Source organism: Sphingomonas faeni (genome assembly GCF_040407495.1).
Classification (GTDB): Bacteria; Pseudomonadota; Alphaproteobacteria; order Sphingomonadales; family Sphingomonadaceae; genus Sphingomonas; species Sphingomonas faeni_D.
In genome coordinates, this window is sequence record NZ_JAPZPP010000002.1 from 671,746 (window position 1) to 729,416 (window position 57,671).

A 57,671-nucleotide genomic window follows, 5' to 3' on the forward strand; every position below is an offset into this window, starting at 1 on the left:
TGCGCGAGAAGCCCCCTGTGGAGAATTCCCATGCGTAAGTTCGTACCCCTGGCCGCCGGCCTCACCTGCGTCGCGCTGCTCAGTGGTTGCGGGGCAGGCCGTAGCCTTGATCGCGCACGCCCCGACGAGTTCGCGGTCGCGCGCCAGGCACCGCTGGTGATCCCGCCCGACTTCGCGCTGGTGCCGCCGCAGCCCGGCGCCGCCCGCCCGCAGGATACCGCGGCCAACGCGCAGACGCTCGACGCGCTGTTCGGTGGTGCTGCGGCCCGCAGCCCGGCAGAATCGGGGATCGTCACCGATGCAGGTGCGGACGGCGACGATCCGGGCATCCGCTCCAGTGTCGGTGATCCCGGCACGACGGTCGTCGACAAGGGCTCGACCACGCGCGACATCGTCGCGGCGCCAGAGGGCGACGGCCAGGACGCGAAGACGACCACGAACTGATTGGCCTTAGCGGCTAACTAAAAAGGGCGGCTCCTCGCGGGGCCGCCCTTTTTGGTGTCTGACTATGTAGATCGAAGCAGGAGGCTCCAGTCGAAGCCTTAGCCGCCCTTGTCCTCCCCCGAAGGCGGGAGCCCAGTCTGGGTCCCCGCCTGAGCAGGGGAAACAAGGTTCAGTGACACCTTCTCCCCACGGCGATCAGAACGCCGCGGTCAGCGACACCAGCACCTTGCCGTTCGCGATCGAGCCGTTGCCGTCCTGGCCCCGGCTGAAGCTCGGTTGGAGATAGGCCGACTCGCTCTTCGTGATGTCGGTATCGACATACGCCACGCCGAGTGTCAGCGGAGTCGTCGGGATCACATAGTCCGCGCCGAACAGCCAGTCCCAATACTCGCCGGTCGGCGACACGCTGGTCGCGAACGGCCCGAGGCCCTTGTTACCGCGCGAATAGCCGACATGCGCCTTCACGGTCACGCCGGTGGTCGGGATCCCGCTGCTGACGTCGCCCCAGAGATAGAGGTTGTCGTCCTTCGCATTGACGCGGTCGTATACGCCGGCCGCCGCCGACGCACCGTTGGTATACCACGGCCCCAGCGCCTGCTGCTTAGGCGCGTAGGCTACGCCGGCAAGAAGCGCGACCGGGCCGACGGTGCCCGACAGCTTGGCATAGGGCTCGATGAAGTCGGTGTTGTCGAAGCCGCTCGGGTACATGTACCAGGTCGCGCCGACGTCGAGTGCGCCGCCGCCGACGGGCACCTTGTAGCCCGCGATCAGGTCGAGCTCCATGTTGGCGCCGCCGAACGTGCCCCAGCCTGCGAGGTTGGAACCCCAGGTACCGATGTACAGCCCGCTCTTGTGCGTGATCGTGATGCCGCCCTGGACGGCGAGGTTCTCGTCCGACTGCGACACGCCGCGGAAGCGGTAGTCGCTGACGAGACCGACCGAACCCGTGACCGTAACCTCCTTGGGAGGCGCGGTGTCGTCCTGCGCGAACGCGGGCGTTGCGGCAGCCAAAGCAATGCCGCCGAGAAGAAGTGTGGTGAAGCGCATCGTTTCCCTTTCGATACCGGAAGTCGATGTCCGCCCTGCATCCGTGGACGCCGCATCTTTCGGAGCCAAACCCCAGTGCGGTCTTTCCAACGGTGACACCGCGATGACAGTCCATGGTGCGTTGCACAAGCGAATCTTGCGTACAATTGGGCTTTGACAGCACGCATGTTGCGCAACCGCCACACTCGTTTCAGAGACAGCGGTCGCGTCCAACGTGTGTTCAGCGTGCTAGAACGTTGATCGACCGTCGGTTTTCCCACCCTTCACGCTCGAGTTCGGGGATAACCGCGTCGGTCTCGGGATAGCCGATGCAGAGATATGCGACGAGGTGCCAGGTCTCGGGCACGTCGAGGATCGCACGGACGCGCGACGGGTCGAGGATCGAGACCCAGCCGATGCCGATCCCCTGCGCGCGAGCAGCGAGCCAGAGCGTGTGGACCGCAATGACCGCGGAATACGCGACAGCTTCGGGCATGGTCCGGCGGCCGAGGCCGTAGCCCTGCTCCGGATCGGGTTCGACGAACACCGCGACATGGCACGGCGCCTGTTCGAGCCCGGCGAGCTTGAGCCGCGCGTAGTTCGCCATCCGCGCCCCATCCTGCGTCGCCAACGCCGCTGCATTGCACGTCTCGAAATCGGCTCGGACCGCGGCGCGGCGTGCAGGGTCGTCGACCGTGACGAACCGCCACGGCTGACTCAGCCCGACCGACGGGGCGGCGTTCGCCGTCGCCAGCAGCCGATCGAGCAGCCCGGCCGGCAACGCATCGCGCCGAAACCGCCGGACGTCTCGGCGCCAGCGGAACAGCGTGTCCAGCTCGGCCTGGAACGCGGGGCCGAAGATGGGTGCGTCAGCCTCCCGCGCGGACACGCCTCGATCGGAAATCGTCTAGACCTTTGCGGCAGAGAAGGCGGCGAGCCCGGCTTCGAGATCGGCGATCAGGTCGGCGGGGTCTTCGAGGCCGATCTGGAGGCGGACCATCGGGCCGGCGGCGTCGCGCTTGGTGACGGTGCGATGACGCTGCGGGTCGGCGGGGATGGCGAGGCTCTCGAAACCGCCCCAGCTATAGCCGATTCCGAACAGCTGCAGCGCGTCGATCAGCGCAGCGCGGGACGCTTCGTCACCGCCGTTCAGGACGAACGAGAACAGGCCGCTGGAGCCCTTGAAGTCGCGGACAAACAGGTCGTGTCCGGGGCAATCGGGAAGTGCTGGGTGGAGAACCTGCGCGACTTCGGGACGCGATTGCAGCCACTTGGCGATGGTGAGCGCGCTCGACTGGTGTTGCGCGAGGCGGACCGCCATCGTGCGCAAGCCCCGGCTGCCGAGCCAGCAATCGTCGGGGCTGGCGACCTGGCCGAGCTGAAAACTTGTTTCGCGCAGCTTCTTAAAATGGCCGGAACCGGCGGTGACCGAGCCGAGCATGACGTCCGAATGGCCGACCACGTATTTCGTGCCGGCGAGGATCGTCAGGTCGACGCCGCGCTCGATCGCGGGGAAGAACAGCGGGGTGGCCCAGGTGTTGTCGAGCAGGGTGGTCACCCCCCTCGCCTTCGCGGCGGCGACGATCGCGGGGACGTCCTGCACCTCGAAGCTCAGCGAACCGGGGCTTTCCATGAAGATCGCCCGCGTGTTCTCGCCGATCACGTCGGCGATGCCCGCGCCGATCATCGGGTCGTAATAGCGCGTGGTGATCCCGAACCGCTTGAGCAGCCCGCCGGCCATGCCGCGCGTGGGGTCGTAAGCGCTGTCGACCAGCAACAGTTCGTCGCCGGGAGACAGCACCGACAACAACGCCGCCGCGATCGCCGCAACGCCGGAGCAATAGAGGAACGTGCCCTCCGCACCGGGCTCGAGCGAGGTCAGCGCATCGGCGAGGCTCCACTGCGTCGGCGTGCCCTTGCGCCCGTAGAACAGCCGGTGATGCGTATCGCGCGTGGCGCTTTCGCGGAGGTGTCCGACCGAATCGTAAAGGATCGTCGAGGCGCGCCATACCGGCGGGCTGACGATACCTTGAGTCCATTCCGGGCGACGACCGGCGAGGACGACCTTGGTCGCGTCGCCGACCGGCTTGTTCGTGTCGCTCATGCTGCGCCTGTCGCCTTGGGTGTCTCGGGATCGCCGCCCCATTCGGACCAGCTGCCGTCGTACAGCGCCGCATCGTTGCCGAGCAGGTGTGCGCCGAACGCGAGCACCGACGCGGTGATGCCCGAGCCGCAGGTCATCACGATTGGCTTCGCCAGGTCGATGCCCGCCTTGTCGAATTCGGCCTTGAGCGCGTCGCCGGTCTTCCACGTGCCATCCGCGTTGAACGCCGCGCCCTGCGGCAGGTTCTTCGAGCCCGGAATATGCCCCGGCGCAGTGCCCGGCCGCGGGTCTTCCTCGGCGCCAGTGAAGCGCGACGCGGACCGCGCGTCGAGCACCTGCTCCGCGCCGCTTTCGACGTTCGCCTTCATCTGGTCGACATCGCGCACGCCCTTCAGGTCCGCCCAGGTCGTGAAGTGGCGATGTCGCGGCGTCTCTTTCCCCGTCGCGATCTCGCGTCCCTCGGCCTGCCACTTGGCGAACCCGCCATCGAGGATCGCGACGTTGTGCGCGCCGAACAGCCGCAGCAACCACCACGCGCGCGCCGCCGTATGCCAGGGGGAGCTGTCGTACAGCACGATCCGGCTGCCATCGCCGAGCCCCAGCGTCTGCATCCGGCTCGCGAACTTCTCCGCGGAGGGCAGCGTGTTGGGCAGGTCGCTGTCGGTATCGCGCAACTCGCTGAGGTTCATGAACACCGCGCCGGGGATGTGCGCCGCCTCATACTCCGCCGCCGCATCGCGCCCCTCGGCGTAGGTCGCGTCGACGATCCGAAGATCGCTCGCGCCTAGTTCGTTCGCCAGCCAATCGGTGCTTACCAACGCGTCCATATGCGGCTCCTTGTGCTCGATCGGTCAGTAGCCAGCCGGGCCGCTCGCGTCGAGGGAGGCGAGGAACCCCGCCGCCTGCGCGCGCGTCGCCTCGCGGTCCGCCTCGGACTGTTTCGCCCAGTTGCGATACGGCATCGCCAGCCGGTTGTTACGCCCCAGCTTGTCCTCGTGCCGCGCGAGGAAATCCCAGTACAGCGCGTTGAACGGGCACGCATCGGGCCCGATCCGCTGCTTCACATTGTACCGGCAGCTCCCGCAATAATCGGACATTCGGTCGATATACGCGCCCGACGAGATATACGGCTTTGACCCCAACAAGCCGCCATCGCCGAACTGGCTCATCCCCAGCGTATTGGGCAGCTCGACCCATTCATACGCGTCGACATACACCTCCAGATACCAGAGGTGCACCTTGGCCGGGTCCGCGCCGATCAGCAGCGCGAAATTGCCCGTCACCATCAGACGCTGGATATGGTGCGCGTGCGCGGTCTCCAGCGTCTGGCCGATCGCCTCGCGCAGACAGTGCATGTCGGTCTCGCCGGTCCAGTACCAGCCGGGCAGTTCGCGGTGGTGGTCGAGGAAGTTGCGCTCGACGTAATCCGGTCCCTCGCGCCAGTAGATCCCGCGCATATATTCGCGCCAGCCGATGATCTGGCGGATATACCCCTCGACCGCGTTCAGCGGCGCACGACCGGCGCGATATTCCGCCTCAGCCCGCCGGCACAGATCGAGCGGATCGAGCAGCCCCGAATTGATGTACGGCGACAAGATCGAGTGCCACAGATGCCGCTCGCCCGTCAGCATCGCGTCCTCGTAGTCGCCGAATTGCGCCAGCGCGTGCTTGAAGAAGTTCGCCGCCTGTCGCTCGGCATCCTTCGCGGTCACGGCGTATTCGAACCCGTCGAGACTCCCCGGATGATCCGCGAACCTTTCCGCCACCAGCACCAGCACGTCGCGCGTAATCGCGTCCGGCGCGAACACAAGCGGGCGCGGCATCAGCAGGTCGTTCTTGGCGGGCTTGCGGTTCTCCTTGTCGAAGTTCCAGCGATCGCCCTCGGGCTTGCCAGCGGTCATCAACAGTCCGGTGCGCATCCGCATCTGGCGATAGAACCACTCCATCGTCAGCGATTTCCGCTCCGCCGCCCAGGTTTCGAAATCGGCATGGCTGGCGAGGAAGCGATCGTCGCTGCGGATCTCGACGGGGATGCCGAACAGCGTCTCCCAGCTTTCGAGCATCGCCATCACGCGCCACTCGCCACCCTCGGTGACGACGATCCGCTCGGGGTCATGCCGCTCGACCGCGCGCGCGATCTCGCCGGTGAAGCTCCCGGCATTGTCGGGGTCGTCGAGCTGCGTGTATTCGACCGTCCACCCGGCCTCGCGCAGCGCCTCGGCATGATGCCGCATCGCCGAGAGGATGTACGCGATCTTGCGCTTGTGATGGCGGACATAGGTCGTCTCCTCGTCGACCTCCATCATCAGCACGATCGTGGTTTTGGGATCACAGTCCCGCAGCGAGGCGAGGTCGATCGTGAGCTGGTCGCCGAGGATCGGTACGAGTGTCGTCGTCATATCAGCGCACACTCCGTCACCCCGGACCTGTTCCGGGGTCCACCGTTCCGCACGCTCGCCGCCGGTAGAGTTCGCGGACGGGTGGATGCCGGAACAAGCCCGGCATGACGGAGGAAAGCATCACCCACTTTGCGGCATTCGAATCGCATCCTACATGGCGGCATATGACCGCCCCCCAGAACCCATTGCATCTCGGCCAGAACAGCGCCCTCCCCGCCTCTCCAGAAGAGGCCGTGCTCGATTATGTTCCGAACCCGCGGCCGGGCCGGACGTATCTCGTGCGGTTCGCGGCACCCGAGTTCACCTCGCTGTGCCCCGTCACCGGCCAGCCCGACTTCGCGCACCTCGTCATCGACTACGTCCCCGGCGAGACGATCGTCGAGTCGAAGTCGCTGAAGCTGTTCCTGAGCAGCTTCCGCAACCATGCCGGGTTCCACGAGGATTGCACCGTCGGCATCGGCGAGCGCCTGTTCGACGAGATGAAACCGGTGTGGCTGCGCATCGGCGGCTATTGGTATCCGCGTGGTGGAATCCCGATCGACGTGTTCTGGCAATCGAGTGCACCGCCGCAAGATTTGTGGCTGCCGGACCAGGGAGTCGCCCCCTATCGCGGTCGCGGTTGAGGGCCCAGGACGACGACGCGAAATATCGATTTGATTTAGATTGATATTATTCCCGTGCTGCACTGCAGTATGTGATGAAACTTTATGCTACCTGAACCGTTCAAATGGATGCGCGACCGGGTTTTCCCAGAAGTGCGCGCTCAAACGAGGGACAGGGTATGGTGAAACCGGCGGACGGTGGGAATATCGCGCGACTGGCGCTGATCGGTAATTTCCTGCCGAGACAGTGTGGCATCGCCACCTTCACGACCGACGTTTTCACGGCCATGCGCGCGCGCTTCCCCGAGATCGCCGTCGACGTCTATGCGATGGACGATCATCCCGGCAAATACGACTACCCGGCCGAAGTCACCGGCACGATCCCCGAGCCGGATCTGTCGGCCTATATCGACACCGCACGGAAGATCGAGGCCAGCGGCGCGCAGGCGATCTGGCTCCAGCACGAATACGGCATCTTCGGCGGCCCGGCCGGCGAGCACATCCTTGCGCTGCTCGATCGCACCACGCTGCCGGTCATCGTCACGCTTCACACGATCCTCGAAAAGCCCAACGCCGACGAGCGTCGCGTGCTCGAAGGGCTGCTGCGTCGCGCCGCCCGCGTGATCGTCATGGCCGAGCGTGGCCGCGACATCCTCCAGCGCGTCTACGGCGCCAATTCGCGCCAGATCGTCATGATCCCGCACGGCGTGCCTGATCGCGATCTGCTCGATCCGGCTGCGCTGAAGGACAAATTCGGCTGGGAAGGCCGTAAGGTCATGCTGACGTTCGGCCTGCTCGCGCCCAACAAGGGGATCGAGACGGTCATCAACGCGCTGCCTACGGTGATCGCGAAGCATCCCGACCTGCTGTACGTCGTGCTCGGCGCGACGCACCCGAACCTCGTCGCGTACGAGGGCGAGAAGTACCGCGACAAGCTGAAGGCGCTCGCCGCCGAGAAGGGCGTCGCCGACAACGTCTCGTTCGTCGATGCCTTCCTCGAGCATGGCGAACTGCTCGATTATCTCCAGGCGTCGGACGTCTATGTGACGCCGTACACCAACCCCGCGCAGATCACGTCGGGCACGCTCAGCTACGCGATCGGTGTCGGCAAACCCGTCATCTCGACGCCGTACGTGCATGCGACCGAGATCCTCGCGGATGGCCACGGCGTGCTCGTCCCGTTCGGCGATGTCGACGCGTTCGCGCGCGAGATCGATGCGCTGATGTCGAACGACCGCGATCGCAATCGTCTGGCCGAGCGTGCCTATGCGCGCGGCCGCACGATGATCTGGCCGAAGCTTGCCGAGGCAATGATGACGGAGATCCGCGCGATCGTGGCGGCGCGCCCTTTTCGCCTTGCCAAGGTGCCAGCCCCGCTGAAGCAGCTGACGCCTGATTTCGCCGCGGTCGAGCGGATGAGCGATTCGACCGGCATGCTCCAGCATTCGATCTATTCAATCCCCGATCGTCGCCACGGCTATTGCATCGACGACAATTGCCGCGCGCTGATGCTGATGAGCGCGATGCCGGGTCTCGACGACGTCACCCGCGACAAGTGGATGACGATCTACGCATCGTTCGTGCAATACGCCTGGAACCCGGACACGCGCCGCTTCCGCAACTTCATGAACTTCGATCGCACCTGGTGTGAGGATTCGGGGTCGGAAGATTCGAACGGCCGCACGCTCTGGTCGCTCGGCGTCACCGCGCGCGATGCGCAGGCCGCCAAGCACCGTGACTGGGCGACGGCGATGTTCGATTCGACCGCATCGATGGCATTGGAACTCGGATCCTTGCGCGCGCAGGCGTTCGCGATGCTCGGCGCGGCAGCGATGCTGGAGGCCAAGCCCGGTCACCAGCTGTCGCTGTCGATCCTCGAAGCCTTCCCCAAGGTCCATCTCGACCTGCTCGCTAAGGCACGCCGTCCCGAATGGCAGTGGTTCGAGATCGTCCTCGCCTATGACAATACGCGTCTCCCGCAGGCGTTGATCCGCGCAGGCCAGGCGCTCGGGCGTCAGGACCTGATCGACTGCGGCCTCGCCACGCTCGACTGGATCGTCGCCAAGCAGACCTCGCCGGAGGGTCGCTTCCGTGCGGTTGGGTCGGAGAGCTTCAACCGGCCCTATGCCGAGCCGTTGCAGTTCGACCAGCAGCCGCTGGAGGCGCAGGCGACCGTCGATGCGTGCGCTGCGGCGTATGACGCGACCGGCGACGTGCGCTGGCGTGACGAGGCGTTGCGCGCATACGGCTGGTTCCTCGGCGTCAACGACCTCGACCTGCCACTCGCGAGCGTCGCGGACGGCGGTTGCTATGACGGTTTGATGCCGACCGGGCTCAACCGAAACCAGGGTGCCGAGTCGATTTTGGCGCTCCAACTCGCAAGTTGTGCCATTTCAGGGGTATCAAAGGCAGCGCAAAGCGTGGCAGGAGCGGCGCGCGTCGTCGCCTAGCCACGCTAGAGACAGCCTGACAGGCGACGGTGCGCTGAGTGGAACGACGCGGGGCACTGCTACGATGGATCTGTTCAACCACCAGCTGCGGCTGCACGCGGACCCTTCGCGTGTCGTCGTGCGGCCGTTCCATATCGCCTGGGGCGGTCATGGCGGCGCACCGAGCCGCACCGAGCGGCTCGTTGGCGAAGTGCTGGAAATGTCGCCCGCACAGGCGCGCGCGCAGCTCGAGGTCGTGCTGAAGGATTTCGAGGCACGCCACTGGCAGACGCGGCGCGTGTTCATGACGCGCTACGACCAGATCGAGGATATGCTCGGGCTGAACGGCGCGGAGATCGGCGACGAGAAGCGCCAGCTGATCGGCGCGTATTTCTGCCACGAATACAGCTATGCCGCCGCTGCGCTGATGAACCCAAGCGCGGTGCCGCATTTCGACCAGTCGGGCATGCCGCCGGGCTCGATGCGCATCCTCATGAGCCTGCGCGCGGTCGGCGAGGGTCACATCTCGTCGGTCGCGTTCCGCGAAGGCATCATCACCTGCGAAAACCAGATGAAGCTCGCGCCCGAGCCGCCGTTCGCGACCGCGACCGATGCGGTCGGCAGCGGCGAGGACGAGATGCCGATCGGCCCCGTCACCGTCTATCGCCACCGCGACAGCACGCTGAGCGGCACGGTGATCTTCCCGATTACGCAGGCGCAGTCGAAGGGCCTCGAGGATCTGCGCATCGTCCGCTTCCAGCACGAGGACGGCGACTATGAGTGGATCGGCACCTACACCGCGTATAACGGCTCGGTGATCCAGTCCGAACTGATGCGCACCCGCGATTTCCGCGCGTTCGACCTCGTGCCGATGACCGGCCCCGCCGCGCGCAACAAGGGCATGGCGCTGTTCCCGCGGAAGGTGAACGGCCAGTACATGATGATCGGCCGGCAGGACGGCGAGAATCTGTTCCTGCTCAAGTCGGACACGCTGACCGACTGGGACGACGGCGAGAAGATCCTGACGCCCGAATATCCATGGGAGCTGGTGCAGATCGGCAATTGCGGCCCGCCGATCGAGCTCGACGAGGGCTGGCTGCTGCTGACGCACGGAGTCGGCGCGATGCGCAAATACTCGATCGGCGCGGTGCTGCTCGACAAGGACGATCCGTCGAAGGTGATCGGCCGGACGAGCCAGCCGATCCTGGCGGCGAAGGACCAGGACCGCGAGGGGTATGTGCCCAACGTCGTCTACAGCTGTGGTGCGCTGAAGCATGGCGATACGATCTTCATGCCGTACGGGATCGCGGACAGCTCCGTGGGCTTCGCGTTCGTGCCGATCAAGGACATGCTTGCCGCGATGAAGTGAGGGGGCGTCCAGACGGACGCCATCCTTCTCCCACGCGTAAACACCAGCCCCGCGCAAGCACCACCCCGGCGAAGGCCGGGGCCCAATTGGGGGACGCAGATAACGGCGAACTGCGCTCCGTTACTCCCACCTTTCCAATTGGGCCCCGGCCTCCGCCGGGGTGGTGGAATGGGCAAAGGTCCCAACCCAATCTCGTTCTCCCGCGAAGGCGGGAGCCCAGTCTGGATCCCCGCCTCGCGGGGAAACAAACTTCTCCCCTCTCCCCTCGGGGAGAGGGAAGGGGCCCGCCCGGCACTTGCCGAGAGGGAAGGGTGAGGGCACGCGCGTTACCGCGAAGCCGCCATAGTCCGCCGGTACATCACCCACGTCAGCACCGCGAACAGCAGCGTCCCGCCAACCAGCGCCACGCTCGCAAACCCGTCCCCGACCAGCGCCAGCGGCGTCTCCTTGTTGGTCAAATACACGATCCCCGCAAAGCCAACGCCCCACAGCGACTCCCCGACGATCATCCCGGTAGCGGTCAGCACGCCCATCCGCTTGGCAAGCTCAGGATCGCGAGCCCGGTCCGCCCAGCGATCATACGCAAACCCCACGACCGCCCCGATCGTAACCGGCAACGTCACCGACATCGGCAGATACACCCCAAGCCCGACACCAAGCGGCGGCAACCGCAGCTTGCCCGCCTTGCCGAGCAACTCATCGACCGCGATCACCAAAACGCCAGTCAGCGCCCCATACCCGATCATCGCCCAGTTGAGGTTCCCCCCCAGCACACCCTTCGCGAGTGCCGAGATCAACGCCGCCTGAGGCGCCGCCAGCGCATTCGGCCCCGCCCCCGGCGCACCCGCAAACCCGAGCGTGCTTCCGAGCAAGTTCAACACCGGCGGCACCACGATCGACCCGAACACCACACCAATCAACAAGGCGACCTGCTGCTTCCACGGCGTCGCGCCGACCAGCTGGCCCGTCTTCAGATCCTGCAGATTGTCGTTCGAGATCGTCGCGATCCCGAACACGATGCCGGTCACGATCAACCCGTAGGCGACCAGCGCCTGCGTCGTCCCCGGCTCGACTGCGCGGCCGAACCACGACACCAGCAGGATCGACGCCGCGAGAATGGCCAGGATACCGATCCCCGACACCGGCGAATTCGACGCGCCGATCAGCCCCGCCATGTACCCGCACACCGCCGCGATCACGAGACCGATGACGAGGATGAACGCCAGGCTCCCCGCGATCAGACCGATCGCCGAGGCCTCCAGCGGACCACCCTGAAGCACGGTCCAGAGCAGGATGCCGATCGGCACCAGCATCGCCAGCGAGCCGATCCCGACGATCCCGATCGGAATGTCGCGCTCTTCGAGGGCCAGCACTTCGCCGCCACGCTTCGCCGCCGAAGCCGCCAACGCCGAACGCACGCCGCCGACCACCGGCCCGGCGATCTTCAACAGCGTCCAGATCGCCGCGACGCCGATCACGCCCGCGCCGAAGAAGCGCACGTCCGAGCGGAACACGGTGTTGGCGATCACCTCGGCGGTCCCGGTGACGCTGCCGCCAGAGGTCAGGATCGGCAGCAATATCCACCACCCGATCACCACGCCCACGAACATCGCCATGCCGACCGAGATGCCGACCAGATGCCCCGCGCCGAGCAACGCGAACGACAGCCCGCCCGAGATTCCGGTCGCGCCCGCGCCGACGCGGAACCACGTCGCGGCCTCCGCAGCGGCGAGCTTGGTCTGCGTCAGGATCGCGAACCCGGCCGAAACGACCGCGTTGGCGACAATGATGCCCAACCCGCGCGCGCTTTCCTCGCCGCCCTCGCGACTACCCGCGCCGACCTTAAGCACCTCGGCGGCCGCGCGGCCCTCAGGATACGGCAGCACGGTGTCGACGACGAGCGCACGGCGCAGCGGCACCGAGAACAGTACGCCGAGCACGCCACCGAACATCGTGATCGCCGCGGTGGTGAAGAACGGAAAGCCCTGCCACCAGCCGATCATCACGAGGCCGGGCAACACGAAGATGATCGCCGCCAGCGTGCCCGCGGCGGACGCGATGGTCTGGACGATGTTGTTCTCGAGGATCGTCGAATCCTTGAACAGCCGAAGCACCGCCATCGAGATCACCGCAGCCGGGATCGACGTCGCAAACGTCAGCCCGATCTTGAGCCCAAGATACACGTTGGCCGCAGTGAACAGCAGCGTGATGATCCCGCCGAGCACGATCCCGCGAAACGTAAGCTCGCGCATGCTGGTCTCGGGTACGCCCCGTGTCGCGTCGGTCATCTGGTCAGCCCCAATGGAATTTGCAGGGCTTGTGACATGATGTGCAGCTAGAGGAAACAGTATCGACCGTGACTAGCGTGTTCTCCCCCGAAGGCGGGAGTCCAGACTGGGCTCCCGCCTTCGGGGGAGAACAAGGAGGAGCGAGCACTCCCTCCCCGAACCTACCGCGCCGCCATCCGCCGCGCGAAATGCACCTCGACTGCCCGCGTCACGCTCTCCGCGATCCGGTGCCGCCCCTCTTCGCTGTCGAGAAACGCCGCGTCCTGCGGGTTCGAGATATACCCCGTCTCGAACAGGATCGACGGCATGTCCGGCGCCTTCAGCACCATCAGCGACGCCATCCGGTGGAAGTTCGCCTTCAACGGCATCAATGGCTTCGCCTCACGCCCGAGCAACCGCGCGAACGTCGCCGACGCGTTCATCGTCTCGCGTTGCGTCAGGTCGATCAGGATCGAGGAGACGTCCGCGGGCGCCTCGCCGAGGTTCACGCCCGAGATCACGTCCGCCTTGTTCTCGCGCGCGGCCAGCCGCGCAGCTTCCTTGTCCGAAGCCACCTCCGACAACGTGTACGCTGTCGCCCCGGTAGCATCCTCCGACCCGGTGCTGTCGCAATGGATTGAGATGAACAGGTCGCCCTTCAACCGCCGCGCCACGCCGTAGCGCTCGCGCAATACCAGATAGCGATCGTCACTCCGCGTCAGCGCCACGCGCACGCGCCCAGACGCCAGCAACTCGTCGCGGATCGCCTTGGCGACCTTCAGCGTCACGTCCTTCTCGCGCAGCCCGTTCGGCCCGATCGCGCCCGGATCGACACCGCCATGCCCCGCATCGATCACCACCAAAGGTCGCGTATCGTCGCCCTGCACGCGCGGCAGTTTCATCCCCCGCGCCTTGGGCGGCACCGGCACCGACACCTTGTACTTCGGCCGCGAAGCAGCGCCGAAATTGAACGGAAAAAAGTTCAGTGGACCCGCGATCCCCGCCTCTACGAACTGGTCGTCGTCGACCGTGCGCAGCGCCAGCGTCAGCTCGCGACCATCTGAGTCGAACCCGCCATCGGTCACGATCGCCGGCGCGGCCAGATCGAACACGATTCGCGCCCCCGATCCGCGCCGCATCTGCGTCACGCCCGTCACCACGCCGCGCCCTGCAAAGTCCCGCCCCGGCGTCACACCCGTCACGTCGACCGCGATCTGCTGCCGCCCCGTCAGCACCCGGCTCGCGGCATCGCCGACCGCCTCGTCGAAGCGTATGACGATCCGTCCGTCCCGGATCGCGACGCTCTGCACGGTCGCCGCCCACGCAGGAACGCTCGACAGCCAGCCGGCCATGAGGGCGAATACGGTGAACACCCCGCGTCCTTGCCGTGCGGATCGACCGCCGGTCCAGCGAAAAGCCATGTCATGCCCCTTTGGTCGATACATCCGACCGCTGCAGCGATAGGTAAGCCCCCACGTCCCAAGAGCGTGTTGCGGGGTGCAGTTAATTTGCCGTTTGCCATGAATTTGCCGGCAAGGCGCTGCCGCCCCGGCAATTCTGCGCCTCTCCGCCCCTAATTCGGGGCGAAGCGCGCGTGTTTGCGGGCGGTTTGCCGACATTATGTGGCGCATTGCGAGATCGGGTATGCAGTGCTAGTCCTGTCGTACAACCGTGTGTCGCCAGGTTTTACCAGCGACGCGCCGGTCTTCACGCCCGCCTGCGGATCCTTCGTCGGCGCGGCACTTCAGGTTGACGCTCGAATGACGCATTCCCCCCGCCCCGCACTCCGACCGGCCTTCGCCGACGGACTCGCGGTCGTGCGGGCGCCGCAGGGAGAGTTCCCGCGGCATGCACTTCGCGCAGAGGCAGTTTCGCATACCATCCGCGAGTCCGGGCGTCTGTGCCCGACCGCACCACCATCAAGCGCGCGACGGCTGCCGACAGGCCCGGCGCGCGCGCGGAGAATCTATAATGACAACGCGCATGCTGATCGACGCACGCCACCGGGAAGAGACCCGGATCGCAGTCGTCAAGGGTAACCGGATCGAGGAATTCGATTTCGAGAGTGCCGAACGCAAGCAGCTCAAGGGCAATATCTACCTCGCCAAGGTCACGCGGGTCGAGCCGTCGCTCCAGGCGGCGTTCATCGATTACGGCGGCAATCGCCACGGCTTCCTCGCGTTCAGCGAGATCCACCCCGATTACTACCAGATCCCCAAGGAAGATCGCGACGCACTGCTCCGTGAGGAAGCCGAGCACGCTGCAGAGGAAGCCGCGCTGCGCGCCGACTACGACTCGGACGACGAAGAGGGTGACGACGAGGACGACATCGAGCGCTTCGAGGATGATGGCGGAGTAGATCCCGACGTCGCCGAGGACCTCGAAGGCGGCGAAGCGGGCGAAGCCCCCCGTCGCAAGCGCAAGCCGAGCGCCGACGATGCCGCGGTCGAGGACCTGCGCGAGCGTCGCATGAACCTGCGTCGCCGCTACAAGATCCAGGACGTGATCCATCGCCGCCAGGTGCTGCTCGTCCAGGTCGTCAAGGAGGAGCGCGGCAACAAGGGCGCGGCGCTGACCACGTACCTGAGCCTCGCCGGCCGCTATTGCGTGCTGATGCCGAACACGTCGCACGGCGGCGGCATCTCGCGGAAGATCAGCAACGCGGGCGATCGCAAGCGCCTCAAGACGATCATGGCCGACATGCAGCTGCCGCCGTCGATGGGCTGCATCGTCCGCACCGCCGGGCTCCAGCGCTCGAAGGTCGAGATCAAGCGCGACTTCGATTACCTCGCCCGCCTGTGGGACGGCATCCGCGAAGCCACGCTCAAGGCGTCGGCCCCCGCGCTCGTCTACGGCGACAGCGACCTGATCAAGCGCGCGATCCGCGACATCTACAACAAGGAAATCGAAGAGGTCATCGTCGAGGGCGAGGACGGCTATCGCCAGGCGCGCGAGTTCATGCGCCTGCTGATGCCGACGCACGCCCGCCGCATCAAGCATTACGCCGACCCCGTGCCGCTGTTCCAGCGCGCCGGCGTCGAGGATCAGCTTGCCGCGATGTACCATCCCGTCGTCCAGCTGAAGTCGGGCGGCTATCTGGTCATCAACCCGACCGAGGCGCTCGTCTCGATCGACATCAACTCGGGCCGTTCGACGCGCGAGCACAGCATCGAGCAGACCGCGACCGCGACCAACCTCGAGGCGGCACAGGAAATCGGCCGCCAGCTCCGCCTGCGCGACATGGCCGGGCTCGTCGTCATCGACTTCATCGACATGGATAACAATTCCAACGTCCGTAAGGTCGAGAAGGCGATGAAGGAGGCGCTCAAGAACGATCGCGCGCGCATCCAGATCGGCCGCATCTCGTCGTTCGGCCTCATGGAAATGAGCCGCCAGCGCCTTCGCACCGGCGTACTCGAAGCGTCGACGCGCGCCTGCCCGCATTGCGAGGGCACCGGCCTGGTTCGCACCGCGTCGTCGTCGGGCATCTCCGCATTGCGCCTCATCGAGGACGAGGCCGCCCGCGGTCGCGGATCGCTGCTCACCCTGCGCGCCAGCCAGGAAGCGGCGGTCTACATCCTCAACCGCAAGCGCGCGGACATCGCCGAGATCGAGGATCGCTACGGCGTGATCGTCGAGATCATCCCCGGCCAGGACGAGGAAGGCGCGCACATGACGGTCGAGGCCAGCGGCCCGCCGCCCGCGCACGCGCCGAAGTTCGTCCAGATCATCGAGGAAGACGAGGACGACCTCCCCGAGGAGATCGAGGACGAGATCGAGGAGGAAGAGGTCGAGGAGGCCGAGGCCGAGCAGCCGCGTCGTCGTGAGGGGGGTCGTGAGCCCCGCGAAGGCAATGGCGAGCAGCGTGCGCCGCGTGAGAACGGTCGCGATGCGGACGGTGAAGGCGGCAAAAAGCGTCGTCGTCGTCGCGGTCGTCGCGGTCGTGCACGTCCGGGTGAAGAGGGCGCCGCAGAAGGCGTCAACGAGGACGGCACGTTCGAGGACGCAGACACCAACGTCGAGGAGATCGACGAGGTCGAGGGCGACATCGTCGAAGTCGGCGGTGGCGAAATGGTCTCGGCTGGTGCGCCATCCGAGCAGGGTGTCGAGCATTCGGGCGGCGCAGAGGGCGAAGGCCGTCGTCGTCGCGGTCGTCGGGGACGTCGTGGCGGTCGCCGCAACGAGCAGGGCGCCGAGAACGGCCAGTCGGTCGCCGTCAGCAGCGTCGACGACGCCCAGCTGATCGCCGATTCGCCTGAGCCGGAAGCGTATGAGCCGGTCGAGTCGACCTATGCCGAGCCGCCTTACGAGCCCGCGTTCGAGCCCGCCGTCGAGGAAACCCCGGTCGCGGAAGTCGCCGAGGGTCCGAAGATGCGCCGTCGTCCGCGTGCCCGTGCGGCAGCCGCTGCAGCGAACATCGCCGAGGCGGTCGCCGATGCAGCCCCCAAGGCACGCCGTGGTCGCAAGCCACGCGCGGTCGAAGCGGACGCCGAGACGGTTGCACCGGAGCCAGCGGTTCCGGCGCCGATCGCTCCGGAGCCCGTCGCGGCCGAGCCTGCTGCACCGAAGCCCGGCCGTCGCCGTCGCGAAGCGGTGGCGGAAGCGACGATGGACGAGGTGAGCGCAACGCCCGCCGAGACCATCGAAGCGTCGGCGCCCAAGCCCAAGCGTGCGCGCCGCAAGGCGTCGGACGCGGTGGTCGAAGCCCCGGTAGTCGAGGAAGCGCCCGCCAAGGTCGCCAAGCCCCGCGGTCGTCCGCGCAAGGCAGCGGTGGTCGATGCCGGCGATGCCGCCCCGACCAGCGAGCCCCTCGCCGAGCCGATCGCAACCACCCCGCCCAAGGCCGAAGTCCAGCCCCAGGCCGTCGCGACTTCGGACACCAACGACGGCGCCAACGACGACCCCGACGGCGCCCCCCGCCGCGGCTGGTGGCAGCGCACCTTCGGCTAACCCCGGACGCTGTGAGTTGGGAACGGGCGCGACCGAAAGGCCGCGCCCGTTTTCGTTTGTGGGGAGCGATCCTCCAGCAGCACGATATCCGTCAGCGTCCAACGCCTCCGGTGGCGGGCGAACCGCGAAAAGCTTGTATCCCCGCGAAGGCGGGGACCCAGACTGGGCACCCGCCTTCGCGGGTGAACAAGACACGGGGGCGGCACTGGGTTTGTGTTCTAGCTCCCCTAATGATGCACGCTGAGCTCCCCCGACCCACCACCACCCCGGCGAAGGCCGGGGCCCAATTGGAAAGGTGGCAATAACGAAGCACCACCCTCAGTTAGCCCGGTCCCCCAATTGGCCCCCGGCCTCCGCCGGGGTGGTAGTTATCTAGCGGCACTATCTCGAACGCGCCGTCGCCACCCCAAAGCCAAAACCCGTCACCCCAGCGAAAGCTGGGGTATCCCACGTGGCACGCGACACCCCCCAAACCATAAGATCCCAGCTTCCGCTGGGATGACGGGGGGAGAGAAACGAGCACGACGTGCCCCCAGCGACCCAATACCCCCCTCAAACCCCTGTCCTACACACCCAAACCCTGCTCCCCTCCCCCAATGCCACCCACACTTTTACCAACCGCAAAACAGCTCCCAGCGTCTGCACTTCCTATACTTCACTCCACCGCACGCCCGACCGCACGACCATTGCCCCCCCGCCCCCAATCGACGATACCCCGTAATATGAAGCGCCTAGTAGCCGCCGCAGCCACCGCCCTCCTCCTCTGGACGACGCCCCTCCAGGCCCAGTCGATCCTCCGCGACGCCGAAACCGAAACCATGTTCGCGGAGATGTCGAACCCGCTCATCAAGGCGGCCGGGCTCTCGACGCGCGACGTGAAAGTCGTCCTTATCAACGACGAATCGATCAACGCGTTCGTCGCCGGCGGGCAGACCGTCTACGTCCACTCTGGCCTCATCCAGGCCGCCGACAACGCCAACGAAGTCCAGGGCGTCATCGCGCACGAGCTCGGCCACATCGCCGACGGCCATGTCGTCCTCGCCGACCGCGGCACCAAGCCCGCCATGGGCATGTACCTCCTCTCCATGGTGCTCGGCCTCGCCGCGATGGCGGCCGGCAGCGGCGAAGCGGGCGCCGGCATCATGGCGGCGGGCCAGCAGGCGGCGATGGGCAGCTACCTCTCGTTCAGCCGAGTCCAGGAATCGACCGCAGACGCGACCGGCGCGAAATTCCTCCGCGAGGCCAACGTCTCCGGCCGCGGGATGCTGAGCTTCTTCAAAAAATTGCAGCAGCAGGAATACCGCTTCGGCACCGCCAACATCGATCCGTTCATGCAGTCGCATCCGCTCTCGGGCGAGCGCGTCGCGACGCTCACTGCCGACCTGCAAGCGTCGCCCGCCTGGGCCAACAAGCCCGACGCCGCGCTGGAGGAACGCTTCCGCCGCGTGAAGGCGAAGCTCGCCGGCTACGTCATGCCCGCCGACCAGACGCTGCAAGCCTACCCGCCCAGCAACCAGTCGATCTACGCGCACTACGCCCGCGCCTACGCGTATCATAAAGCCGGCTACCCCGAGAAAGCCGATGCCGAGGCCAACGCACTGGTGAAGGCCGAGCCGACCGACCCGTATTTCCTCGAAATCAAGGGCCAGATCCTGCTCGAAGCGGGCAAGCCGACCGAGTCGCTCGTCCCCCTGCGCGAGGCCACGGAGGGTTCGCGCAACAACCCGCTGATCGCCACCACCTTCGGCCACGCGCTGATCGCGACCGAAAACAAGGCGAACTACCCCGAGGCCACCAGGGTCCTGCGCACCGCGGTCGGCCGCGACGACCAGAACCCGTTCGCCTGGATGCAGCTCGGCACGGTCTACGAACTGACCGGCGATACCGCGCGCGCCGCACTCGCCACGGCCGAGCGCGCCAGCATGGGCGGCGACATGCGAACCGCCTCGGCGAGCGCGCAATATGCGCTGGCGAACATCCCGGCCAACACCACCGACTGGATCCGCGCGCAGGATATCGCGATGGCGGCGCAGAACGAGATGGACGACAATCCCAAGCAGTATAAGCGCCGCAAATGAGCAAACTTACATTCCCGGCGATCGCTATTGCCGGCGCCGTCATCGGAGGCCTCGCGGTCTGGGGCTATGACCGCCAGGGCGGTGGCGTCGAGCGCGCGCAGGTCGAATCGATCGTCCACGACTATGTCCTGGCGCATCCCGAGATCCTTCCCGAGGCGATGGAGAAACTGCGCGACCGCGAGTCCGGCAAGACCGTCACCGCCAACCGCGACGCGATCGTCACGCCGTTCGGCAACGCCTGGGCCGGCAACCCCAAGGGCGACGTCACGCTCGTCGAGTATTTCGATTACAATTGCGGATATTGCCGCGCGAGCCTGCCGATGATCGCCAAGCTGATCGCCGCCGACCCGAAAGTCCGCGTCGTCTTCCGCGAACTCCCGATCCTCAGCGCCGAAAGCCGCATCGCCGCCCGCGCCAGCCTAGCCGCCGCGCAACAGGGCAAGTTCGCCACCTTCCACGACGCGCTCTACGCCGGCGGACCGGTCAGCGATGCCTCGATCGCCGCCGCCGCGGGCAAGGCCGGCGTCGACACCACGCAGGCCAGTTTCACCAAAACCGCCGACGCTGAAATAGCCAAGAACATGGAAACCGCCGCCAAGCTCGGCATGACTGGCACACCTAGCTGGGTGGTAGGCGACCGGGTGTTGTCTGGTGCGTTGCCGCTTGAGGATCTGCAGAAAGCGGTCGCGGCAGCGAGAGCCGGCTGATCCCAACCAACCCGCCGTCATCCCCGCGAAGGCGGGGCCCCATACTGGCTACCGGTAGATCGAGCCGCGAACCGCTGAGTTTATGGGCTCCCGCCTTCGCGGGAGAACAAGAAGGGGAGGGAAGCCCTATCATTCCCCCCTCCCCACCCCCATCTTCCCCTCACAAAAAGGGGTGCCAATGACCGAACCGATCCTGTCCATCGCGGGCGTCACCAAGACCTACAAGAGCGGCACCACAGCCCTCCACCCAGTCGACCTAGACATCCAGAAAGGCGAGATCTTCGCCCTCCTCGGCCCCAACGGCGCGGGCAAGACGACGCTGATCAGCATCATCTGCGGCATCGTCACGCCGTCCGCCGGCACGATCAAGGTCGCCGGCTACGACGCGATCCGCGACTATAAGCAGGCGCGCAGCCGCATCGGCCTCGTGCCGCAGGAACTCAACGTCGACATGTTCGAGACGGTGCTCGCCACCGTCACCTTCAGCCGCCGCCTGTTCGGTCGCTCGGGGCACAGCGCGTACATCGAACAGGTGCTCCGCGACCTCTCGCTCTGGGACAAGCGCGACGCGAAGATCCGCGAACTTTCCGGCGGGATGAAGCGCCGCGTGCTGATCGCGAAGGCGCTCGCGCACGAACCCGAAATCCTGTTCCTCGACGAACCCACCGCGGGCGTCGACGTGGCGCTGCGCCGCGACATGTGGAAGCTCGTCCACCGCCTCCGCGAAGGCGGCACGACGATCATCCTGACCACGCATTACATTGAGGAAGCCGAGGAAATGGCCGACCGCGTCGGCGTCATCAACAAGGGCAAGCTGCTCCTCGTCGACGACAAGGCGTCGCTGATGAAGAAGCTCGGAAAGCGCGAGTTGGACATCGCGCTCCAAGACCCGATGACGGCGCTTCCCCCGGAGCTCGCCGAATGGGATCTGTCGCTGGAAGACGACGGCAAATGCCTGCGCTACGTATTCGACGCACAGGCCGACCATACCGGAATCCCGTCGCTGCTCCGCAAACTCAGCGAACTCGGCATCGGCTTCAAGGACCTCGAAACCAGCAAATCGAGCCTCGAAGACATCTTCGTCGATCTCGTCGGAGAACGCGCATGACCATCCTAAAAACCTTCCGTCACCCCGGACTCGTTCCGGGGTCCACCGTGCCGCAAACCAAGGGCTCGAAGATTATGCGCAACGGTAGATGCCGGAACGAGCCCGGCATGACGGAAGGCGAACGCGCATGAATACCCACGGTATTTGGGCGATCTACCGCTTCGAAATGGCGCGCGCATTGCGCACCCTGTGGCAGAGCCTCGTCACGCCCGTTCTCACCACCTCGCTGTATTTCATCGTCTTTGGCGGCGCGATCGGCAGCCGGATGCAGCAGGTCGGCGGCGTCGGTTACGGCAGCTTCATCGTCCCCGGCCTGATCATGCTGTCGCTGCTCACGCAGAGCATCTCGAACGCGTCGATCGGCATCTACTTCCCCAAATTCACCGGTACGATCTACGAGCTGTTGTCGGCGCCCGTCTCGGCGATGGAGATGGTGATCGGCTATGTCGGCGCGGCGACCACCAAGTCGGTGATCCTCGGGCTGATCATCCTCGCCACGGCCTCGTTCTTCGTGCCGCTGCGGATCGAACACCCGTTCGCGATGATCGCGTTCCTGATCCTGACCGCGGTCGCGTTCAGCCTGTTCGGGTTCATCATCGGCGTGTGGGCCAACGGCTTCGAGCAGCTCAACTTCGTCCCCGCACTGCTGATCACGCCGCTGACGTTCCTCGGCGGCGCGTTCTACTCGATCGACATGCTGCCCCAGCCCTGGCGGACGTTCAGCCTGTTCAACCCGGTCGTCTATTTGGTGAGCGGCTTCCGCTGGAGCTTCTTCGGCGTCGGCGACGTCGCGGTCGGGGTGAGCCTGGCAGTGACGGCGGGCTTTCTGGCGGTATGCCTGATCGCGATCGCCTGGATCTTCAAGACCGGTTGGCGGATGAAGAACTGACTGGAGATAGAACTACCACCCCGGCGGAGGCCGGGGCCCAATTGGTGAGGTTGCAGTAACGACGCGCTGTCTTTCGTCAGCAACGTTTCCCAATTGGACCCCGGCCTTCGCCGGGGGGGGGCATGCCAGCGCGATAGACCCTAGCGCATGACCGGCAACGTAATCCGAGACCCCGCGCAAACCTTCTGCGTCGCCTTCACATAATCCGCCGCCTTCGCCCGCCCGATGTTCGGCACGAACGACTGCGGGTTGCGGTCGATCATCGGGAACCAGCTCGACTGGATTTGCACCATGATCCGGTGCCCCGCTTTGAACACATGGTCATGGTCACGTAGCGGCACGTCCCACGCGACCACCTTGCCCGGCACGAGAGGCTGCGGCGCCGTATCGCTCGCGAGGAAGCGCCCGCGCCGCACCTCCATCGCGATCGGCAGTTGATACCCGTTCAACGTCTTCGCGTAATCGCCAGGCTGGGCCTGAGACTTGTCGAACGCCTCCGTATCGTCGGGCAGCACATCGATCAGCTTCACCACGAAATCGCTATCCGTCCCGCTCGTCGACGCCTGCAACGTCGCCGACAGCGCCCCCGTCACGGTCAAGTCCGCGGCCAGTGGCTCCGACACATACCCCAGCACATCGGGCCGGTGATCGACGAGACGCTGGTCGTCCGCCTCCCACCACGCCCAGTCCGGGCTGGCATATGTCGCCGACATCGGTCGCCGGCGGAACGGCACCGGGTTCGCCGGATCCGACACGTAATCGCGGCACCCCTCGCCCGCGACCGGGGCGGTGAACGACAGGCTGCCGTCCGTATGCAGGTAGAGCTCGGTCGTCTTGGCGCCCGTCGGAGGCCAGGCAGCATAGGTCTTCCAAACGTTCGAGCCCGACTGGAACATCTTCGCCGCAAAGTCCGGCCGCGAGCCCTTGCCGTGCAGCCAGTAGGCAAAGAACGGCGCCTGGATCTGCTCCTGGAACTGGGTGCCACTCGCCGTCCCGAGCGGGATCGGACCAAGGTGATCCGCCACCCCCTGCCACCCGCCATGCCGCCACGGCCCCGCCACCATCTGCGCCAGATGGTTCGGATCATTGCGCTTCTGACGCGCGTAGATCTGCCACGAGCCCCACGGATCCTCCTGATCCCAGAACCCCGCGACGTTCAGCGTCGGCACGGTCGTCTTGCCGAGCGCATCGGTCCAACGTTGCGCGGTATAGAACGCATCATGATTGGGATGATCGAGCAGCGACGTGAACATCGGCACCCGCCCCTTGAACACGGTCCGATCTATCGCCTCCGCCGAGCCAGCCTTCAGGAAATAGTCGTAGGTATCGCTCGGATACGCGAAGTCGGAATTCCTCGTCTTGTCGAGCTGCAGCGACGACACCCAGTCGGTCGCATAGCTCAACCGCAGCGCGCCGTTCCGGTGGAGGTCGTCCGACTGCCAGTAGTCGATCCATGCCGCCTGCGGGGAAACCGCCTTCAACGCCGGATGCGGGTTCGCCAGCGCCACGGCGGCGGCGAAACCGGGGTATGACACGCCCCACATGCCGACCTTGCCGTTGTTGGCCGGGACGTTCTTCACCAGCCAGCCGACCGTATCGTAGGCGTCCGTAGCCTCGTCGACCGCCTTCGGATCGTTCGGATGGACTGCGGTCGACAGCGTGAAGACACCGTCCGACTTGAACCGCCCGCGCATCGACTGGAAGACGAAGACATAGCCGTCCTTCATCAACGGTCCGAAGCGATCGGCGGTGGCGAATGGCGCATCGGGCACGCCGTACGGCGTCCGCTGAAGCAGGATCGGCAGCGGCCCGGTCATCCCGCGCGGCCGCATGATGACCGTCTGCAACTTCGCCCCGTCGCGCATCGGCACCATCACCTCTTCGAAGGTGAAAGGCGACTGGGTCGCGGTCTGTGGCGCGGTCTGCGCGAGCGTGGCCGCGGGAACCGCTGCGGTGACTGCAAACGCGAGCAGGAGGGCGTGACGCGACATGGAATTCCCTTTGTGGACCGTGCCGCGATTGGACGAACCCGCGCCCGTGAAGTCAAGCCGCGCGCCATGCTCCGGTCAGTATCGGACGCAATACCAGCGAGTTGAGATCGATCAGCGCGTGCAGGACCATCGCCAGCCACAGTTCCCCAGTCATCAGATACACCGCCGCCATCAGCGCGCCGACCAGCGTGGTCGCGATCACGCCCGCCCGCCCCTGATACAGATGCATCGCGCCGAACGCCGCGATAGCGACACCGAACGCGACGAACGCGCTGCCGGAGACGAACGCGACCAGCAGCGGCAAGAACAGGCGGAAAGCGAGTTCCTCGGACAACCCCGCCGCGATCGACATGGCGGCGGCATGCGCGATCTCCGGCCGGTTGCGCGGGAGCAGCGAGCCGACATTGCCGATCGTCTTGAGGACGCGCCAGTTACGCCGCGTCGCGAGCACCGCGCCGATGATCAGGCCCCCCAGCGCGCTGCCGCCGATCATGCCGAGCAGTTCCGCGCGGCTGTAGCCTTCGAAGCTGGGAAGGAGCGTGCGGAGGGCGTCGAACTCAGGCGGGACGGTAACGAGCGCGTCGAGGCGGCCGAGCAGGGCTAGTCCGATCACCGCCGGGAGGACGAAAGCGATCGCGGCCTTGGCAATCCACAGGCGGTAGGTCTTCTGCCGCGAGGCTGTGTCGGGGAGGCGCTTGGTGCGGCGGTAGCCGAGCAGGTCGCCCTTGAGGAACCAGACGAGGCTCATGATCGTGACGAGGAGGAGGACGTCGAGAAGGATCATGCCGACACTTCGCCCCTCCTGCGTTCCACCGCTCGGCCTGCTTGTTCTCCTGCGAAGGCGGGAGCCCAGTCTGGGTCCCCGCCTTCGCGGGGACACATGGTGGTTGGTTCACCACCCTCACCCGGCACTCACCTCGGCGAAGGCCCGGGCCCAGTTGGGCGACGTTGCTAACTACGGACAACGCTCCGTTACTCCGACCTTTCCACCTGGGCCCCGGCCTCCGCCGGGGAGGTGCTAAGTTGCCGGTCGGCGCAGTATCAAATCAATCAGTCCGATGCTCACCCTTGACCCACCGCACGGTCCCCGAAGAAGCCCGCATCACAACGCTCTCCGTCGTCATCTTGCCCTTCTTCCGCTTCACGCCCGCCAGCAACGAGCCATCGGTAACCCCGGTCGCCGCGAAGATGCAGTCGCCCTTGGCCAGCTCGGACAGATCGTACTGCTTGTCGAGGTCGGTAATCCCCCACTTCGCAGCGCGCCCACGCTCGTCGTCGTTGCGGAACAGCAACCGCCCCTTGAACTGCCCACCGACGCAGCGCAGCGCCGCGCACGCCAGCACGCCCTCTGGCGCGCCGCCCGAACCCATATACACGTCGACCGTGGTCTCTGGATCGGACGTCGCAATCACGCCGGCGACATCGCCGTCACCGATCAGCATGATCCCGCAGCCGACTTGGCGCAGTTCGGCGATCAGCGCCTCGTGACGCGGACGATCGAGCACGCACACGATCAGGTCGCGCGCCGGCACGCCCTTGGCGGCGGCGACGGCGTTGATGTTCTCGGTCGGCGTCTTGTCGAGATCGATGATGCCCTCGGGATAGCCCGGCCCGACCGCGATCTTGTCCATGTAGACGTCGGGCGCGTTGAGCAGCCCGCCCTCTTCGGCGATTGCCAGCACGGCAAGGCTGTTCGGCCCCGCAGTCGCGCAGATCGTCGTGCCTTCGAGGGGATCGAGCGCGATGTCGATCTTCGGGCCCTTGCCGATCGCCGAGCCCACCTTCTCGCCGATGAACAGCATCGGGGCCTCGTCGCGCTCGCCTTCGCCGATCACCACGGTGCCGTCCATGTACAGCGAGTTGAGCGCCTCGCGCATCGCCTCGACCGCCGCTGCATCCGCTGCCTTCTCGTCGCCGCGCCCGACGAGCGTGGACGCAGCGATCGCCGCAGCTTCGGTCACGCGGACCATTTCGAGGACGAGGACGCGGTCGAGAACCTGACTGGCGGCAGCGGTCAAAATATTTCTCCTAGGTATGTTTCGTCCCGGATAGGCAGCGCCCATCCGGTTGTCGACCCGATCAGTCCCTCAGCAGGTCGTTGATCGAGGTTTTGGAACGAGTTTGCGCATCGACCCGCTTGACGATCACCGCGCAATACAGCGCCGGCTTGCCGTCTCCGCCGCCGATCGAGCCCGGCACGACCACCGCATACGGCGGCACTTCGCCCTTGAACACTTCACCGGTCGCGCGGTCGATGATCTTGGTTGAGGCACCCAGATACACGCCCATCGACAGTACGGCCCCCTCGCCGACGCGGACGCCCTCGGCGACTTCGGCACGCGCACCGATGAACGCGCCATCACCGATGATGACCGGATCCGCCTGCAACGGCTCGAGCACGCCGCCGATGCCGGCGCCGCCCGACAGGTGCACGTTCCTGCCGATCTGCGCGCACGACCCGACCGTCGCCCAGGCGTCGACCATCGTGCCCTCACCGACATACGCGCCGATGTTGACGAAGCTCGGCATCAGGATCGCGCCCTTGGCGATGAAGCTGCCGCGGCGAGCGACCGCACCCGGAACGACGCGGATGCCTGCCGAGCGGAACTCCGCATCGCCCCAGCCGGCGAACTTCGACGGCACCTTGTCAAACGCAGGCGCACCGGCCGAACCACCGTCGATCACGACGTTGTCGTTAAGCCGGAACGAGAGCAGCACCGCCTTCTTGAGCCACTGGTTGACCTGCCAGCCATCTGCGGTCGGCTCGGCGACGCGCGCCGTCCCCGCATCCAGCATCGCCAGCGCGGACTCGACCGCGTCGCGAACCTCGCCCTTGGTATCCAGGCCGAGATTTGCGCGATCGTCCCAGGCGGCGTCGATGATGGTCTGCAAGGTCATGATGTCTCCAGGATGGTTTCGAGCCACGGCGCAAGCACCGGCACGGTAAAATCGATATGATCGCGCGCGATGTCGGGCGATTGCTCGGAGCCGTTGTCGATCCACACGGTCGTCATCCCGATCGCCTTGGCCGGCGTCAGGTTGCGCGCCATGTCGTCCGCGAACAACGACTCCCGCGGATCGATGTCGAACGCCGCGCAAAAGCCCGCATAGGCCGACGCATGCGGCTTGGGCATCAGGTCCATCGCATGAATATCGTGGATCGCCTCGAAGCTCGCCCCCAAGCCCAGCCGGTCAAGGATTCGCGTCGCATACGGCGTGTCGCCGTTGGTGAAGACGAGCTTGCGCCCTGGCAGCTTGGCGATCGCGGCGACCAGCGGCGCGTCGTGCTCCAGCACGTCCATCTCGATGTCGTGGACATGTGCCAGGAACGCGTGCGGATCGACATGGTGCTCGGTCATCAACCCCGACAGCGTCGTGCCGTGATTGTGGAAATACCCCTTCTGCACGCGCCGCGCCTCGTCATGCTCGAGCCCCAGCAGATCCTGGATAAACCCGGTCATCCGCGCGTCGACCTGTGCGAACAGGTCCGCACTCGCCGGATACAGCGTGTTGTCGAGATCGAAGATCCAGTTGCGGACATGGTCAAGGCGGGCAAGCATCGCGCGAACCTCTAGGCACCGCAGCCGATCGGGGCAAGGCGACGGTGCCTTTGCACTGTGCGACGGGCGCATAAGGGCTGGATAAGCTACCGCTCGGTACCTATCTCTGCTGCATGACACGCTATTCCCTGCTCGATCTGGTCCCCGTCATCGAAGGCGGCACCGTCTCCCAATCGCTGGCCAACGCGGCCGACCTCGCGCGGCATGCCGAGAGCGTCGGGTTCCAGCGCTACTGGGTGGCCGAACATCACGGCATGACCGGCATCGCATCGGCCGCGACCGCCGTCGTGATCGCGCACATCGCCGCCGCCACGAAGACGATCCGCGTAGGCTCGGGCGGCATCATGCTCCCCAACCACGCGCCGCTGACAATCGCCGAGCAGTTCGGCACGCTCGACGCGCTGTTCCCCGGGCGCATCGATCTCGGCCTCGGCCGCGCACCCGGTTCCGACCAGCGCGTCGCCCGCGCCATGCGCCGCACGCTGGAGACCGATGCCAACGCCTTCCCGCAGGACGTCATGGAGCTCCAGAGCTACTTCGCCAACGATGGCCAAACCGGCATCGTCGCGACCCCGGGCGCAGGCGCGGACGTCGAGATGTGGATACTAGGCTCCAGCACGTTTGGCGCGCAGTTGGCGGCGGCACTAGGCCTGCCCTACGCGTTCGCCTCGCACTTCGCACCCGATGCGCTCGATGCGGCGCTCGCGATCTACCGTCGCGATTTCCGCCCGTCGGCACGGCTTGCGAAGCCGCACGTCATGGCAGGCTTCAACGTGTTCGCAGCCGAGACCGACGCGGAAGCCGAACTGCTCGCTACTTCGCAGCAGCAGTCGTTCGTCGCGTTGCGCACCGGCAACCCAGGCCAGATGAAGCCGCCCCTCGCAGGCTATCGCGAGTCGCTCGGCGCGCAGGGCAACCAGATTCTCGACCACGTCCTGCAATGCTCGGCGGTCGGCAGCCCGGCCAAGGTCGCACGCGGCATCGCTGCATTCGTCGAGCGGACCGGCGTCGACGAGGTCATGGTGACCAGCGCGATCTACGACCACGAGGCGCGCAAGCGGAGCCTGTCGATCACCGCGGATGTGATGCAGGAATTGGAGATCGCTGCGTAAGTCGGGCGCGAGCCACCCATTACCACCACCCCGGCGAAGGCTGGGGCCCAATTGGGGAACGATGGTAACGGAGGACAGCACGTCGTTACTGCGACCTCTCCAATTGGACCCCGGCCTCCGCCGGGGTGGTTCATGCCGGCGGGTCGCGCCCTACTCCCCCGCCCATTCCCTCAGCAGCGTATACGCAATCGCATAAGGCGGCGGCGCGACGAACGGCCCCTCCTCACCACGCAGCACCGCACGCACCATCTCGCGCGGCACCCACATCGCATCCTCGAGCTCGTTCACATCGAGCGTGATCGCATCGTCCTCCGCCTCCGCGACGCACGCCATCATCAGCGAAGACGGAAACGGCCAGGGCTGGCTCGCGACATACCGCACCTTGCCGACCCGAACCCCCGACTCCTCGAGGATCTCGCGCGCAACCGCCTCCTCGATCGACTCGGCCGGCTCCACGAAACCGGCAAGCGCGGAATACCGCCCCGGCGGCCATCCCTTGCCGCGCCCGAGCAGCGCACGACCATCATGCTCGGCGATCATGATGACCACCGGATCGACGCGCGGGAAATGCTCGGTCCCGCAGTTCGGACACTTCCGTGCCCACCCCGCCCGGAACATCTCGGTCGGCGATCCGCACTTCGCGCAGAAGCCATGCCGGACATGCCAGTCGATCACACTCCGCGCGCCAGCGTACGTCGCCGCGTCGCCCGGCGCGAGCGCAGCCAGCACCGCCATCAGCGCGGGCGACCGCATTGCCGGCGCGTTGTCGACGCGCATGCCCGCCAGCAACGCCGCGAAATGCGGCCGCCCGCTCTCGTCGAGCCCAAGCAGGATAGGCTTGGCATCGTCGGGCATGTCCGCCATCGACGTCCATGCCAGGTGTCCGTCGTCGGTCGTGCCCGGCAACAACCCGTCGAGCACCAGCAGGCGCGCACGCCAATCGCGCTGCGCCGCCGCCAGCCCTTCCGGATCGTGGCGCAAAGCATCGGACCGGTCGAGCGTCCCACCGGTAAAACCCGGTGCGTCCATCACGCTCATCGGCGCAACCTCGCCGCGTCCTGCATCAGCGCCGCGACCACCTGCTGGCGCAGCGGTATCCGGTCCGCCGGGAAGTAATTGACCATCACGTTGCCGCGCGAATGCTTCGAAGGATCGACCCACGCGATCGTGCCCGCCGCACCACCCCAGGCATAGGTGCCCTTGCCAGGCCCGTTCGGCGTATCCGCGAGCACCACGGAGCCGCCCGCGCCGAAGCCCATGTTGCTCCCCTGCGTACCCCCGGTGCCGCCACCGACTCCGCCGAACACGACGCCCGCCGGCAACAGGTTCGACGTCGCCAGCGCGATCGTCTCAGGCTTCATCACGCGCACGCCGTCGAGCATGCCGCCGTCCTGGATCATGTGCAGGAACCGATCGTAATCGCGCGCCGACATCACCAGCCCGGCACCGCCATATGGGAAGCTAGGCTTCTGCAGGAAGACCGACGTCGCCGCTGGATCGAGCGGCGTCCGCGTATCGCCGATAAACGCATAGTTCGTCGCAAGCCACCCGACCTCGCTCTGCGGCACCTGCCAGAAGCTCGACCGCATCTTCAGCGGATCGAACAGCCGAGTCTGCACGAACCGCTCGAAGCTCATGCCGCTCGCAACCTCGATCACCCGACCCATCACGTCGAGCCCGATCGAATAGCTCCACTTGGTGCCGGGATCCGCGATCAACGGCAGCGTCGCGACGCGGTTGGCGAATTCCTCCAGCGACTTCGGCCGGACGGGCCGCATCTTCTCTTCCATCGCCGCGCTGACCGACAGCGGCAGGATGCCGAGCCGCTCATACTCCTTGAGCAGCGGCCCCTTGGTGATGATCGTGTAACCAAGCCCGGCGGTATGCGTCAGCAGGTTGCGGATCGTGATCGGCCGCACGGCAGGCCGCGTGGCGAGCGACGTGTCGGGGCTGGTCGCCACCTTCATGTCCTTGAACGCCGGGATGTATTTGCTGACCGGATCGTCGAGGTTGAGCTTGCCGTCCTCCACCAGCATCATCGCCGACATGCCGGTGATCGGCTTGCTCATCGAATACACACGCCAGAGCGAGTCGGGGCCGGCAGCGGGCGCGTTTGGATCGTCACTGATCTTGCCCGCCGACGGGAACAGCGTCGGACCGTCGCCAGCCCCAAACGCACCGACGATCCCTGGCATCTTGTTCTGCGCGACATAGCTGTCGAACAATGCGGACGTGGCAGGCAGCAGCGCCTTGACCGGGATTGTCATCCGCGGCGTCGGCCGAGCCTGCGGCGAAGGTTGCGGCCGCGGTTGCGCCTGCTGGGCATAGGCCGTGGCGGCGGCCAGCGCGGCAAGTCCGCCAGTCGAAATCCAGTGCACCAGTTTCATGCAGCTCTCCGTATGGTCTTGCCGGCCTTGGCGAAAACGGTCGGGAGCCCGGCGGTATCCAGCTCGTCGATCGGCCACCATTCGCTTGCCGTTGGAACGCGCGGTTGATGCGCCTCGACCGTCGCCACCGCAAGCGTCAGTTGCAGATCGAAATGCGTAAATCCATGCGCCACGGTTACGTCCAGCATCCGCCAGTCCGCCTGCGCCGGCGCATCCTCGAAACCGGGCGCAACATCACCCCAGGGCCCGGTCGGAAACGCGCGCATCCCGCCGAGAAGCCCCTTGTCCGGCCGCCGCACCAGCAACACCTGCCCGTCGCGCTCCAGCCAGAAGATCGTCCCGTACCGCTGAGGCTTGGCCGCCTTCTTGGCCTTCACCGGCAAACGCTCGGGCGCGCCCTGCTTGAAGCCTTCGCAAAACGCGCGGATCGGACACAACAAGCACTTCGGTGCGCGCGTCGTGCAGATACCCGACCCCAGATCCATCATCGCCTGCGCGAAATCCCCCGCGCGAGCGTCCGGCGTGATCGAGTCCGCCGCGACCCGAATCGCAGGGCGCGCGGCCGGCAAAGGCGTCTCGATCGCGAACAGCCGCGCGACCACCCTCTCGACATTCGCATCGACTACCACTGCACGCTCGCCAAACGCGATCGCCGCCACCGCCGCCGCCGTGTAGGCGCCAAGCCCCGGCAAAGCGCGCAACTCCACCTCGGTCCGCGGAAACACGCCGCCATGCTCGGCGACCACGGCCTTCGCCGCCTTCACCAAATTGCGTGCCCGCGCGTAATATCCAAGCCCCGCCCAAGCCGCCATCACATCGGCATCGTCCGCCGCCGCCAGACTCGCGAAATCCGGCCACCGCGCGGTCCACGCGAGGAACCGCGGCGTCACCGCGGCCACCGTCGTCTGCTGCAACATCACCTCGGACAGCCACACCCGGTACGGATCGACCGTCTCGCCCGGCTTCGCGCGCCACGGCAGGTCGCGGCGATGCGCGTCATACCAGTCGAGCAGGGCCCCGGAGACCGAAGAGCGCTTGGCGTTCACGCGTCGCCTATGGCATGGGTTCGCAGATGAGCAAGCCGCCCGTTTCTGTGCCTAAATCTGCGACGCCCAAGCCGGCGACGACCAAGTCTGCGTCAGGGCGCATGAAAGGCAAGACCGATCCCGACGCCCCGCGCGAGAACCGCTCGCGCGCCGTCGCCGAGCTGTTGCCCGCGATCGGCGGCGCGGCATTCCGGCGATTCGGCTTCGTCCAGTCGTCGATCGTCAGCCGCTGGCCCGAGATCGTCGGCGCGAAATTGGCCGGCGCGAGCATTCCCGAATCGATCCGCTTCCCGGTCGGCAAGAAGCAGGACGGCGTCCTCACGCTTACCGTCCGCGGCGCGCACGCTCCGATGATGCAGCACATCGCGCCCGAGATCATCGAGCGCGTGAACCGCTTCTTCGGCTATGCCGCGATCGTGAAGGTCGCGATCCGCCAGGGCGAGGTCGCCGCCCCCGTCCCGCGGAAGGCCCCGCCTTCGATCCGCCCGGTCCCCGTCGATCTCGGTATGAGCCTGAAGGGCATCGCCGATCCGGAACTGCGCGCCGTCCTCGAATCCCTCGCCGCCGGCGTCGCCTCGACGCACGGCCTTCCCAGGATCAACTGATGCGCGTCTTGCTTGCCGTCTTCGCCCTCTTCCTCCTGACCGGCGCCGCGCCCAAGCGCGACTGGTCGCAAACCGCGCGCATCCTCCCCTCGGGCGCGTATTTGATCGGCAACCCCGCCGCGCGCGTGAAGCTGGTCGAATATGCCAGCTACACCTGCTCGCACTGCGCCGACTTCTCGGTGAAGTCCGAACCCGTGCTCAAGCGCCAGATGATCGCGTCCGGCTCGACCAGCCTCGAATTTCGCCACTTCATCCGCGACCGACTCGACCTTGCAGCAGCGATCCTCGCGCGCTGCACCGGCCCGAAAGGCTTCTCCGCCACCTCGTCCGCGATCTTCGCCGCACAGCCGCAATGGCTCGAGCGCGGGATCGAATACCAGCAAGGCAACGCCGCGCGCCTGAACATGTACCCCGCCGCCGCCCAGATCCGCGCCAACGCCGACGGCTCCGGCCTGACCGCGTTCGTCAAGGCGCGCGGGCTCTCGGACGCGGCGATCAACGCATGCTTCGCCAACCAGCCCGAGATCGACCGCATCGTCAAACTGACCGCCGACGCGCCGAAGGAGATCGACTCGACGCCGACCTTCTACCTCAACGGCAGACTCGTCCCGCATGTCGGCTGGGAACAGCTCGAACCCGCGCTCCGCAAGGCCGGCGCCCGTTAATTCTCGTGATCCACTGGAGTAACCCGATGAAGTTCCTGACCACGCTCGCCGTCCTGCCGCTCGCGCTCGCCGCCTGCTCGAAGAACGACTCGACCGGTAACGTCGACCAGCCCGCCGCCGCGCCGGTAGCAGCCGCCGCAGCCCCCGCCGGCCAGAACTGGACCGAGACGGTCGTGAAGACCCCCGAGGGTTACCTGATGGGCAACCCGAACGCGCCGATCAAGCTCGTCGAATACGGCGCGCGCTCGTGCCCGACCTGCGGCGCGTTCGGCCGCGAGGCGTACAAGCCGCTGACCGAGAAGTACGTCTCGACCGGGAAGGTCAGCTTCGAATTCCGCGACTTCCTCGTCCACGGCGCGCCCGACGTGGCGCTGACGTTGCTCGGCCAGTGCGGCGGCGTCGCGCCGTTCTTCCCGATCCTCGAGCAGATGTACGGCAACCAGATCGCCTTCCTCGACAAGCTCCAGGCGATGACCCCCGACCAGCAGAAGGCGCTCGCCAACCAGCCGCCGACGGTCGTCGCGACCAAGCTCGCCGAACAGATGGGCGCGATCGATTTCGTCAAGCAGCGCGGGATCCCGGAAGCCAAGGCGCGCGCCTGCCTCGCGGATCAGAAGCAGCTCGAAGTGATGGCCAAGCCGACCGAGAACGCGATGCAGGCCGGTACCGTGACTGGCACGCCGACGTTCCTGATCAACGACAAGAAGCTCGATCAGGTCGTGAGCTGGGATCAGATGGAGAAGGCGCTGAAGGCGGCTGGGGCGTAAGCTAACCCCGCCACCAGTAACTACCACCCCGGCGAAGGCCGGGGCCCAATTGGGGGACGTTGCTAACGGAGATCAGCGCTTCGTTACCGCGACCTCTCCAATTGGGCCCCGGCCTTCGCCGGGGTGGAGGCAAGGGCGGTAAGCGTGCCCGCGGGTAGCCCGCCCCCTTGTTCTCCCGCGAAGGCGGGAGCCCAGTCTGGGTCCCCGCCTTCGCGGGGACACAAGGTGCAACGGCTTGGTATCAGACCAACATCGCTTACAGCCGGGGGGCGCCAAGAATGCAGATCAAGCGCCTCCGCATCACCGGCTTCAAGAGCTTCGTCGACCCCGCCGACCTCCGCATCGAACCCGGCCTGACCGGCGTCGTCGGCCCCAACGGCTGCGGTAAATCCAACCTCCTCGAAGCGCTCCGCTGGACGATGGGCGAGGCGAGCGCGAAATCCCTGCGCGGCGCCGGCATGGAAGACGTCATCTTCGCCGGCACCGCCACCCGCCCGCCCCGCGACTTCGCCGAAGTCTCGATCCTCGCTGAAATCGCCGGTGACGAACGCGAGATCGTCCGCCGGATCGAACGCGGCGCCGGCTCCGCCTACCGGATCGACGGCCGCGACGTTCGCGCAAAGGACGTCGGCCTCCTCTTCGCCGACGCCGCCACCGGCGCGCACTCGCCCGCACTCGTCAGCCAGGGCAAGATCGGCGCGGTCATCGCCGCCAAACCCGCCGACCGCCGCGCAATGCTGGAGGAAGCCGCCGGGATCGCCGGCCTCCACGTCCGCCGCAAGGACGCCGAGGGAAAACTCCGCGCTACCGAAGCCAACCTCGCCAAGCTCGACGAGATCATTTCCGACCAGGACGCGCGCGCCGCCACGCTGAAACGCCAGGCCCGCGCCGCCGAACGCTACCGCCTCATCTCCGCGCAGATCCGCGTCGCAGAAGCGCGCACATTGTTCGCCCGATGGCGCGAAGCCGCTACCGCAGCCGATGCCGCCAAGGCCGAAGCCACCGCCGCCGAAACCCGCGTCCACGCCACCGCCGAAGCCGAGCGCACAGCCGCCGCAGACCAGCATCGCGGGATCGAAGCCGTCTCCACCGCGCGCACCGCAGCGCTCGCCGCGCGCGACCTGGTCGGCGATCTCGCCCACCGCCTCGCCGCGCTCAAAACTGAAAAAGCCAGCGTAGAGCGCAGGATCGCCGACCTCACCGACGCCCGCGCCCGGATCGCCGACGACCGCGCCCGCGAAGGATCGCTCGCCAGCGACGCCGCCGCCGCGCTCGCGCGCCTTGCCGACGAGGCCAAGACGCTCGACACCGCGATCGCCGACGCCACCGCCGCGATCCCCGATCTTGACGCAGCGCTCGCCGACACCGAACGCAAAGCCCGAGACGCCGAAGTCTCCCTCGCCCAGGCGTTAGCCACGCACGCCCGCGACGCCGCCGAAGTCCGCGTCGCCAGCGCAGCCCTCGCCGCAGCCCGCACCCGCGCCGACCGCGCCGACCGCGACGCCGCGCAGATCGCCGCCGCCCTCCGCGCCCTCGGCGACCCTGCCCCGCTAGCCGCAGAGCGCGAAACCGCCGCCGAAGCCCGACGCGCCGCGACCGCCGCAGCAGAGTCCGCCCGCCAGGCCATCACCCAGGCAGACACCGACGAAGCCGCCGCGACCAGCGCGCGAGACGCCGCCGAAACCATCCGCGCCACCGCCCGCGCAGACCTCGCCGCGATCGACAGCGAAGTGACGGCGCTTACCAAGGCAACGCAGCGCAGCGGCCGCGATCGGCTGCTCGACCATGTCTCGGCCAGCACCGGCTACGAACGCGCACTCGCCGCCGCGCTCGGCGACGATCTCGACACCGGCCTCGACGCATGGGCGGGCGCCGAGTCTCGCCAAGACGACCCCGCCGCGCCCGCTGACGCCGAACCGCTGGCAAAGCATGTCGACGCGCCCCCCGCCCTCGCCCGCCGGCTCGCGCAGGTCTTCGTCGTCGACACCTATGGCCAGCAACACCTCGCCGTCGGCCAGCGCATCGTCACCCGAGACGGCCAACTCCGCCGCTGGGACGGCTTTACCGCAACCGGCACCGGTGCCGCGGCAGCAGAACGCCTCGTCCGCCGCAACCGCCTCGCCGCACTCCAGGCCGCTCGCCCCGCTGCAGCCAAGGCGCTGGACGACGCCGAACGAACCCGCGCCGCGATCGACGAGCGGATCGCCCAAGCCCGAAGCCAGTCGCAAACCGCCCGCGCCGCCCTGCAACGCGCCGAAACCGCCGCGCGCGACGCCATCCGCCAGGAGGACCGCGCCGCCGCCGCGCTCGAACGCCTCGCCACCCAGCGCGCAGACCTCGACGTCCGCGCGCAGCGTATCGCCGACGACGTCGCCGACGCGCACGCCGACCGCACCCGCGCCGAAGCCGCGATGGCCGCCGTCCCCGACGGCACCGCCAACGCGCGCCAGGTCGCCACGCTCCAATACGACGCCGAACGCGCCCGCGCCGCCGTCGCGCAGGCCCGCGCCGATCGCACCACGCTCGACCGCAGCATCGCCGCCCACCGCGAACGCCTGTCCGCAGCGGAAGCCGACACCCGAAGCTGGCGCGCGCGCGCGGGTGAAGCCGCCAAGCGCATCGCCGCCATGGACTCGCGCGAAACCACGCTCGGCACCGACCTCGCCGCGATCGCCGCTCGCCCCGCCGCCCTCGACGCTGAAATCGAGACGCTCGACGCCGAACACCAAGACGCGCGCACAACCGCCGACGCGCTCCTCGCCGCCGAACGCACCGCGGAAACCGCCGCCCGCACCGCCGACGACGCCCACCGCGCCGCCACCGAAGCGCTTGCCGTCGCCCGCGAAACGCGCGCCGGCGCGATCGCCCGCGTCGAAAACCACGAAGCGCGCCGCCTCGATCTCGGCCGCCTCTCAGGCGAACGCTTTCAATGCCCCGCCCCCGTCCTCCCCGAACGCCTTGGCTTCTCGGTCGCCGACGTCCGCGCGCCGGCCGAGGAGTCCGCCACGCACGATCGCCTCACCACCGACCGCGAGCGGATCGGCCCGGTCAACCTCGTCGCCGAAACCGAACTCGCCGAACTCGAAGATTCCGCGCGAGGCAACGCGGTCGAGCGCGACGAACTCGGCCAAGCCGTCAACCGCCTGCGCGGCTCGATCGGCACGCTCAACCGCGAAGGCCGCCAGCGCCTGCTCGCCGCGTTCGAGGCAGTGAACGGCCATTTCCAGCGCCTCTTCACCACGCTCTTCGACGGCGGCGCCGCGCACCTGGAACTGATAGACTCCGACGATCCACTCGAAGCCGGACTCGAGATCATGGCGCAACCGCCCGGCAAGCGCCTCCAGTCGCTGACGCTGCTGTCGGGCGGCGAGCAGGCGCTGACCGCGGTCGCGCTGATCTTCGGCCTGTTCCTCACCAATCCCGCGCCGATCTGTGTGCTCGACGAGGTGGACGCGCCGCTCGACGACGCCAATATCGAGCGCTTCTGCGACCTGCTCGACCGCATGTCGCGCGATACCGACACGCGCTACCTCGTCGTCACGCACAACGCCGTCACGATGAGCCGCATGCACCGCCTGTTCGGCGTCACGATGATCGAACGCGGTGTCAGCCGCCTCGTCTCGGTCGACCTGCAAGCCGCGACCGGACTGATCGCCACGGCATGACGTTTGCGATAGGGTAGCCGCTCCATCTATGTTCGAGGAACCGAAACCATGGCCGTCAAGGTAGTTGCGTTGGTCACCGTCAAGCCGGGCCAGGACGACGCGTTCGTCGCTGCGGCAAAGATTTGCGTCGCGGCATCGCGGGCCGAGCCGGGCGTGCTGCACTACGAGCTTTGGCAGGAAGGCGAAGGCGAGCGCCGCTTCGTGTTCAACGAACTCTATGCCGACGATGCAGCCGTACAGCAGCACATGGCGTCGGATCACTTCAAGGCGTTCGGCCTTGCCGCGCGCGATCTCGCCGCCGCCCGCCCGACGATCATCGTGACGCACCCGGTCGACATCGGCTGATCGATCGGCCGAACGCTGAACCCCAGGTCAGGCGGCGAACTGCTGGGGCTGCTCCGGCAGTCGGGGCGGACCCCGGCGTTCGCGGTGCGATGCAGCCTTTTGAAGGACGCGCTCGAACCGCTCGATCTGCTCGTTGCTGGGCGTAACTGGCCGGCCGACGAGATAGCCCTGTACGGCATCGCAGCCGATCATCCGCAACAGGTCGAGCTGGTCCCTGGTTTCGACACCCTCGGCGTGCGTGAGGACGCCGAGTTCCTTGCCGACAGCAACGATGGCGCGCAGCACCGCCATCGAACGGGGATCGAAGCCTGCCCGAACCACGAAGCTCCGATCGATCTTGATCCGGTCGAACTTGAAATCGCGCAGATGCGAGAGCGACGACTGGCCGGTGCCGAAATCGTCCAGGGCCACCTTCACGCCAATCCTGCGGATCCGGTCGATCGTCGCCGCGGTCCGGTCCGCATCGTCGATCAACGCGGTCTCGGTGATTTCGATCTCGACTCGCTCGGCGGCGATCCCGTGGATGAGAATGGCTTGCGTCAGGTGGTGGACGAGGGCTTCCGACTTGAGCTGCGCGGCGGATACGTTGATCGCGACGTGGAGATGCGGCGACCAACCGGATAACTGGCGACAGGCGTCCATAATCACCCACCGGCCGATATCCTCGATCAGGCCGCATTCCTCGGCGATCGGGATGAACAGCGCCGGCGGTACCCAGCCGCGCGTCGGGTGGTTCCAGCGGATCAGTGCCTCGTAGCCGGTGGTGATCCCGGTCGACAGCTGCACGACGGGCTGGAATGCGAGAGTAAAGCCCGCGGTCTGGACGGCCTCGTGCAGGTCGTCGACGATGTGCTGGCGCTCGGCGAGGCGTTCGGCGAGTCCCGGGACATAGGCCTGCGCACGTCGACGACCGAGCCGCTTGGCCTCGTACAACGCCATGTCCGCGCGCTTCATCAGGTCCTCCGGTGAGAGATCGCCGGCAAAACCCGAGATGCCGATGCTGCAACTCGGCAGCAGCCGGCGGCCCTCGACCGTCACCGGAGCGCTCAACCGCACCATGATCGTCTCGGACAGCGCGGTCGCAGCCTCCCCCATCTCGCGCACGATGATCGCGATCTCGTCGCCACCCATCCGTGCGATGAAGCTGTCGTGCGGGAGCAAACCGGTCAGCTGGGTCGCGACATGCACCAGCAGCTTGTCGCCGACGCCATGCCCGAACGCGTCGTTGATCCGCTTGAACTCGTCGAGATCGATCAACAGCAACGAAAACGGCGTGCCCTGCGCGATCAGCGCCTCCTTCGTCTCGCGCAGCGATCGACGATTGGCCAGCCCCGTCAGCGGATCGTGATAGGCGAGATGCTTGAGATCGGCGAGCGCAGTCCGTTCCGCACTGACGTCGGTGAAGGTCATGACGATGCCCTGGCGTGGCACCGCACGACACCGCATCTGATAGGTCCGGCCGTCTTCCATCTCGCATTCGCGGTCGAAATCGGTATCGGCCACGACCCACTGCTTCATCGCACCGCCTACCAGCGCGCGCTTTTCAGCAGGCCAGTCGCGATACTGCGCAATCGCATCGAGAAAGGCGTCGATCGTCAGACCCGGCGCTATCGCTTCGACCGGCGTATCGAAAAGATCGAGGAATCGGTGGTTGAAATGACGCAGGCGCCCGTCCTTGTCGATAAACACGAGGCCATCGGTCATGCTTTCCAGCACCGCCTTCAACGTTCGTGACTCCTGCTCGCGCGCAGCCTTGATCCGGGCGAAAGTCAGCAGGCTGCCCAGACACGACACGGACACGGCGAACGCCATGCAGGCGGCAACCAGCCCCGGCGACAACATGCCACCCTGCCGTTCGTCGACGCTGCCGATGACGACGTCGCCGGACAGCGCGACGAAATGCGTCATGCACACCGCGAGCGCGAAGATCAGACACCCGGTCGGGCGCGAACGCGACCAGCGGGCGTTGAACTGCCACGCCGACACGGTCGCCGCGCCGAGCAGCAGGCCGGCGAGGTTGGTCGGCCAGGAAAAGAAATGCGCGCAGTCCATCATGCCGGTGATGCCGACGGCATGCATGCACCAGATTCCGCCACCGGCGACGGCGCCCGCCAGGCTCCGCTGCCCCCGCGTCCGCGCCTGCGTGATCGCCACCATCGGCAGCCCGACCATGGCGATGCCGACGATCGCCGACATCACCGTCATGAACGCATCGTAGCGGAGCAGCAGGTCGGGGCGATAGGCGAGCATCGCGACGAAGTGCGTGGTCCAGACGCCAAGCCCGGCGGCCAGCGCAAGCGCGCCATGTCGCCACCCGATCGGCTCGCGCGCATTCGGATCGCCGAGATCGGTGGTGAGGAGCGCCACCGACCACCCCGCGGTCAGGCAGATGCCCACCGCCACCGCCACCAGGGATCCGGAATGCTGAAAATGCAGATTGAAGAGAATTGGCACGGCGTTCGCTTCGACAGTTTTTTTATCTCGTCGCATGAAGGTGTTAACGAAGCTTGTTCCTTACAAAAGTTCGCCAGCAATCGTTTGCGACAATGCCACATAACTGTTCGCGCACGCGCATTGATGTCGAGACCATCACGCCACACATGGGGAGCGTCGAGTGCGTCGGCAGCGGACGCGTTCGGATCAGGGATGACGGCGAGAAAATCGGGAATGCATGACGATCGAACCCTTCTCGCGGTGCGCGCGCTGGGCAAGTCCGTGCCGGGGCCGCGGCGCCTGTTCCAGCACCTCGACCTCGACGTCCGTGCGGGCGAACTCGTCGCGATCATTGGCGAGTCCGGGGTCGGCAAGTCGACCCTGCTCAACATCCTTGCAGGACTGGACGACGCGGACGAGGGAAGCGTCGCGATCGACGGGACGGTGCTCGGGACGCTCGACGAAACTGCGCGCACGCGGCTGCGGCGCGAGCGGATCGGCTTCGTGTTCCAAGCTTTCCACATCCTGCCCTATCTGACGCTGCAACAGAATGTCGCACTGCCGTTGACCCTGGTTTCGCCAGACGCCGCTGTGGCCAGCACGCGGGCGGAGGCCATGCTCGAGGCGGTCGGGCTCGGCGGGCGGGGCGATGGCTATGCGCGCGACCTGTCGGGTGGCGAGTTGCAGCGCGTCGCGATCGCCCGCGCGCTCGTCCACCGACCCGCGCTGATCCTCGCGGACGAGCCCACCGGCAATCTCGATCCCGAAACCGCTGCGCGCGTGCTGTCGCTGTTCGCCGAGGCGGTGCGCGACAACAAGGCGGCGGGCGTGATGGTGACGCATTCGGACGCCAGCGCGGCGATCGCCGCTCGCGTGCTGACGCTGGGTCGCGACGGACTGGTGGAGCGCCGTGATCGCTGACGAGCGCGCCGCCGCCGCTCGCGCTCGGGAGCCCCGGCTCTGGTCCGCGCGCGTCGCGCTGGACTGGCTGATCGCCGGCGAGTGGCGGTTCCACCCTGCCCGCTTCGTGATGACCGCGGTCGCGATCGCGGTCGGCGTCGCGCTGGGGTTCGCCGTTCATCTCGTCAACGGGTCTGCGCTCGCGTCGTTCGACGGTGCGATGCGCGGCGTCAGCGGCGCGGCCGAACTGTCGGTTCGCGCGACCAGTCCGCTCGGCTTCGATGAACGTCTGTATCCCCGCGTCGCAAGGATTGACGGTGTCGCCGACGCGAGCCCGGTCGTCCGCCTCGACGCACGGATCGGCACGAAGCGCCTGACGTTACTCGGCGTCGATGTCGTTCGTGCAGCCGTGGTAACGCCTTCGTTGATCGGCGCGCGACCGCAGGGGGCGGACACGGGCAACGACGCCGTGTTCGACGAGGACACGCTGTTCCTGTCACGCGCCGCGCTGACGCAAGTCGGTGTGAAGATCGGCGATCGGGTCACGGTGGTCGCCAACGGGCGGTCGGTGCCGCTTCGCGTCACGGGCACCCTGCCGGCAACCGATGCCGCAGTCGCGGTCGGTGTCATGGACATCGCCGCCACGCAGTGGCGCTTCGGTCGGCTCGGCCGAATCGATCGGCTTGATCTGGCGCTTTCGGACCGAAGCGCCGCCGAAACCGCGTTGCGCGCCGCACTGCCCGCCGACGCGATCCTGTCGACCGCCGAGAGCCAGAACGCGCAGGGCGATTCGCTGTCGCGCGCCTACCGCGTCAATCTCGACATGCTGGCGCTGGTCGCGCTACTGACCGGCGGGTTCCTAGTCTATTCGGCGCAGTCGCTGTCGGTGGTGCGACGCCAGCGCGCCTTCGCCCTGCTCCGGACGCTCGGCATGCCACGCGGCGGGATCATCGCGGCAGTGGTCGTCGAGGGGCTCGCGATCGGGCTGGTCGGCGCGTCGGCGGGCCTGGTGATCGGCTATGCGCTGGCATGGGGCGCGCTGCACTGGTTCGGCGGCGATCTCGGCGCGGGGTATTTCGGCGGCGCCACTGCGCGGGTCGTGATCCAGCCGGTCGCTGCGCTCGGCTTCTTCTCGCTGGGCCTGCTCGCATCGATATTGGGAAGTGCGTTGCCAGCACGGGTGGCGGCGCGCGCGGCCCCTGCCGCTGCGCTGAAGAATGCGGGCGACGTACTCGATCCGCGGCGGCGCGTGGCGTGGTGGCCCGCAGTTGCGTTGCTCGTGGCGGGCGGCGCCGCGGCGTTGCTGCCCGCGGTCGGTGGGCTGCCGCTGTTCGGCTTTGCCGGGATGGCGTTGATGCTCGCGGGCGGCGTCGCAGGGGTGCCGTGGTTCGCGCGCATGCTGCTGACCCCGCTGGCAAGGCGGACGCGGGGCAGTGTCCCCGGACTGCTCGCGATCCGGCATCTGCATGGCGCCCCCGGCGAGGCTGCCATTGCACTGTGCGGGATCGTTGCCTCGACCGCGCTGATGATCGCGATGGCGACGATGGTGACGAGTTTTCGCGGCGCGGTCGACGAATGGCTGAACCAGGTGCTGGGCGCGGACCTGTATCTGCGCACGACGGCAGGCGCCACGTTCGATCCGGCGACGCGGACGCGACTGGCGACGACGCCGGGAATCACGCGCCTTGCCTTCAGTCGACAGATCCCGCTGACCATCGCCGCCGACCGGCCGCCGGTGAGCCTGATCGCGCGACCCGAACGGGGCGGCCGCGATCCGCTGCTCGTGCTGATCGAGACCGCGGCTCCATCCGCTGCGACCACGCCGTCTGCTGCGACCCCACCAGTATGGGTCTCCGAACCGGCGCAACGGCTGTACGGCTGGGATCCCGGCGAGCGCATCACGCTACCGATCGCCGGACGGACGCAGTTCACGGTCGCCGGGGTGTGGCGCGATTACGGGCGCCAGGCGGGGGCGGTGCTGATCGACGAGGGCGAATACCAGCGACTGACCGGCGATAACGCGCGCGACGAGATCTCCGCGATGATCGCACCCGGCCGGGATACGGCACAGGTCGCCCGCGCGATGACCGCCAAGCTGCCGCCGGCGTTGCGCGATCAGGTCGAGGTGAGCCAGCCGGCAACGCTGCGGCGGCTTGCGCTGACGATCTTCGACCGCAGTTTCGCGGTGACGTATCTGCTGGAGGCGGTTGCGATCCTGGTCGGGCTTGCCGGCGTCGCGGCGACGATGTCGGCGCAGACGATCGCGCGCGAACGCGAGTTCGGGATGTTGCGGCATCTCGGGCTGACCCGGCGGCAATTGACGACGATGCTGGCGACCGAAGGCGCGATCGTCGGGTTGACCGGGGCGTTGGCCGGGATCGGGCTGGGCTTACTACTGTCCCAGATACTGATCCACGTGATCAACCCGCAATCGTTCAACTGGACGATGACTACGCGGGTGCCGGTAGGAACGCTGATCGGCGTCGCGGCGGCGCTGACCGGCGCGGCGGCGGCGACCGCTGTCCTCGCCGGGCGGCGCGCGACCGCAAAAAGCGCGGTGCAGTCGGTGCGGGAGGATTGGTGATGATACGTTCCTGGATTCCGCTTGGTTGGATCGCAGCGGTTGCCGCGATTGCGCCCGCTGCCACGCCGGCTGTCTCGTATCCGGCAGTGGCGCCAGGGATCACGCTGCGCTTTCCCAGCGATCACGGCGCACATCCGACGTTTCGCACCGAATGGTGGTATTTCACGGGGTGGTTGCGCACTGCGGATGGCAAGGACCTGGGCTTTCAGGTGACGTTCTTCCGGACTCGTCCCCCCGTCGATCCACGCAACCCGAGCCAATTCGCCGCGAGGCAGGTGCTGTTCGCGCACGCGGCGTTATCCGACCCCGCGACCGGTAAACTGTCGCACAGCGAGCGGGCGGCGCGCGCCGGCTTCGGGCTGGCCGAGGCGCGGACGGGGGACGCCGATGTGGCGATACGCGACTGGCGGTTGCGGCGCTCAAGCGACGGGCGCTGGGCTACGCGCGTGACCGCGCAGGATTTCGGGCTCGACCTGTCGTTCCAGCCGACCCAGCCGCCGCTGCCTCAGGGCCGCGGCGGGTATAGTCGCAAGGGTCCACGTTCCGACGAGGCGAGCTATTATTACTCGGTGCCACATCTACGCGTGGCGGGCCAGGTGACGCGTGCCGGCAAGACGGTCCCGGTGACCGGCGAGGCGTGGCTCGATCGCGAATGGTCGTCGGATTACCTCGCGCCGGCCGCACAGGGGTGGGATTGGACCGGTCTCAACTTCGACGACGGCTCCGCGCTGATGGCGTTCCGGATTCGCCGCAAGGGCGGCGGGACGGTTTGGGCAGGCGGATCGCTGCGCCGTCCCGATGGCAGGATGACGGTGTTTGCGCCCGGCGACGTCGCGTTCCGCACGCTGGCGACGTGGCGGAGCACGGCGACCGGCACGGTGTACCCGGTATCGCAGGAACTGAGCATCCGTGCGAAGGGGCGCGTCCAACGCTGGCGGTTGGTGCCGATGTTCGCCGCGCAGGAGCTCGACACGCGGCGCAGCGGGATGCCGGTCTATTGGGAGGGGGCGGTACGAACGCAAGGCGGGCGCGGATATCTCGAGCTCACCGGGTACGATCGCGTGCTCACGATGTAGCGCTGCGCCGCCAGATCCAGCCGAACAGGCTACCGGCGAACGCCGGCAGGCCGGGGCGGAACAGCAGCCAGTCGCGGATCGGCGCGTCGACCGTGGCGCCGATGACCTGCTTATACCCGCTGTCGCCGGCGCCCCAGTCGACCCGGCGGATACCGCGATCACGCGCCGCGACCAGATTGCGCCAGTAAAGCAGCTTGCCCGGCGAATGCTTGGCGAAGAGCGGGGCGTAGCTGTTGGCGATCGCGTACAGCAGGTCGCCGGTGTCGATGTCGAACGAGAAGGCGGCGGGTGCGCCGTCGACCGTCAGCAGCGCGGCGCGGAACATGCTCGCAAGCACCGGGTCGGCGACCGCAGCCTGCCAAAAGGCAAAATGACCGTCTGGGGTGAATTTCATCCCAGTGCGATCGGTGGCGTGCGCGACCCAGCTCGTCCGCTCGACCGCGCCGAGATCGGCGAACGCGGCGGGCCAGTCCGCACCCGACAGGAATCGCCAGTCGGGTACGCCGTGCTCGGCCAGGTGCTTTTCGTGGAAACGATTCTTGCGCAGCGTCGAGGTGCGCGGCCAGGGCTGGCCCTCGCGCGTACGTGGCAGGTTGAGCGACCAGCTGTCGCCGATGGTGCGATCGATCGCGGTCCACCCTTGCGCACGGGCAGCGGCGACGAGCGCGGAGGCGGCGGGATCATTGTCGTAGACCGGGCCAATCCTGAGACCGTTCACGTGCTTCGCCAGCGTCGACAGTGCAATCTTCAACGCAGGTTCACCGGCCTCGAGCGCGAGGCCGAAGCTGCGGAACGGCCAGTAGCAACCGGGGATCGCCGCCATGCCGAGCAGCCGTGGACCCAACGGTACGAACGGCAGCGTCAGAACCGGCGCGTCGTCCTGCTCCACCACCAGCGTCCGTGCCTGCCCGCCGTAGGCGGCGAGCGCGGCGGCGTACCAGCCGAAGCGAAGGAAACGGTGGCTCTGCGCGCCGCGCTCCGCGACGATGTCGATCGCGGCGGCAAGCCCCTGGACCACGTCGCCGCGGACATTGGGCGGCAGCCGGACGAAGTCGGCCAGGAGCATCGGCTTTGACATTGCCCGTCTGATACCGCGCAGAAGGTTACGATTGCATGCTCTTTTGCAATCGCCCCTTTTGCAATCCGGCATTCCCCATCATGATGGCGGCATGCCGATCATACCCGCCATCTCGACGATCGCCCAGACGATCCAGCTCTCGCTCGCGCCGGTGTTCATGCTCGCCGGCATTGGCCAGTTGCTCAACGTGTTGGCCGGGCGGCTGTCGCGCGTGATCGATCGGGCGCGGAAACTGGAGCAGTTGCACCCCAATTTTTCGGCCGCCGATCGGACCCGCTATGGCTGGGAGCTGCGGTTGCTCGATCGGCGGATGACGATCATCAACGCGGCGCTGTTCCTAGCGGTGTCGAGCGCGATCATGACCTGCGTGCTGATCGCGCTGCTGTTCATCGCCGAACTCGCCAAGCTGCATTTCGGTACCGCGGTCGCGCTCTGCTTCATCCTGGCAATGATCCTGCTGATCGCGGCTTTGGTCTCGTTCATTTTCGAGGTCAGGATGTCGTTGAGAGCGTTCCGGATTCGGCCTGAATTGCTAAAGGACCTATTGTGATCGAGAAACGCATATTGCAGGCGGTGGTCGCGGTCGCGTGCCTGTTGCCGCTGATCGTCGGTGGGCAAGGCGTGCTGCACGGGCCGGCGCCGTTCGGTCATCTGAGCGATGTGCCGCGCGATCTGGACAGCCATTTCCGGTATATCTCGGGGATCTTCTTCGCGACCGGATTGGGGTTTTTGAGCTGCATTCCGGCAATCGAGCGCAAGGGGCCGCGGTTTCGGTTGCTTGGCGGGTTGATCTTCGTTGGAGGCGTATCGCGCGGGATTTCGTTGCTGGCGGTCGGTGTGCCGTCGCAGGGGCATGTGCTGGGGTTGGTGATGGAGACGGTGGTCGTGCCCTTGCTGATGCTCTGGCAGTGGAATTTCGCGAAGCGGGCTGACTGACGCCTCCCCACCCCCTCCGGGGCACATCGTCCCATCTACCGTCATCCTGACGAAAGTCAGGATCCAGAGCCATCGGCGCCGCGCTATGTTACCCTGGATCCTGACTTTCGTCAGGGTGACGGCACGTGTGCCAATTCCTTTCGCTTACTCAGCAGGCCCATCAACCATCTAGCGGGCGGCTTCCAAGCCAGAGCCGACGTCGGCCGAGGGGAGGTAGCGCGGGGCCACGCGTGCCTTCGCCCTCTGCTCATACGCATAGCCGGCACCGAGAACCGCCGCGTCACCGTACTTCGTCGCGATGAACGACAGGCCGACCGGCAGTCCGCGGACCAGCCCCATCGGCACGGTCAGGTTCGGATAGCCCGCCACCGCCGGCAGTCCGCTCGAACTCGGGCCACCGTATTGATCGCCGTGCACAGGCTCGCTCAACCACGCGGGGCCGTAGGTGGGCTCGACCAGTAATGTAGCGCCCGCCGCCTTGAGCATCGCGTCGATCCCCTCCGCGCCCGCAAGTCGCAGCGATTTCGCGCGCGCTGCCCTGTACGCCGGATCGTTCAAGCCCCTGGTCTTGGCGGCCGCGTCGAACGTCTCCTGCGCAAAGAACGGCATCTCCGTCGCCGCGTTGGCAGTGTTGAACGCGATGACCTGATCGAGCGTCCGCGTGCGGACTGCTGCGGGCGTGGTCGCGAGATAGGTGTCGAGATCGGGCTTCAACTCGGTCTGGAGCACCAGCAATTCCGCCTCGCCGAGCCCATCGAGCTTGGGCTGCTTCACCTGGACCAGCACCGCGCCCGCCGCCTTCAGCACATCAAGCGAGGCCTGGTATTTCGCTGCAAGGTCCGCGGTCATCTCCGGCCGGATCACGCCGATGCGCAGACCCGACAGCGCACTGGTCGACAGCCCCGCTGCATAGTCGCGCTTGTAAGCCCCTGCCCCCGCGGTCGCGGCATCGGCAGGATCGGCCGCGACCATCGCCGAGAACAGCGTCGCGACATCGCGGACGCTGCGCGCCATCGGTCCCGGCGTATCCTGGCTGTGACTGATCGGCACGACGTGCGTGCGGCTCACAAGGCCGATTGATGGCTTCAGCCCGACCAGCCCGTTGAGCGACGACGGACATACCACCGAGCCGTCGGTCTCCGTGCCAATCGCCGCCGCCGCGAAACTCGCCGCGACCGCCGCGCCCGAGCCGCTCGACGATCCGCAGGCAGTGCGGTCGAGTGCGTAGGGATTCTTGACCAGGCCACCAACCGCGCTCCAGCCGCTCATCGACCGGGTCGAGCGGATGTTCGCCCATTCGCTGAGGTTGGTCTTCCCCAGGATCACCGCCCCCGCGGCGCGGAGTTGCGCCACAACGGGTGCGTCCCGACGCGTGAGATTATCCTTCAGCGCGAGGCTGCCCGCAGTGGTCGGCATAGCGTCGGCGGTCTCGACATTGTCCTTGATCAGCACCGGCACGCCGTGGAGCGGCCCACGGATGCGCCCGACCTTGCGTTCGGCGTCGAGCGCCTTGGCCTGCGCCAGCGCGTCGGGGTTGAGCGCAATGACGGCGCGGAGAGTGGGGCCCTTGCGGTCCATCGCCGCGATCCGCGCGAGATAGGCGCGGACAAGGTCGACGCTGCTCGCCTTGCCGGACGTCATCGCCGCCTGGAGCTGATCGATCGACTGTTCCTCGACCGCGACCGTCTTGGCGCTCGCGACGGCTGGAACGGCGGTTGCGAGCAATAGCCCGATGATAACCTTACGCATTTTGCGAATCCCCTTTGGCGCGAGGCTATCGGGGTTGCGCATCCACGCCAAGCGGTCTGAACGATGCTCGACACGATGCGTTACGGATCGGCAACGGATAGGGGAATGGCGTGCGTCTCGTGTTGAAGATCGTCGGGAGCATCGTGCTGCTGGCGGTTGTGATCGTCGCGCTGGCGGTGACGATCGTCCCACGCTTCCTCGACCGCATCTACTATCGTGGGCCAGCGAGTGGCCATTTCGACGACGCGCACTTCGCCAATCCCGACAACGACGCCGACACGCAGCAGATCCAGCCCGCCGGCGGTGGTCGCGCGAGCTTCTTCTGGCGCTATTTCACCGGCAGCGATGGGCGACCTGCGTGGCCGAAATCGGTCGCAGTGAACCGCATCGCGCCGCCCGCGCGCGTCGAGGGCGAGCGGATGGTCGTGACGTGGGTCGGCCATGCCAGCGTGCTGATCCAGACGCAGGGGCTGAACATCCTCACCGATCCGGTCTGGGCGGAGAAGGCCGGGCCGCTGGGCACGGGCCCTAGTCGTGTCGCCGAGCCGGGGATCGCGTTCGATGCGTTGCCGAAGATCGACGTCGTTCTGGTCAGCCACAATCACTACGACCATCTCGACAAGGCGACGCTGAAGCGGCTCTGGCAGCGCGATCGACCGCGGATTGTTACCAGTCTGGGCAACGACAGCGTGATCGGCCAGACCGGCGCGCAGGCGACCGCGCTCGACTGGGGTCAGCGGGTGGCGATCAAGCCGGGCGTCGATGTCGTCGTGACGCGCAACCACCATTGGGGCAGCCGCTGGTTCACCGATCGCAACCGTGCGCTGTGGTCGAGTTTTGTCGTGACCTTGCCGGGCGGGAATGTGTTCTTTGCGGGCGATACCGGGATGGGCGACGGGCGGTGGCCGGTCGAGGCCGCTGCCCTCGGGCCGATCCGGTTGGCGCTGATCCCGATCGGTGCGTTCCGGTTCGTCGACGGGCAGATGGAGTCGGGCAGCCATATCGGGCCGGTCGACGCGGTCGAGGTCTATCGCCGACTAAGCGCGGCGCACGCGATCCCGATCCACTGGGGGACGTTCCGGCTGTCGTTCGAGGGGTATGATACGCCGCCGAAACTGCTGGCGGCGGCAATGCGGTGCACGGGGCAGACTGGGTTCGCGCCGGTGGCGATCGGGCGGCCGACGGAGGTTGCGGGGTATGTAAAGCCGGTGACGGTAACGCCGATGGCTCGGGCGGCTTTGTTGCAGTGTCTCGATACGCCGACGGTTCGCGCACTCCGTTAATTCTTCCGTCACCCCGCAGTGTTCGGCGCGTATCCCCTGCGACCAAGTAAGCCTGTTCCCCCGCGAAGGCGGGGACCCAGACCGGGCTCCCGCCTTCGCGGGAGAACAAGGAGAGAGAAGAGTGCCGCCGCCCCCACATCCAACCACCCCAGCGAAGGCCGGGGCCCAATTGGGGAAGGCTGCTAACGGTGGACAGCCCCTCGTTACTGCCACCTTTCCAATTGGGCCCCGGCCTTCGCCAGGGTGGTATTTCCCTCAATCGCGCCCGCACCTCACCCCATCTTGAACACGCAGAGCTTGTTGCCGTCCGGATCGCGGAAATACGCGCCGTAGAAGCCCATTTCCTCGGGTCCACGCGTGCCGGCAGCGCCTTCGTCCGCGCCGCCGAGTTCGATCGCCTTGGCGTAGACCTGGTCGACCTGCTCGCGCGAATCCGCTGCCAACGCGACCATCGTGCCGTTGCCCGCGGTCGCGGCCGCGCCGTCATAGGGCTTGCCGATCACCAGCATCGGCTTGTCGGGGCCCGCGCCGTAGAAGGTGAGTTGGCGTGCGTCGGGCATTTGCATGAGGCGCTTGCCGCCCACCGTCGCGAACAGCGCGTCGTAGAACGCGAGCGCCGAGTCGATGTCGTTGGTGCCGAGCGTCGCGTAACCGATCATGGGTCTCTCCTATTATGAATAGGAGCGATATCGGAGGGTTACGCGGGGGACGCAACTAGCTGTTCCTCCGCGAAGGCGGGGGTTCAGGCCCGAACCCTCCCGGCATGCGACGGGGATGTAATCCCTGGGCCCCCGCGTTCGCGGGGGAACCCAAAGCTCAAGGCCGTCAGCCGACGAAAGCGCGCTCGATCACGAACGTACCCGGCTTCGAATTCGCGCCCTCCTCGAAGCCATTCGCCTCGAGCATCACCGCGAATTCCTTGATCATCTCGGTCGATCCACACAGCATCGCGCGGTCGGTCTCGGGGTTGAGCTTCTGGTCGCCGCGGACCGGGTGGCCGAACAGCGACGCATCCTCGATCAGCGCGCCGATCCGCCGCGTGGTGCGGAACGGCTCGCGCGTCACGGTCGGGATGTAGTGGAACTGCGTCTGCGCCTCGTCGGCGATCAGCGGGTCCTCCGAGAGCAGCCCAACCATCTCGTCATGATAAGCGAGATCGCTCACGCGGCGCACGCTGTGCACGACGATCACCTGTTCATACGCTGCGTAGACGTCGGGATCGCGCATCAGGCTGAGGAACGGCGCGAGGCCGGTGCCGGTCGAGAACATGAACAATCGCTTCCCCGGCAGCAACGCGTCGAGCACCAGCGTGCCGGTCGGCTTCTTGCCGAGATACACCTCGTCGCCGGGCTGGATCAGCTGGAGCTTCGAGGTCAGCGGGCCGTCCTCGACCTTGATCGACAGGAACTCGAGCTCTTCCGAATAATGCGGGGACGCGATCGAATAGGCGCGCATGATCGGCTTGCCGCCTTCCTGGGGGAGGCCGATCATCACGAACTCGCCTGAGCGGAAGCGGAAGGTCGACGGGCGCTCGATCGCGAAGCTGAACAGATGTTCGTTCCAGTGACGCACCCACAGCACCTTGGCGTTGAGGAACGCGGGGGTCTCGGGGATCAGCGCAGGCGCGCGGGTTGCTTCGACGGTCGGGGCGGTCATGCGTCTATTCCTTGGCCTGCGCGCGGGCGCTGGCGGATCGATGGCTTGCGAAACGGTCGCATTATGGGCGCGAGCCGGACGGGTCAACAACAGCTAAACTTGGCATCGCCCAAACAGGTCCCGTGGCCGTTGCCGACTCGAGCGATGTTCCCCATATTCCCCCTCGATGGCCATTCAGATCCGCACCAGCCTCGCCGAGCCCGAAACCGGCGACACCTTCGTGCCGCACCGCCCGACCGCGCGCCCCGACAAGGTCGAGGGCGGCAAGCGGTTCAACCTCGTCAGCGAATACGAACCCGCGGGCGACCAGCCCACCGCGATCGCCGAACTCGTCTCCGCGATCGGCGACGGCGAGAAGGACCAGGTGCTGCTCGGCGTCACCGGCTCGGGTAAGACCTTCACGATGGCCAGCGTCATCAACCGCGTCCAGCGGCCCGCGCTGATCCTGGCGCCGAACAAGATTCTCGCCGCGCAGCTTTATGGCGAGATGAAGTCGTTCTTCCCCGACAACGCGGTCGAATATTTCGTCAGCTATTACGATTATTACCAGCCCGAGGCGTATGTCGCGCGGTCGGACACGTACATCGAGAAGGAATCGTCGACCAACGAGTCGATCGACCGGATGCGGCATTCCGCCACCCGCGCGCTGCTCGAACGCGACGACGTGATCATCGTCGCGTCGGTGTCGTGCCTGTACGGCATTGGCTCGGTCGAGACCTATTCGGCAATGATCTTCGACCTCAAAAAAGGCACGACGGTCGACCAGCGCGAGATCGTGCGGAAGCTCGTCGCGCTCCAGTACAAGCGCAACGACGCGGCGTTCCAGCGCGGCAATTTCCGCGTGAAGGGCGACACGCTGGAGATCTTCCCGTCGCACTACGAGGACAGCGCGTGGCGCATCTCGTTCTTCGGCGACGATATCGAGGAGATCATCGAGTTCGATCCGCTGACCGGCAAGAAGGTCGCGTCGCTGAACTCGGTGCGCGTCTATGCGAACTCGCATTACGTGACGCCCGGCCCGACGCTCAAGCAGGCGGGCGAGGCGATCAAGCACGAGTTGGCCGAGCGGCTGAAGGAACTGGTGCTGGAGGGCAAGCTGCTGGAGGCGCAGCGGCTCGAGCAGCGCACCAACTTCGATCTTGAGATGATCGCCGCGACCGGATCCTGCGCGGGGATCGAGAATTACAGCCGCTTCCTGACCGGCCGCATGCCCGGCGAACCGCCACCCACGCTGTTCGAATATCTTCCCGACAACGCGCTGCTGTTCGTCGACGAGAGCCACGTCACGATCGGTCAGATCAACGGCATGTCGCGCGGCGATCACCGTCGCAAACTGACGCTCGCCGAATACGGCTTCCGCCTGCCGTCGGCGATCGACAACCGCCCGCTGCGCTTCAACGAATGGGACGCGATGCGGCCGCCGACGACCTATGTCTCGGCGACTCCCGGCAGTTGGGAAATGGAGCAGACCGGCGGCGTGTTCGCTGAACAGGTCATCCGCCCAACCGGGCTGATCGATCCGCCCGTCGAGATCAAGCCGGTCGAGGAACAGGTCCAGGACCTGATCGTCGAGGTCGGCAAGACCACCGCGCTAGGATACCGTACGCTGGTCACCACGCTGACCAAGCGGATGGCGGAGGACCTGACCGAATACATGCACGAGGCGGGGATCAAGGTCCGCTATATGCACAGCGACGTCGAGACGCTGGAGCGGATCGAATTGATCCGCGACCTGCGGCTCGGCGTGTACGACGTCCTGATCGGCATTAACCTGTTGCGTGAGGGATTGGACATCCCCGAGTGCGGGCTGGTCGCGATCCTCGATGCGGACAAGGAGGGCTTCCTGCGCTCCGAAACGTCGCTGATCCAGACGATCGGTCGCGCCGCGCGCAACGTCGACGGCCGCGTGATCCTGTACGCCGACCGCGTCACCGGATCGATGGAGCGCGCGATGAACGAAACGTCGCGCCGCCGCGAGAAACAGGTCGCGTACAATACCGAGCACGGCATCACCCCGACGACGATCCGCCGCAACATCGGCGACATCATCGCGCATGTCGCAAGCCAGGATCAGGTGACGATCCCGATCGACGAAGACCGCCCGCACATGGTCGGCCACAACCTCCGCGCGTATATCGAGGATCTCGAGAAGCAGATGCGCAAGGCGGCGAGCGATCTGGAGTTCGAGACCGCCGGGCGACTGCGCGACGAAATCCGCCAGCTGGAGAACGAGGAACTCGGCCTGCCGGTCGACCAGCAGAAGGCGCCGGTCATGGGGCGGTCCAACGAGGGCAAGCCCGGCACGCGCAAAACGCGTTACGGCAAGAGCCAGAAAATGCGGATGGGGGGTTCGCGATCGCGGTGATCGCGGACGGCACCGGTGCGGGCAACTTACCCGCACCGGTCGAAATGTAGCTTAGCCGACGACGAGGTCCTCCCTGCTCGACCCGTAATAGCTTGCGACGCGGTCGGCATAGGCCTGGTCGAATACCGGTGCGTTGTTCGCCCAGCTCGGGCCGCCCTCGAGGACGCGCTTGTCGATCGTGACGACGTAAAGGTCGCGGACGGCGTCGAACTGGAGAAGGGCGAATGGCAGCGGGTAGAAGCTCTTGCCCATGCCGAGGAAGCCGCCGAGGCTGAGGACGGCGTGGGTGACGCGGCCGGTGCCCTTGTGGACCATGAACGCGTGGACCGAGCCGACATTGTCGCCGTCGCGGCTCTCGACCTTCATCGTGCCGGAGATGTTCGACTGGACGAGCAGCTGGGTGGGCGTCTGGGCGGCGGTATCGGACATGGACGTTCTCCTGATTTCTTCCGTCGTTGAACCGGTATCACCGTGCGGCGGTTCCCGCCGGGCGCGCTTCGTCGTACTTGAGCGACCGCCGGGCGTGCCGCATAGCGATGCGATGCGCACTCCGTCCCCTCACCTCGTCGGCTTGCGATCGCTTGCCCGCCCTCTCGTCCTAGCGCGGCTTGCCGGTCTGGCGACGCTCGCGTCGATCGCGGGCTGCGTGCCGCCGCCGCGCGCGGAAGCTCCGCCCCCGCCGCGCACCGTGGCCCCGGCGCCTGTTCCCGCGCCGCGTCCGGTACCTATTGCGGCGGACTGGCGCGACTGGCCGTATTCGCCGGGGACTTGGGTGTATCGCCGGGATGCGCGCGGTTCGATCGCTTTGTTCGGGCCAGCCAATGCCGACGCGTCGCTGACGGTGCGGTGCGACACTACGACGCGCCAGGTATATCTGTCGCGCGCGGGCAGTACGCCGACGCCGCTGACGATCCGCACGTCGAGCGTGACGCGCGCCGTGTCCGTACAGCCGACCGGAGGCACGCCGCCTTATGTCGCGGCCTCACTGATGCCGAACGATTCGTTGCTGGAAGCGATGGGGTTCAGTCGCGGGCGGTTCGTCGTCCAGCAAGCCGGACTGCCGCCACTGGTGGTGCCCGCCTGGGCCGAGATCGAGCGCGTCACCGAGGATTGCCGCGGCTGATTTCGACGAACCGGCAGTCGGACAGGATTGCCCGAAAACTTCCGTAAAACAAGGCTTGTATCGCAGGCGCGGTCGGCACACATTGGCGTTGCGGTCAGGCTTGGCCGCGTTGTTTCAACAAGCGAAAGGAGGTGATCCGATGTCTCATGGTTCAGCAGTGAGTTCGGTTCGGTTCGTTCGGGGGACGCACCGCTAACGCCGCCGACATGCGTGGGGAGTATCCTCTCCCAGTCAACGCGTGTGTCATAGGATAGGTGGTACGCATGGTCCTCCGGGCTGGAGCTCTCCGGCCGCTGACCATGTCAGGAGGCTGTCGGTTCGTCGTGAAACGATCCGGCAGCCTCTTTTCGTTTGTGGGAACTACGGGGCGTGTTGGCATGCTGCGCTCGGGGGCAAACCCATTGCCCGGCCCGCGCCGCCTGATGTGGGGCCAATTCCAGACTGCACCGCACTACGTACTTGATCGATTAAGTTTTGCGGCATTGAGTGGCCGAAACTATCCAGATATTTCGAAACGTTTGGCACGCCGCCGTCCGTGACAGATCGGAGGGGCAGCGCACATCCTTGTTCTCCCGCGAAGGCGGGAGCCCAGTCTGGATCCCCGCCTTCGCGGGGAAACATGCTGGTCCAGGTACACACGGCTGCGCTTTGCCCCGTAGAGGCGTCGGCTGCCCAAGACCGCCGCCCTACAGGAACGACTTCGCCCGGTTGAGGACGATGCTGCACATCCGCGTCTTCACCTGCCCGCCGAGGTCGTCGAGTGAAAACGCCTGGCCGTTCGGCGCCTGCACTTCGCCATCCTGTCCCGCAGCATAGCCCGGCGACGTCTGTACACCCTGTCGCCCGGTCAGTCGCTGGAGGATCGACTGCGCGCCGGTGGCCGGGGCCTTCGCGCTGCCCGCTCGCGACGCGGCATTCCGCCCGCCGGTTAAGGCGCCAAATGCACTGCCTTGCCCGAGCAGATTGTTCTTCAGGCAATAGCCGAGCAACCCGGCAGCATTGCCCGCGCCGATCGATCCGACGTTCGGCAACGCGCCACCTAGCAGACCGCCGAGTCCCCCGAGGCTGCCCAGGCCACCCTCAGTCGACGCCGATTGTGGCGCAGTGGTCTGGGCCGAGGCCGTAGTCGCGAGGGCGAAGGCTGCGACGAGGGCGATTGCGGTCTTGGGCATGATGAGCGTGCTCCGATAAGGTCGTATTACCAACAGGACTGGCCCGGGTGCGTTCCGGGCTCGGCTTCGTTCAGCCGCCCGCGAAGAACGCGTCGACCGATCCGCGCTTGGCGCTCAACGCAGCCGCGACCCGTTGTCGGGCATCATAATATACCAGCGCCGACGCGCCCGGATCGCTCTTGCGAAGGCGTGCGGCCTCCGCGTCCGTCAGGCTGCTTTCGCGCGCGACATGATCCGCATACCCCTCCTGCTGCCAGGTCGGGAGCATAGCACTGCGCACTTCGCCAAGATGGTTGGCTATCATGATGTGCGTCGTCTCGTGCGCGATCACGCCGGACGGCGTCCGGGTACCACCGATCGCACGACCGTTCGTCACTCGGTTGGCAGCGACGTGCTGTGGTTGAAAACGATCGCCGAACCGAAGGGCCGGCGAAAAGCAAAGGCGCCCGACGATTGGATCGCCAAAAGGCGTCACCGCCAGCCACCGTCCGTCAGGAACAGCGACCGATCGAACGGGCCGGTGTAGATCGGACTGGCGTGCAGCAACCCTTCCGCGCGTGCCAGTTCGCTGCCGATCCGCGGATCGATCGGACGCTCGGCATAGACCGTGACGGTGCCGATCCGCTGCCCATACGGAAACGCTAGCAACTGAGGCGCGTGGACGACTGCGACGGCAAGCAGAAGGAGGATGGCCACGACCCACCGGACTGGCGCCTGCCCCCTTCTGCCCGCGCGGGTCTTCATGCCGGCGTCAGCAAGCCTTCGCGCGCGATCTTCTCGCGCCACACCAGCGGTGCGAGC

Annotated in this window: 49 protein-coding genes (2 of these 49 only partly in view); 24 read left to right on the plus strand and 25 right to left on the minus strand. The window is 66.8% G+C overall.

Features of this window, described 5'->3' with window-relative positions:
* Both lspA and O6W96_RS08175 read left to right on the plus strand, forming a co-directional pair.
* A protein-coding gene (gene lspA, locus O6W96_RS08170) for a signal peptidase II (protein ID WP_353469080.1) crosses the window boundary here: on the plus strand, positions 1 to 38 show its 3' portion. 466 nt of this gene lie to the left of the window's left edge; only the last 38 of its 504 coding nucleotides appear in the window; its start codon lies off the left edge, out of view; the stop codon is at positions 36 to 38.
* Positions 31 to 444 (plus strand): DUF3035 domain-containing protein, encoded by a 414-nt coding sequence (locus tag O6W96_RS08175; RefSeq protein ID WP_353469081.1) that lies wholly within the window; start codon positions 31 to 33, stop codon positions 442 to 444. The genes lspA and O6W96_RS08175 overlap by 8 nt, the downstream gene beginning before the upstream one ends.
* Before the next feature lie 195 nt (positions 445 to 639).
* Here the strand turns inward: O6W96_RS08175 and O6W96_RS08180 are convergent, their stop codons facing one another.
* The 5 genes from O6W96_RS08180 to O6W96_RS08200 all read right to left on the minus strand — a co-directional run bounded on the left by O6W96_RS08180 (position 640) and on the right by O6W96_RS08200 (position 5,973).
* Positions 640 to 1,491, minus strand: a complete 852-nt coding sequence (locus O6W96_RS08180; protein ID WP_353469082.1) for a TorF family putative porin — start codon at positions 1,489 to 1,491, stop codon at positions 640 to 642.
* A gap of 220 nt (positions 1,492 to 1,711) precedes the next feature.
* Entirely contained in the window at positions 1,712 to 2,359 is a 648-nt protein-coding gene (gene bluB, locus O6W96_RS08185; protein ID WP_353469083.1) for a 5,6-dimethylbenzimidazole synthase, read from the minus strand.
* Between the two features lie 18 nt (positions 2,360 to 2,377).
* Positions 2,378 to 3,574 (minus strand): cystathionine beta-lyase, encoded by a 1,197-nt coding sequence (metC, locus tag O6W96_RS08190; RefSeq protein WP_353469084.1) that lies wholly within the window; start codon positions 3,572 to 3,574, stop codon positions 2,378 to 2,380.
* Positions 3,571 to 4,401 (minus strand): sulfurtransferase, encoded by an 831-nt coding sequence (locus O6W96_RS08195; protein WP_353469085.1) that lies wholly within the window; start codon positions 4,399 to 4,401, stop codon positions 3,571 to 3,573. The genes metC and O6W96_RS08195 overlap by 4 nt, the downstream gene beginning before the upstream one ends.
* 24 nt (positions 4,402 to 4,425) lie before the next feature.
* Complete coding sequence (locus tag O6W96_RS08200) at positions 4,426 to 5,973, minus strand: cryptochrome/photolyase family protein (RefSeq protein ID WP_353469086.1); 1,548 nt, start codon at positions 5,971 to 5,973, stop codon at positions 4,426 to 4,428.
* A gap of 164 nt (positions 5,974 to 6,137) precedes the next feature.
* Between O6W96_RS08200 and queF the strand changes: the two genes are divergently transcribed.
* From queF to O6W96_RS08215, 3 genes are all read left to right on the plus strand, one after another.
* Positions 6,138 to 6,596: a preQ(1) synthase gene (queF, locus tag O6W96_RS08205; protein ID WP_056053016.1), complete on the plus strand. Its 459-nt coding sequence runs from the start codon at positions 6,138 to 6,140 to the stop codon at positions 6,594 to 6,596.
* A 158-nt stretch (positions 6,597 to 6,754) separates the two neighbouring features.
* Entirely contained in the window at positions 6,755 to 9,025 is a 2,271-nt protein-coding gene (locus O6W96_RS08210) for a glycosyltransferase family 4 protein (RefSeq protein WP_353469087.1), read from the plus strand.
* A gap of 64 nt (positions 9,026 to 9,089) precedes the next feature.
* Positions 9,090 to 10,373, plus strand: a complete 1,284-nt coding sequence (locus O6W96_RS08215; RefSeq protein WP_056051630.1) for a glycoside hydrolase family 130 protein — start codon at positions 9,090 to 9,092, stop codon at positions 10,371 to 10,373.
* Positions 10,374 to 10,699: 326 nt separating this feature from the next.
* Here O6W96_RS08215 and O6W96_RS08220 read toward each other — a convergent pair whose 3' ends face one another.
* Positions 10,700 to 12,661 (minus strand): OPT family oligopeptide transporter, encoded by a 1,962-nt coding sequence (locus O6W96_RS08220; protein ID WP_353469088.1) that lies wholly within the window; start codon positions 12,659 to 12,661, stop codon positions 10,700 to 10,702.
* A 161-nt stretch (positions 12,662 to 12,822) separates the two neighbouring features.
* Complete coding sequence (locus tag O6W96_RS08225) at positions 12,823 to 14,061, minus strand: N-acetylmuramoyl-L-alanine amidase family protein (RefSeq protein WP_353469089.1); 1,239 nt, start codon at positions 14,059 to 14,061, stop codon at positions 12,823 to 12,825.
* 562 nt (positions 14,062 to 14,623) lie between these two features.
* On the opposite strand from O6W96_RS08225, the gene O6W96_RS08230 reads away from it, so the two are divergent.
* The 5 genes from O6W96_RS08230 (at position 14,624) to O6W96_RS08250 (ending at position 22,372) form a co-directional block, all read left to right on the plus strand.
* The gene (locus O6W96_RS08230) at positions 14,624 to 17,590 is read left to right on the plus strand and encodes an Rne/Rng family ribonuclease (RefSeq protein ID WP_435372208.1); all 2,967 of its coding nucleotides are present in this window, start codon (positions 14,624 to 14,626) and stop codon (positions 17,588 to 17,590) included.
* 722 nt (positions 17,591 to 18,312) lie between these two features.
* Positions 18,313 to 19,668: a M48 family metalloprotease gene (locus O6W96_RS08235; RefSeq protein WP_353469091.1), complete on the plus strand. Its 1,356-nt coding sequence runs from the start codon at positions 18,313 to 18,315 to the stop codon at positions 19,666 to 19,668.
* Positions 19,665 to 20,375: a DsbA family protein gene (locus O6W96_RS08240; protein ID WP_353469092.1), complete on the plus strand. Its 711-nt coding sequence runs from the start codon at positions 19,665 to 19,667 to the stop codon at positions 20,373 to 20,375. The genes O6W96_RS08235 and O6W96_RS08240 overlap by 4 nt, the downstream gene beginning before the upstream one ends.
* 178 nt (positions 20,376 to 20,553) lie before the next feature.
* Positions 20,554 to 21,483: an ABC transporter ATP-binding protein gene (locus O6W96_RS08245; protein ID WP_353469093.1), complete on the plus strand. Its 930-nt coding sequence runs from the start codon at positions 20,554 to 20,556 to the stop codon at positions 21,481 to 21,483.
* A gap of 127 nt (positions 21,484 to 21,610) precedes the next feature.
* The gene (locus O6W96_RS08250; RefSeq protein WP_056065813.1) at positions 21,611 to 22,372 is read left to right on the plus strand and encodes an ABC transporter permease; all 762 of its coding nucleotides are present in this window, start codon (positions 21,611 to 21,613) and stop codon (positions 22,370 to 22,372) included.
* Between the two features lie 140 nt (positions 22,373 to 22,512).
* Here the strand turns inward: O6W96_RS08250 and O6W96_RS08255 are convergent, their stop codons facing one another.
* The 5 genes from O6W96_RS08255 to O6W96_RS08275 all read right to left on the minus strand — a co-directional run bounded on the left by O6W96_RS08255 (position 22,513) and on the right by O6W96_RS08275 (position 27,923).
* Complete coding sequence (locus tag O6W96_RS08255; RefSeq protein ID WP_353469094.1) at positions 22,513 to 24,363, minus strand: CocE/NonD family hydrolase; 1,851 nt, start codon at positions 24,361 to 24,363, stop codon at positions 22,513 to 22,515.
* Between the two features lie 52 nt (positions 24,364 to 24,415).
* The gene (locus O6W96_RS08260; protein WP_353469095.1) at positions 24,416 to 25,147 is read right to left on the minus strand and encodes a CPBP family intramembrane glutamic endopeptidase; all 732 of its coding nucleotides are present in this window, start codon (positions 25,145 to 25,147) and stop codon (positions 24,416 to 24,418) included.
* Positions 25,148 to 25,409: 262 nt separating this feature from the next.
* Positions 25,410 to 26,381 (minus strand): class II fructose-bisphosphatase, encoded by a 972-nt coding sequence (glpX, locus tag O6W96_RS08265; protein ID WP_056065803.1) that lies wholly within the window; start codon positions 26,379 to 26,381, stop codon positions 25,410 to 25,412.
* A gap of 61 nt (positions 26,382 to 26,442) precedes the next feature.
* On the minus strand, positions 26,443 to 27,261 hold the full coding sequence (gene dapD / locus O6W96_RS08270) for a 2,3,4,5-tetrahydropyridine-2,6-dicarboxylate N-succinyltransferase (protein WP_353469096.1): 819 nt from the start codon (positions 27,259 to 27,261) through the stop codon (positions 26,443 to 26,445).
* On the minus strand, positions 27,258 to 27,923 hold the full coding sequence (locus O6W96_RS08275; RefSeq protein WP_353469097.1) for a pyrimidine 5'-nucleotidase: 666 nt from the start codon (positions 27,921 to 27,923) through the stop codon (positions 27,258 to 27,260). The genes dapD and O6W96_RS08275 overlap by 4 nt, the downstream gene beginning before the upstream one ends.
* A gap of 113 nt (positions 27,924 to 28,036) precedes the next feature.
* Between O6W96_RS08275 and O6W96_RS08280 the strand changes: the two genes are divergently transcribed.
* Complete coding sequence (locus tag O6W96_RS08280; protein ID WP_353469098.1) at positions 28,037 to 29,035, plus strand: LLM class flavin-dependent oxidoreductase; 999 nt, start codon at positions 28,037 to 28,039, stop codon at positions 29,033 to 29,035.
* A gap of 150 nt (positions 29,036 to 29,185) precedes the next feature.
* Here O6W96_RS08280 and nudC read toward each other — a convergent pair whose 3' ends face one another.
* From nudC to mutY, 3 genes are read right to left on the minus strand one after another with little or no spacing between them, the layout of a single operon-like run.
* Positions 29,186 to 30,064 (minus strand): NAD(+) diphosphatase, encoded by an 879-nt coding sequence (nudC, locus tag O6W96_RS08285; RefSeq protein ID WP_353469386.1) that lies wholly within the window; start codon positions 30,062 to 30,064, stop codon positions 29,186 to 29,188.
* Between the two features lie 5 nt (positions 30,065 to 30,069).
* A complete protein-coding gene (locus O6W96_RS08290) occupies positions 30,070 to 31,422 on the minus strand; it encodes a serine hydrolase domain-containing protein (protein WP_353469099.1) in 1,353 nt (450 codons plus the stop codon).
* Positions 31,419 to 32,468, minus strand: a complete 1,050-nt coding sequence (gene mutY, locus O6W96_RS08295; protein WP_353469100.1) for an A/G-specific adenine glycosylase — start codon at positions 32,466 to 32,468, stop codon at positions 31,419 to 31,421. Before mutY ends, O6W96_RS08290 begins: the two co-directional genes overlap by 4 nt.
* Before the next feature lie 26 nt (positions 32,469 to 32,494).
* On the opposite strand from mutY, the gene O6W96_RS08300 reads away from it, so the two are divergent.
* From O6W96_RS08300 to O6W96_RS08320, 5 genes are all read left to right on the plus strand, one after another.
* Complete coding sequence (locus tag O6W96_RS08300) at positions 32,495 to 33,073, plus strand: DUF721 domain-containing protein (protein ID WP_435372198.1); 579 nt, start codon at positions 32,495 to 32,497, stop codon at positions 33,071 to 33,073.
* Positions 33,073 to 33,738, plus strand: a complete 666-nt coding sequence (locus O6W96_RS08305) for a thioredoxin domain-containing protein (protein ID WP_353469101.1) — start codon at positions 33,073 to 33,075, stop codon at positions 33,736 to 33,738. The genes O6W96_RS08300 and O6W96_RS08305 overlap by 1 nt, the downstream gene beginning before the upstream one ends.
* Before the next feature lie 26 nt (positions 33,739 to 33,764).
* The gene (locus tag O6W96_RS08310; RefSeq protein WP_056051660.1) at positions 33,765 to 34,505 is read left to right on the plus strand and encodes a thioredoxin domain-containing protein; all 741 of its coding nucleotides are present in this window, start codon (positions 33,765 to 33,767) and stop codon (positions 34,503 to 34,505) included.
* A gap of 278 nt (positions 34,506 to 34,783) precedes the next feature.
* A complete protein-coding gene (locus O6W96_RS08315; protein ID WP_353469102.1) occupies positions 34,784 to 38,170 on the plus strand; it encodes a chromosome segregation SMC family protein in 3,387 nt (1,128 codons plus the stop codon).
* Between the two features lie 48 nt (positions 38,171 to 38,218).
* The gene (locus O6W96_RS08320) at positions 38,219 to 38,515 is read left to right on the plus strand and encodes a putative quinol monooxygenase (RefSeq protein WP_353469103.1); all 297 of its coding nucleotides are present in this window, start codon (positions 38,219 to 38,221) and stop codon (positions 38,513 to 38,515) included.
* Positions 38,516 to 38,542: 27 nt separating this feature from the next.
* Here the strand turns inward: O6W96_RS08320 and O6W96_RS08325 are convergent, their stop codons facing one another.
* A complete protein-coding gene (locus O6W96_RS08325) occupies positions 38,543 to 40,924 on the minus strand; it encodes a bifunctional diguanylate cyclase/phosphodiesterase (RefSeq protein WP_353469104.1) in 2,382 nt (793 codons plus the stop codon).
* Between the two features lie 258 nt (positions 40,925 to 41,182).
* Here O6W96_RS08325 and O6W96_RS08330 point away from each other — a divergent pair, with 258 nt between their 5' ends.
* The 3 genes from O6W96_RS08330 to O6W96_RS08340 are packed head-to-tail and all read left to right on the plus strand — an operon-like array spanning position 41,183 to position 45,508.
* Positions 41,183 to 41,869, plus strand: coding sequence for an ABC transporter ATP-binding protein (locus tag O6W96_RS08330; protein ID WP_353469105.1), 687 nt, complete (start codon positions 41,183 to 41,185; stop codon positions 41,867 to 41,869).
* Positions 41,859 to 44,432 carry an FtsX-like permease family protein gene (locus tag O6W96_RS08335; protein ID WP_353469106.1) on the plus strand — a complete coding sequence of 858 codons (2,574 nt, stop codon included), beginning with the start codon at positions 41,859 to 41,861 and terminating at the stop codon, positions 44,430 to 44,432. Before O6W96_RS08330 ends, O6W96_RS08335 begins: the two co-directional genes overlap by 11 nt.
* Positions 44,432 to 45,508, plus strand: coding sequence for a carotenoid 1,2-hydratase (locus tag O6W96_RS08340; RefSeq protein WP_353469107.1), 1,077 nt, complete (start codon positions 44,432 to 44,434; stop codon positions 45,506 to 45,508). Before O6W96_RS08335 ends, O6W96_RS08340 begins: the two co-directional genes overlap by 1 nt.
* On the opposite strand, the gene O6W96_RS08345 is transcribed toward O6W96_RS08340, so the two are convergent.
* Positions 45,498 to 46,586 (minus strand): GNAT family N-acetyltransferase, encoded by a 1,089-nt coding sequence (locus tag O6W96_RS08345; RefSeq protein WP_353469108.1) that lies wholly within the window; start codon positions 46,584 to 46,586, stop codon positions 45,498 to 45,500. The genes O6W96_RS08340 and O6W96_RS08345 overlap by 11 nt on opposite strands.
* A gap of 91 nt (positions 46,587 to 46,677) precedes the next feature.
* Here O6W96_RS08345 and O6W96_RS08350 point away from each other — a divergent pair, with 91 nt between their 5' ends.
* Both O6W96_RS08350 and O6W96_RS08355 read left to right on the plus strand, forming a co-directional pair.
* On the plus strand, positions 46,678 to 47,136 hold the full coding sequence (locus O6W96_RS08350; protein WP_353469109.1) for a DUF2721 domain-containing protein: 459 nt from the start codon (positions 46,678 to 46,680) through the stop codon (positions 47,134 to 47,136).
* Positions 47,133 to 47,522, plus strand: coding sequence for a DUF4345 domain-containing protein (locus O6W96_RS08355; RefSeq protein WP_353469110.1), 390 nt, complete (start codon positions 47,133 to 47,135; stop codon positions 47,520 to 47,522). The genes O6W96_RS08350 and O6W96_RS08355 overlap by 4 nt, the downstream gene beginning before the upstream one ends.
* 168 nt (positions 47,523 to 47,690) lie before the next feature.
* Here the strand turns inward: O6W96_RS08355 and O6W96_RS08360 are convergent, their stop codons facing one another.
* Entirely contained in the window at positions 47,691 to 49,271 is a 1,581-nt protein-coding gene (locus tag O6W96_RS08360; RefSeq protein WP_353469111.1) for an amidase, read from the minus strand.
* A 110-nt stretch (positions 49,272 to 49,381) separates the two neighbouring features.
* Here O6W96_RS08360 and O6W96_RS08365 point away from each other — a divergent pair, with 110 nt between their 5' ends.
* Positions 49,382 to 50,554 (plus strand): MBL fold metallo-hydrolase, encoded by a 1,173-nt coding sequence (locus O6W96_RS08365; protein ID WP_435372199.1) that lies wholly within the window; start codon positions 49,382 to 49,384, stop codon positions 50,552 to 50,554.
* A 272-nt stretch (positions 50,555 to 50,826) separates the two neighbouring features.
* Here O6W96_RS08365 and O6W96_RS08370 read toward each other — a convergent pair whose 3' ends face one another.
* Together O6W96_RS08370 and O6W96_RS08375 are read right to left on the minus strand one after the other, a co-directional pair.
* On the minus strand, positions 50,827 to 51,213 hold the full coding sequence (locus tag O6W96_RS08370; RefSeq protein WP_056489810.1) for a VOC family protein: 387 nt from the start codon (positions 51,211 to 51,213) through the stop codon (positions 50,827 to 50,829).
* Between the two features lie 166 nt (positions 51,214 to 51,379).
* Positions 51,380 to 52,210: a ferredoxin--NADP reductase gene (locus O6W96_RS08375; RefSeq protein ID WP_353469112.1), complete on the minus strand. Its 831-nt coding sequence runs from the start codon at positions 52,208 to 52,210 to the stop codon at positions 51,380 to 51,382.
* A 166-nt stretch (positions 52,211 to 52,376) separates the two neighbouring features.
* On the opposite strand from O6W96_RS08375, the gene uvrB reads away from it, so the two are divergent.
* On the plus strand, positions 52,377 to 54,575 hold the full coding sequence (gene uvrB / locus O6W96_RS08380) for an excinuclease ABC subunit UvrB (RefSeq protein ID WP_332799199.1): 2,199 nt from the start codon (positions 52,377 to 52,379) through the stop codon (positions 54,573 to 54,575).
* 51 nt (positions 54,576 to 54,626) lie between these two features.
* Here the strand turns inward: uvrB and O6W96_RS08385 are convergent, their stop codons facing one another.
* A complete protein-coding gene (locus tag O6W96_RS08385) occupies positions 54,627 to 55,004 on the minus strand; it encodes a PRC-barrel domain-containing protein (protein WP_353469113.1) in 378 nt (125 codons plus the stop codon).
* A gap of 112 nt (positions 55,005 to 55,116) precedes the next feature.
* Between O6W96_RS08385 and O6W96_RS08390 the strand changes: the two genes are divergently transcribed.
* Positions 55,117 to 55,698, plus strand: a complete 582-nt coding sequence (locus O6W96_RS08390) for a hypothetical protein (protein ID WP_353469114.1) — start codon at positions 55,117 to 55,119, stop codon at positions 55,696 to 55,698.
* A gap of 686 nt (positions 55,699 to 56,384) precedes the next feature.
* Here the strand turns inward: O6W96_RS08390 and O6W96_RS08395 are convergent.
* The 4 genes from O6W96_RS08395 to O6W96_RS08410 form a co-directional block, all read right to left on the minus strand.
* On the minus strand, positions 56,385 to 56,870 hold the full coding sequence (locus O6W96_RS08395; protein ID WP_353469115.1) for a DUF2501 domain-containing protein: 486 nt from the start codon (positions 56,868 to 56,870) through the stop codon (positions 56,385 to 56,387).
* A gap of 70 nt (positions 56,871 to 56,940) precedes the next feature.
* Positions 56,941 to 57,246, minus strand: a complete 306-nt coding sequence (locus O6W96_RS08400; RefSeq protein WP_353469116.1) for a hypothetical protein — start codon at positions 57,244 to 57,246, stop codon at positions 56,941 to 56,943.
* A gap of 95 nt (positions 57,247 to 57,341) precedes the next feature.
* Positions 57,342 to 57,566 (minus strand): hypothetical protein, encoded by a 225-nt coding sequence (locus tag O6W96_RS08405; RefSeq protein ID WP_353469117.1) that lies wholly within the window; start codon positions 57,564 to 57,566, stop codon positions 57,342 to 57,344.
* Positions 57,567 to 57,610: 44 nt separating this feature from the next.
* Positions 57,611 to 57,671, minus strand: partial view of a fumarate hydratase gene (locus O6W96_RS08410; protein ID WP_353469118.1) — the 3' portion only. Its footprint extends 1,457 nt past the window's final position; the window shows 61 of its 1,518 coding nt (coding positions 1,458-1,518); its start codon lies beyond the right edge, outside the window; the stop codon is at positions 57,611 to 57,613.

Bases quoted from the DNA above. Each gene is read 5' to 3' on its own strand.
- O6W96_RS08175 (WP_353469081.1), top strand. From the start codon at position 31: ATGCGTAAGTTCGTACCCCTGGCCGCCGGCCTCACCTGCGTCGCGCTG.
- O6W96_RS08180 (WP_353469082.1), bottom strand. From the start codon at position 1,491: ATGCGCTTCACCACACTTCTTCTCGGCGGCATTGCTTTGGCTGCCGCA.
- metC (WP_353469084.1), bottom strand. From the start codon at position 3,574: ATGAGCGACACGAACAAGCCGGTCGGCGACGCGACCAAGGTCGTCCTC.
- O6W96_RS08195 (WP_353469085.1), bottom strand. From the start codon at position 4,401: ATGGACGCGTTGGTAAGCACCGATTGGCTGGCGAACGAACTAGGCGCG.
- O6W96_RS08200 (WP_353469086.1), bottom strand. From the start codon at position 5,973: ATGACGACGACACTCGTACCGATCCTCGGCGACCAGCTCACGATCGAC.
- queF (WP_056053016.1), top strand. From the start codon at position 6,138: ATGACCGCCCCCCAGAACCCATTGCATCTCGGCCAGAACAGCGCCCTC.
- O6W96_RS08210 (WP_353469087.1), top strand. From the start codon at position 6,755: ATGGTGAAACCGGCGGACGGTGGGAATATCGCGCGACTGGCGCTGATC.
- O6W96_RS08215 (WP_056051630.1), top strand. From the start codon at position 9,090: ATGGATCTGTTCAACCACCAGCTGCGGCTGCACGCGGACCCTTCGCGT.
- O6W96_RS08220 (WP_353469088.1), bottom strand. From the start codon at position 12,661: ATGACCGACGCGACACGGGGCGTACCCGAGACCAGCATGCGCGAGCTT.
- O6W96_RS08225 (WP_353469089.1), bottom strand. From the start codon at position 14,061: ATGGCTTTTCGCTGGACCGGCGGTCGATCCGCACGGCAAGGACGCGGG.
- O6W96_RS08230 (WP_435372208.1), top strand. From the start codon at position 14,624: ATGCTGATCGACGCACGCCACCGGGAAGAGACCCGGATCGCAGTCGTC.
- O6W96_RS08235 (WP_353469091.1), top strand. From the start codon at position 18,313: ATGAAGCGCCTAGTAGCCGCCGCAGCCACCGCCCTCCTCCTCTGGACG.
- O6W96_RS08240 (WP_353469092.1), top strand. From the start codon at position 19,665: ATGAGCAAACTTACATTCCCGGCGATCGCTATTGCCGGCGCCGTCATC.
- O6W96_RS08245 (WP_353469093.1), top strand. From the start codon at position 20,554: ATGACCGAACCGATCCTGTCCATCGCGGGCGTCACCAAGACCTACAAG.
- O6W96_RS08250 (WP_056065813.1), top strand. From the start codon at position 21,611: ATGAATACCCACGGTATTTGGGCGATCTACCGCTTCGAAATGGCGCGC.
- O6W96_RS08255 (WP_353469094.1), bottom strand. From the start codon at position 24,363: ATGTCGCGTCACGCCCTCCTGCTCGCGTTTGCAGTCACCGCAGCGGTT.
- O6W96_RS08260 (WP_353469095.1), bottom strand. From the start codon at position 25,147: ATGATCCTTCTCGACGTCCTCCTCCTCGTCACGATCATGAGCCTCGTC.
- dapD (WP_353469096.1), bottom strand. From the start codon at position 27,261: ATGACCTTGCAGACCATCATCGACGCCGCCTGGGACGATCGCGCAAAT.
- O6W96_RS08275 (WP_353469097.1), bottom strand. From the start codon at position 27,923: ATGCTTGCCCGCCTTGACCATGTCCGCAACTGGATCTTCGATCTCGAC.
- O6W96_RS08280 (WP_353469098.1), top strand. From the start codon at position 28,037: ATGACACGCTATTCCCTGCTCGATCTGGTCCCCGTCATCGAAGGCGGC.
- nudC (WP_353469386.1), bottom strand. From the start codon at position 30,064: ATGGACGCACCGGGTTTTACCGGTGGGACGCTCGACCGGTCCGATGCT.
- O6W96_RS08290 (WP_353469099.1), bottom strand. From the start codon at position 31,422: ATGAAACTGGTGCACTGGATTTCGACTGGCGGACTTGCCGCGCTGGCC.
- O6W96_RS08300 (WP_435372198.1), top strand. From the start codon at position 32,495: ATGAGCAAGCCGCCCGTTTCTGTGCCTAAATCTGCGACGCCCAAGCCG.
- O6W96_RS08305 (WP_353469101.1), top strand. From the start codon at position 33,073: ATGCGCGTCTTGCTTGCCGTCTTCGCCCTCTTCCTCCTGACCGGCGCC.
- O6W96_RS08310 (WP_056051660.1), top strand. From the start codon at position 33,765: ATGAAGTTCCTGACCACGCTCGCCGTCCTGCCGCTCGCGCTCGCCGCC.
- O6W96_RS08315 (WP_353469102.1), top strand. From the start codon at position 34,784: ATGCAGATCAAGCGCCTCCGCATCACCGGCTTCAAGAGCTTCGTCGAC.
- O6W96_RS08320 (WP_353469103.1), top strand. From the start codon at position 38,219: ATGGCCGTCAAGGTAGTTGCGTTGGTCACCGTCAAGCCGGGCCAGGAC.
- O6W96_RS08330 (WP_353469105.1), top strand. From the start codon at position 41,183: ATGCATGACGATCGAACCCTTCTCGCGGTGCGCGCGCTGGGCAAGTCC.
- O6W96_RS08340 (WP_353469107.1), top strand. From the start codon at position 44,432: ATGATACGTTCCTGGATTCCGCTTGGTTGGATCGCAGCGGTTGCCGCG.
- O6W96_RS08345 (WP_353469108.1), bottom strand. From the start codon at position 46,586: ATGTCAAAGCCGATGCTCCTGGCCGACTTCGTCCGGCTGCCGCCCAAT.
- O6W96_RS08350 (WP_353469109.1), top strand. From the start codon at position 46,678: ATGCCGATCATACCCGCCATCTCGACGATCGCCCAGACGATCCAGCTC.
- O6W96_RS08360 (WP_353469111.1), bottom strand. From the start codon at position 49,271: ATGCGTAAGGTTATCATCGGGCTATTGCTCGCAACCGCCGTTCCAGCC.
- O6W96_RS08370 (WP_056489810.1), bottom strand. From the start codon at position 51,213: ATGATCGGTTACGCGACGCTCGGCACCAACGACATCGACTCGGCGCTC.
- O6W96_RS08375 (WP_353469112.1), bottom strand. From the start codon at position 52,210: ATGACCGCCCCGACCGTCGAAGCAACCCGCGCGCCTGCGCTGATCCCC.
- uvrB (WP_332799199.1), top strand. From the start codon at position 52,377: ATGGCCATTCAGATCCGCACCAGCCTCGCCGAGCCCGAAACCGGCGAC.
- O6W96_RS08385 (WP_353469113.1), bottom strand. From the start codon at position 55,004: ATGTCCGATACCGCCGCCCAGACGCCCACCCAGCTGCTCGTCCAGTCG.
- O6W96_RS08390 (WP_353469114.1), top strand. From the start codon at position 55,117: ATGCGCACTCCGTCCCCTCACCTCGTCGGCTTGCGATCGCTTGCCCGC.
- O6W96_RS08395 (WP_353469115.1), bottom strand. From the start codon at position 56,870: ATGCCCAAGACCGCAATCGCCCTCGTCGCAGCCTTCGCCCTCGCGACT.